42 protein-coding genes and 5 pseudogenes (1 of these 47 running past the window's edge) are annotated in these 57,671 nt (G+C 70.9%); 28 read left to right on the forward strand and 19 right to left on the reverse strand.

The genetic code is table 11. From position 1 onward, the window contains the following. Window positions 1-1,085 precede the first annotated feature (1,085 nt). The 3 genes from ACWDZ7_RS23520 to ACWDZ7_RS23530 all read left to right on the forward strand — a co-directional run bounded on the left by ACWDZ7_RS23520 (window position 1,086) and on the right by ACWDZ7_RS23530 (window position 3,013). Window positions 1,086-1,391, forward strand: coding sequence for a winged helix-turn-helix domain-containing protein (locus ACWDZ7_RS23520; protein ID WP_451799502.1), 306 nt, complete (start codon window positions 1,086-1,088; stop codon window positions 1,389-1,391). Window positions 1,392-1,598: 207 nt separating this feature from the next. Next, window positions 1,599-1,811 carry a helix-turn-helix domain-containing protein gene (locus ACWDZ7_RS23525; RefSeq protein ID WP_451799504.1) on the forward strand — a complete coding sequence of 71 codons (213 nt, stop codon included), beginning with the start codon at window positions 1,599-1,601 and terminating at the stop codon, window positions 1,809-1,811. Window positions 1,812-2,257: 446 nt separating this feature from the next. Beyond that, window positions 2,258-3,013: a tyrosine-type recombinase/integrase gene (locus tag ACWDZ7_RS23530; RefSeq protein WP_451799505.1), complete on the forward strand. Its 756-nt coding sequence runs from the start codon at window positions 2,258-2,260 to the stop codon at window positions 3,011-3,013. A gap of 1,261 nt (window positions 3,014-4,274) precedes the next feature. On the opposite strand, the gene ACWDZ7_RS23535 is transcribed toward ACWDZ7_RS23530, so the two are convergent. The 3 genes and pseudogenes from ACWDZ7_RS23535 to ACWDZ7_RS23545 form a co-directional block, all read right to left on the reverse strand. Next, window positions 4,275-4,796: a hypothetical protein gene (locus ACWDZ7_RS23535; RefSeq protein ID WP_451799506.1), complete on the reverse strand. Its 522-nt coding sequence runs from the start codon at window positions 4,794-4,796 to the stop codon at window positions 4,275-4,277. A 1-nt stretch (window position 4,797) separates the two neighbouring features. Next, on the reverse strand, window positions 4,798-6,795 hold the full coding sequence (locus ACWDZ7_RS23540; RefSeq protein WP_451799507.1) for a hypothetical protein: 1,998 nt from the start codon (window positions 6,793-6,795) through the stop codon (window positions 4,798-4,800). A gap of 536 nt (window positions 6,796-7,331) precedes the next feature. Beyond that, window positions 7,332-7,499, reverse strand: a pseudogene (locus ACWDZ7_RS23545) (IS5 family transposase); the annotation flags it as partial. A 135-nt stretch (window positions 7,500-7,634) separates the two neighbouring features. On the opposite strand from ACWDZ7_RS23545, the gene ACWDZ7_RS23550 reads away from it, so the two are divergent. The 8 genes and pseudogenes from ACWDZ7_RS23550 (at window position 7,635) to ACWDZ7_RS23585 (ending at window position 16,169) form a co-directional block, all read left to right on the forward strand. Then, complete coding sequence (locus tag ACWDZ7_RS23550; protein WP_451799509.1) at window positions 7,635-7,814, forward strand: hypothetical protein; 180 nt, start codon at window positions 7,635-7,637, stop codon at window positions 7,812-7,814. Window positions 7,815-8,098: 284 nt separating this feature from the next. Then, window positions 8,099-8,317 (forward strand): annotated as a pseudogene (locus tag ACWDZ7_RS23555) (DUF4097 family beta strand repeat-containing protein); the annotation flags it as partial. Window positions 8,318-8,828: 511 nt separating this feature from the next. After that, window positions 8,829-9,839, forward strand: coding sequence for a homoserine O-acetyltransferase family protein (locus ACWDZ7_RS23560; protein ID WP_451799696.1), 1,011 nt, complete (start codon window positions 8,829-8,831; stop codon window positions 9,837-9,839). A gap of 63 nt (window positions 9,840-9,902) precedes the next feature. After that, a pseudogene (locus tag ACWDZ7_RS23565) lies at window positions 9,903-11,259 on the forward strand (O-acetylhomoserine aminocarboxypropyltransferase/cysteine synthase family protein). Between the two features lie 8 nt (window positions 11,260-11,267). Beyond that, the gene (locus ACWDZ7_RS23570; RefSeq protein ID WP_451799510.1) at window positions 11,268-12,572 is read left to right on the forward strand and encodes an ATP-grasp domain-containing protein; all 1,305 of its coding nucleotides are present in this window, start codon (window positions 11,268-11,270) and stop codon (window positions 12,570-12,572) included. After that, window positions 12,569-13,852: an MFS transporter gene (locus ACWDZ7_RS23575; RefSeq protein WP_451799512.1), complete on the forward strand. Its 1,284-nt coding sequence runs from the start codon at window positions 12,569-12,571 to the stop codon at window positions 13,850-13,852. The genes ACWDZ7_RS23570 and ACWDZ7_RS23575 overlap by 4 nt, the downstream gene beginning before the upstream one ends. Then, complete coding sequence (locus ACWDZ7_RS23580; protein ID WP_451799514.1) at window positions 13,849-14,565, forward strand: thioesterase domain-containing protein; 717 nt, start codon at window positions 13,849-13,851, stop codon at window positions 14,563-14,565. The genes ACWDZ7_RS23575 and ACWDZ7_RS23580 overlap by 4 nt, the downstream gene beginning before the upstream one ends. 251 nt (window positions 14,566-14,816) lie before the next feature. Beyond that, window positions 14,817-16,169, forward strand: coding sequence for an IS701 family transposase (locus tag ACWDZ7_RS23585; RefSeq protein ID WP_451799516.1), 1,353 nt, complete (start codon window positions 14,817-14,819; stop codon window positions 16,167-16,169). Here ACWDZ7_RS23585 and ACWDZ7_RS23590 read toward each other — a convergent pair. Continuing rightward, window positions 16,159-17,970 (reverse strand): annotated as a pseudogene (locus ACWDZ7_RS23590) (helix-turn-helix domain-containing protein); the annotation flags it as partial. The gene ACWDZ7_RS23585 and the pseudogene ACWDZ7_RS23590 sit on opposite strands and share 11 nt — an antisense overlap. A gap of 278 nt (window positions 17,971-18,248) precedes the next feature. On the opposite strand from ACWDZ7_RS23590, the gene ACWDZ7_RS23595 reads away from it, so the two are divergent. Then, on the forward strand, window positions 18,249-18,722 hold the full coding sequence (locus ACWDZ7_RS23595) for a 50S ribosomal protein L11 methyltransferase (RefSeq protein WP_451799517.1): 474 nt from the start codon (window positions 18,249-18,251) through the stop codon (window positions 18,720-18,722). Then, window positions 18,680-19,420, forward strand: a complete 741-nt coding sequence (locus tag ACWDZ7_RS23600) for a hypothetical protein (RefSeq protein ID WP_451799518.1) — start codon at window positions 18,680-18,682, stop codon at window positions 19,418-19,420. The genes ACWDZ7_RS23595 and ACWDZ7_RS23600 overlap by 43 nt, the downstream gene beginning before the upstream one ends. A 62-nt stretch (window positions 19,421-19,482) precedes the next feature. Here the strand turns inward: ACWDZ7_RS23600 and ACWDZ7_RS23605 are convergent, their stop codons facing one another. Further along, window positions 19,483-20,439 (reverse strand): transaldolase family protein, encoded by a 957-nt coding sequence (locus ACWDZ7_RS23605; protein ID WP_451799520.1) that lies wholly within the window; start codon window positions 20,437-20,439, stop codon window positions 19,483-19,485. Window positions 20,440-20,648: 209 nt separating this feature from the next. On the opposite strand from ACWDZ7_RS23605, the gene ACWDZ7_RS23610 reads away from it, so the two are divergent. The 3 genes from ACWDZ7_RS23610 to ACWDZ7_RS23620 all read left to right on the forward strand — a co-directional run bounded on the left by ACWDZ7_RS23610 (window position 20,649) and on the right by ACWDZ7_RS23620 (window position 23,827). Then, on the forward strand, window positions 20,649-21,281 hold the full coding sequence (locus ACWDZ7_RS23610; RefSeq protein ID WP_451799521.1) for an HD domain-containing protein: 633 nt from the start codon (window positions 20,649-20,651) through the stop codon (window positions 21,279-21,281). 256 nt (window positions 21,282-21,537) lie between these two features. Beyond that, window positions 21,538-22,572: a DUF6851 domain-containing protein gene (locus tag ACWDZ7_RS23615; protein WP_451799522.1), complete on the forward strand. Its 1,035-nt coding sequence runs from the start codon at window positions 21,538-21,540 to the stop codon at window positions 22,570-22,572. Window positions 22,573-22,651: 79 nt separating this feature from the next. Then, window positions 22,652-23,827, forward strand: coding sequence for a spore photoproduct lyase family protein (locus tag ACWDZ7_RS23620; RefSeq protein WP_451799523.1), 1,176 nt, complete (start codon window positions 22,652-22,654; stop codon window positions 23,825-23,827). Here the strand turns inward: ACWDZ7_RS23620 and ACWDZ7_RS23625 are convergent. Next, a complete protein-coding gene (locus ACWDZ7_RS23625) occupies window positions 23,708-24,841 on the reverse strand; it encodes a ketopantoate reductase family protein (protein WP_451799525.1) in 1,134 nt (377 codons plus the stop codon). The two genes, ACWDZ7_RS23620 and ACWDZ7_RS23625, sit on opposite strands and share 120 nt — an antisense overlap. A 146-nt stretch (window positions 24,842-24,987) precedes the next feature. Between ACWDZ7_RS23625 and ACWDZ7_RS23630 the strand changes: the two genes are divergently transcribed. Beyond that, window positions 24,988-26,451: an aminotransferase class I/II-fold pyridoxal phosphate-dependent enzyme gene (locus ACWDZ7_RS23630; RefSeq protein WP_451799527.1), complete on the forward strand. Its 1,464-nt coding sequence runs from the start codon at window positions 24,988-24,990 to the stop codon at window positions 26,449-26,451. A 12-nt stretch (window positions 26,452-26,463) separates the two neighbouring features. On the opposite strand, the gene ACWDZ7_RS23635 is transcribed toward ACWDZ7_RS23630, so the two are convergent. From ACWDZ7_RS23635 to ACWDZ7_RS23665, 7 genes are all read right to left on the reverse strand, one after another. Continuing rightward, window positions 26,464-28,533, reverse strand: coding sequence for a SpoIIE family protein phosphatase (locus ACWDZ7_RS23635; RefSeq protein WP_451799529.1), 2,070 nt, complete (start codon window positions 28,531-28,533; stop codon window positions 26,464-26,466). A gap of 103 nt (window positions 28,534-28,636) precedes the next feature. Continuing rightward, window positions 28,637-29,860, reverse strand: coding sequence for a geranylgeranyl reductase family protein (locus ACWDZ7_RS23640; RefSeq protein WP_451799531.1), 1,224 nt, complete (start codon window positions 29,858-29,860; stop codon window positions 28,637-28,639). Between the two features lie 12 nt (window positions 29,861-29,872). Continuing rightward, window positions 29,873-36,364, reverse strand: coding sequence for an SDR family NAD(P)-dependent oxidoreductase (locus ACWDZ7_RS23645; protein WP_451799533.1), 6,492 nt, complete (start codon window positions 36,362-36,364; stop codon window positions 29,873-29,875). Window positions 36,365-36,597: 233 nt separating this feature from the next. Continuing rightward, window positions 36,598-37,071 carry a MaoC family dehydratase gene (locus ACWDZ7_RS23650; protein ID WP_451799534.1) on the reverse strand — a complete coding sequence of 158 codons (474 nt, stop codon included), beginning with the start codon at window positions 37,069-37,071 and terminating at the stop codon, window positions 36,598-36,600. Between the two features lie 17 nt (window positions 37,072-37,088). Next, complete coding sequence (locus tag ACWDZ7_RS23655) at window positions 37,089-38,609, reverse strand: acyl-CoA synthetase (RefSeq protein ID WP_451799535.1); 1,521 nt, start codon at window positions 38,607-38,609, stop codon at window positions 37,089-37,091. Window positions 38,610-38,621: 12 nt separating this feature from the next. Then, a complete protein-coding gene (locus tag ACWDZ7_RS23660; protein ID WP_451799697.1) occupies window positions 38,622-39,494 on the reverse strand; it encodes an amidohydrolase family protein in 873 nt (290 codons plus the stop codon). 8 nt (window positions 39,495-39,502) lie between these two features. Further along, complete coding sequence (locus ACWDZ7_RS23665) at window positions 39,503-40,423, reverse strand: SDR family oxidoreductase (RefSeq protein WP_451799537.1); 921 nt, start codon at window positions 40,421-40,423, stop codon at window positions 39,503-39,505. A gap of 133 nt (window positions 40,424-40,556) precedes the next feature. Between ACWDZ7_RS23665 and ACWDZ7_RS23670 the strand changes: the two genes are divergently transcribed. Further along, complete coding sequence (locus ACWDZ7_RS23670) at window positions 40,557-40,970, forward strand: MarR family winged helix-turn-helix transcriptional regulator (protein ID WP_451799539.1); 414 nt, start codon at window positions 40,557-40,559, stop codon at window positions 40,968-40,970. Window positions 40,971-40,982: 12 nt separating this feature from the next. Here the strand turns inward: ACWDZ7_RS23670 and ACWDZ7_RS23675 are convergent, their stop codons facing one another. Next, the gene (locus ACWDZ7_RS23675; RefSeq protein ID WP_451799541.1) at window positions 40,983-41,444 is read right to left on the reverse strand and encodes a DUF3237 domain-containing protein; all 462 of its coding nucleotides are present in this window, start codon (window positions 41,442-41,444) and stop codon (window positions 40,983-40,985) included. A 251-nt stretch (window positions 41,445-41,695) separates the two neighbouring features. Here ACWDZ7_RS23675 and ACWDZ7_RS23680 point away from each other — a divergent pair, with 251 nt between their 5' ends. After that, entirely contained in the window at window positions 41,696-43,342 is a 1,647-nt protein-coding gene (locus tag ACWDZ7_RS23680) for an ABC transporter substrate-binding protein (RefSeq protein ID WP_451799542.1), read from the forward strand. A 32-nt stretch (window positions 43,343-43,374) separates the two neighbouring features. Then, on the forward strand, window positions 43,375-44,823 hold the full coding sequence (locus ACWDZ7_RS23685; protein WP_451799543.1) for an amidase: 1,449 nt from the start codon (window positions 43,375-43,377) through the stop codon (window positions 44,821-44,823). A 74-nt stretch (window positions 44,824-44,897) separates the two neighbouring features. Here ACWDZ7_RS23685 and ACWDZ7_RS23690 read toward each other — a convergent pair whose 3' ends face one another. From ACWDZ7_RS23690 to ACWDZ7_RS23710, 5 genes are read right to left on the reverse strand one after another with little or no spacing between them, the layout of a single operon-like run. Beyond that, complete coding sequence (locus tag ACWDZ7_RS23690) at window positions 44,898-45,686, reverse strand: ABC transporter ATP-binding protein (RefSeq protein ID WP_451799545.1); 789 nt, start codon at window positions 45,684-45,686, stop codon at window positions 44,898-44,900. Further along, entirely contained in the window at window positions 45,670-46,689 is a 1,020-nt protein-coding gene (locus tag ACWDZ7_RS23695; RefSeq protein WP_451799546.1) for an ABC transporter ATP-binding protein, read from the reverse strand. Before ACWDZ7_RS23695 ends, ACWDZ7_RS23690 begins: the two co-directional genes overlap by 17 nt. Then, window positions 46,686-47,546, reverse strand: a complete 861-nt coding sequence (locus ACWDZ7_RS23700; RefSeq protein WP_451799548.1) for an ABC transporter permease — start codon at window positions 47,544-47,546, stop codon at window positions 46,686-46,688. Before ACWDZ7_RS23700 ends, ACWDZ7_RS23695 begins: the two co-directional genes overlap by 4 nt. Continuing rightward, window positions 47,543-48,496 carry an ABC transporter permease gene (locus ACWDZ7_RS23705; protein WP_451799550.1) on the reverse strand — a complete coding sequence of 318 codons (954 nt, stop codon included), beginning with the start codon at window positions 48,494-48,496 and terminating at the stop codon, window positions 47,543-47,545. The genes ACWDZ7_RS23700 and ACWDZ7_RS23705 overlap by 4 nt, the downstream gene beginning before the upstream one ends. Continuing rightward, window positions 48,493-50,205 (reverse strand): CocE/NonD family hydrolase, encoded by a 1,713-nt coding sequence (locus ACWDZ7_RS23710; RefSeq protein ID WP_451799552.1) that lies wholly within the window; start codon window positions 50,203-50,205, stop codon window positions 48,493-48,495. The genes ACWDZ7_RS23705 and ACWDZ7_RS23710 overlap by 4 nt, the downstream gene beginning before the upstream one ends. Window positions 50,206-50,305: 100 nt before the next feature. Here ACWDZ7_RS23710 and ACWDZ7_RS23715 point away from each other — a divergent pair, with 100 nt between their 5' ends. The 8 genes and pseudogenes from ACWDZ7_RS23715 to ptlI form a co-directional block, all read left to right on the forward strand. Continuing rightward, a complete protein-coding gene (locus tag ACWDZ7_RS23715; RefSeq protein ID WP_451799554.1) occupies window positions 50,306-50,872 on the forward strand; it encodes a TetR/AcrR family transcriptional regulator in 567 nt (188 codons plus the stop codon). A 134-nt stretch (window positions 50,873-51,006) separates the two neighbouring features. Beyond that, a pseudogene (locus ACWDZ7_RS23720) lies at window positions 51,007-51,962 on the forward strand (helix-turn-helix domain-containing protein). A gap of 166 nt (window positions 51,963-52,128) precedes the next feature. Further along, window positions 52,129-53,133, forward strand: a complete 1,005-nt coding sequence (gap, locus tag ACWDZ7_RS23725) for a type I glyceraldehyde-3-phosphate dehydrogenase (RefSeq protein WP_451799556.1) — start codon at window positions 52,129-52,131, stop codon at window positions 53,131-53,133. Window positions 53,134-53,264: 131 nt separating this feature from the next. Then, window positions 53,265-54,038 carry an SDR family NAD(P)-dependent oxidoreductase gene (locus tag ACWDZ7_RS23730; RefSeq protein ID WP_451799558.1) on the forward strand — a complete coding sequence of 258 codons (774 nt, stop codon included), beginning with the start codon at window positions 53,265-53,267 and terminating at the stop codon, window positions 54,036-54,038. Between the two features lie 36 nt (window positions 54,039-54,074). Further along, window positions 54,075-54,209, forward strand: a complete 135-nt coding sequence (locus ACWDZ7_RS23735; protein ID WP_451799560.1) for a hypothetical protein — start codon at window positions 54,075-54,077, stop codon at window positions 54,207-54,209. Then, a complete protein-coding gene (locus ACWDZ7_RS23740) occupies window positions 54,206-55,219 on the forward strand; it encodes a polyprenyl synthetase family protein (protein ID WP_451799562.1) in 1,014 nt (337 codons plus the stop codon). The genes ACWDZ7_RS23735 and ACWDZ7_RS23740 overlap by 4 nt, the downstream gene beginning before the upstream one ends. A gap of 250 nt (window positions 55,220-55,469) precedes the next feature. Then, window positions 55,470-56,480 (forward strand): pentalenene synthase, encoded by a 1,011-nt coding sequence (gene ptlA, locus ACWDZ7_RS23745; RefSeq protein ID WP_451799564.1) that lies wholly within the window; start codon window positions 55,470-55,472, stop codon window positions 56,478-56,480. A 73-nt stretch (window positions 56,481-56,553) separates the two neighbouring features. Continuing rightward, window positions 56,554-57,671, forward strand: partial view of a pentalenene oxygenase gene (ptlI, locus tag ACWDZ7_RS23750; RefSeq protein WP_451799565.1) — the 5' portion only. The gene runs 232 nt beyond the window's last position; the window shows 1,118 of its 1,350 coding nt (coding positions 1-1,118); it begins with the start codon at window positions 56,554-56,556; its stop codon lies beyond the right edge, outside the window.

Raw genomic sequence — 57,671 nt, forward strand, 5'->3', positions numbered from 1 at the left:
ACACGATCCACGGCCGCGACTGACGCTTCGCCATGACCTGACCAACGAGCCACCAAGCCGATAGTCACTTGATCAACAGCTTTTGTTAGAGCCAGTTAATCTCGGGGGACCACAGCGGCGCCCCCTCTCCTACAGGAAGGGCTTGCGAGCCATCATCCCTCCACCACGCACGGCTTGCCAGTTATGGCCAGATATGCAAAGGCGATCTTGAGCACGTGGCCGCGGCAGTGGGTTCATGTCCGTTGACATCGAACCCAGTCGTTTTGTCATCGAGTTCTGCTGCATCAGGTGTGCGCAGAACCACGAAACGAAAGAGGGCCGACGGCAAGCCGTTGGCCCTCTGATCAGCTACCCCACCGCACAGCACGCCCTACAGAGCATCAGCCGCCGAGAGTCCCCATACACGTCATGCACCGGCTCGTCGCCCGCAGCTTTGCGTTGCCCTCAGTGGCAATGGCTGGGCTGCCTTCGCTGATACGGTCCCAACCTCCGGGGGACGGATTGAGAATCCAGCCCCACTTCGGGGGCCGCACCTCGTCTTCTGTCATGTGATCGCAGGCGCCTGGAACATGCGCCTTGCCACCCTGTTTGATCAAGATGGCGTGGCCGGGGAACCGCCGCCACTCCTGACGAACACGTCTTTCCTCCGGGTGCGCCTTGGGCACACTGCCGTCAGGAGGGCACGGGCACCCCATGCCGATGATGTTGTCGCATCGCTCGCAGCGCACCTCATTCATGTGAACAAGTGTCCCATCTGAGGGTGAGCAGCGACTGGGTTGGATGGCAGAGCAGCTGGCTTCGCTGACTACGGGCAGTTCAGCCCACGGCAGATGAGAAAGATCCCCAAGGGGCTGGAACCTTCTTCGGGACCATGTCAACGTACGACATCTCGGAAAACACCAGGTCAGCGACAGGGTGTGGGCTCCTGGCGGTCGGCGCGCCGATCAGTCCCACGGCAGCCCGCAGCCCGCAGCCCGCGCCATTCGGCCTCGTGACGAGCGCCCGACCCCACGGAGGTCCACCTGTCGAACCCCGCTATCCGATCTGCCCGCTTTACTGCCCCCATCCTCTTGGCGCTCGGTGCGATGAACGCGTGGACGGCCCAACAGGCCGAGGACTACGTCTCCTTGTCCACGACACTGTGCCTGTGCGCCTGCGCGGCCGGGCTGTTCGGTGAGGATCTGCTGCAACGCGGCTACCACCGTGACCGTGCGGTCCTCGCGCATGTCACGGCGCACCCTGGAGCTGGGACTCGCCACGTCGCCCGAGCCGTTGGCGTCTCAGAGCGAGTCGTCGCTCAGAACCTCGACCGCCTCACCGAGGACGGGCTGCTGGTGCTCGTCACTGACGGCGCAACCCCTGCCCTGCGGTCCTATCGACTGGCGCTCTGACCGGCCGCGGGTCAGAGCGAGAGGCCCTGCCCCGTGGCGCAGGGTGATACATAGCAGACGATCCCCGGTTAGCAAAGCCGGGGATTCTCCGGATCGTTTAGGGCGTCTGCACTGACTGCTTGGCGGTGGAACAGGTGTGGACCTGACCATTGCCATGCCTGCTGCCTCGGAAGGGGAACTGCGGGCCCAGTCGAAAGGCGCCCGTTGATGTGCGACAAGCTGCATTCTGTTCGGAGTGTTGCCGAAATACTCGACGTGAGTCGGCGCTCCGTGTATCGATATATCGCCCTCGGTGAGCTTTCGGTGATTGACCTCCGAACAGGGGATGAACGTTCCCGCGTACGGATCCCCGGAGGCGATGTGAAAGCCCTTGTGGAGCGGCGTCGTGCTCAATCCGTCACCGGGCCCGTCGCCCGGTAAGGACGTTCTGCAGCGTAGGAAACTCGATACGAGTAGCGAAAGGTTCCATGCCCTACCTGCGCAAACTTCCCTCCGGGAAATGGCAAGCCACCGTTAGGACTCCGTCGGGTGACCGAAGGACCGAAACGTTCGCTCTCAAAGATCAGGCCCGTGCCTGGGGGAACGAACTCGAGGCCCAGTACCGGCGTGGCATCCATAAAGACCCCCGTGCAGGAAAGATCAAATTCAAGGAGTGGCACGATCGCTGGTGGGTTGCCCGCGTAGTTGAACCCCATACGCTCCGTGGGGATGCGTCCTCGATACGCAACCATGTCATGCCGTGTTGGGCGGACTGGGAGATGCGCGCCATAGGGCGCATTGATATGCAGGCGTGGATTCGCAAGTTGGCGCTATAGGGAAAGGGTGCATCGGCGATCCGACGCTCGTATAACCTCGTCCACTCACTGGTGCAGGCTGCTGTCGATGAGGACATCATCTCGGTTACGCCATGCCGACGAATAGACCTTCCTCCGGAGGCAGTGAAGCCTCCGGAGTGGTTCACGCTCGGTCAGGCCCAGGCGATCCTTGATGAGCTGTCACAGCCGTGGCAGACGATGGCGCTGCTCGGCTTCTATACCGGCCTTCGATGGGGTGAGCTTTCGGGGCTCCACGGGAAGCGAATTGACTGGCTGAGGTCGCGTCTATTCGTCGTTGAGGTGAACTCGAAATCGGGCATCAAGGAGTACCCCAAGACCGCGAAGAGCCGCCGGGAAGTCCCTCTTCCGGATCACGTGCTTGATGCCCTCGCACGGCACATGCATGGACGAGACCGTGACGGTGTTGTCTTCACCACCGTCACTAAGGGGCGAGCGGGTCGGCTGCTCGACGACGGGAACTGGCGGCGTCAAACGTGGTGGCCGGCCGTGCGCGCCGCCCGCTACCTCGACGAGGGTGGCAGACAGCGGGCCGTGCCGGAGTATCCACCGCACTCCATGCGTCACACATGCGCGTCGTGGCTCGTGCAGAAGGGCGTGTCGCTGTACGAGGTGCAGCACCTGCTGGGGCATGAGAGCTATCAGACCACTCAGCGGTACGCTCACCTAGCGCCCGATGCCCACCAGGCGGTCCTTGGCGCGTGGACGCGGCTGGAGTCGCAGCTTGTCGTCCCCGCAGGCGCCGTCGCTGAGTCGCGGCCGGCGCTCGCTCTGGCTGGCACGCCGTAGCAGGTTGGCCCGCCCGATGCCTCACGCACTATCGGCCCTGTTGGTTCACTCCGAACCGACAGGGCCTTTCGTGCTGAGCGGCCGAGTTCCGCTCATGCCGCGACAGCGTGTATCCGCCCGGCCACGCTGTCGCGGAGCAGGGTGTCATGGGCGCCTTGCTGGTTGGTCCGACTGGGGCACGCATGGGAGCGTTGTTCTGCTGCTGCAGTCGCTCGGATCGTGGCTGGACAGGTGGTTCTGACGCACGGCTGGGACCGTGACGCACGTCTGACGCACGGAGCCCGCTCACGGCCGGGCGACCTCCTCGAAGTTGGCCTCTGACCTGCATGTTCCCTTGTGAAGGTCTGGTTGCATGCCTTCCCGATGACGCACCACGTGGAGTGCGTCGCCATCCTCGAACCGGCCGCGAAGGGCTGCTGACCTGCGGTTTTGCTCGTGCGCATTATGTGCGGTGTGGGTGTTACGGGCGATATCTTGACGCTGAAATGACGCTTGTGACGCTCATTCGACGCTCGTTCTGATGGGGCGTCAGGCAGCTTTTGGGCAGCTCAAGCACGCGCAGCCAGGTCAGAATTGGTGGCGCATTGAGGACAGCTGACGCTCGCGGCCATGCAGCCGGACGTGCAGCGTGCGCTGCTTGAGTGGCTCGCGGCCGGTGAGGGATCCGGGGCATGGGTGTTGGGGGATTGGTGCTCAGTGAATGCCCTGCGTGACCGTGGGCTTTTGACGGTGGACAAGGGGGCCGGAGAGATCGAGGCGCGAGCGGTGGAGGACGCTCGGCGCAGGATGAGCGAGGACGTGCGAGAGCAGAGCGTGAGCTGGATGGGGACTTGGACGAGCAGGCCCTGGATTCGGCCCGACGGTCGCGGTCGCGGCACGGGGCCCGTACCCGTTGGCGATGCGGGCCGTGACGAACTGGGCTCTCGCACAGAGGGGACGTGCCGTCGGCGGACACAGTGGCGGCGCCGGCTCGCGTTCTGAAGCTGCCGGTGGGCGAACTTCTGGAGCTGCGGAGGGCTGCAGCCGAAGAGTTGGGCACGACCACAGGCCAGCAGGTGAAGCTGGGCAGGGCGAGCCGACCGGGCCCTCGCCGGTCACTGCAGTGCCTGCTGCCGCTCCCGCTATGGGCGACCCCCGCGTGCGCCTGCCCGGCCGCAAGGGCGGCGGGGTGACCGTGCCCCTGACCAAGTCCGCTGCGCACGTATCCCCCTCCAACCTGCTCGGCTGAGGGGGATACGTGTGTTTTGGTCCGGGGAAGGATCTAGCCCACCTTCAGCTCCATCTCGCAGTCAAGAGTTTGAGTGAACTCCTGATCTCCTTGACGGTACTGGAACCGGCAGCGCTCAATATTATTCTGCGGGGGTGCGGTTATGCGAATCTTGGCTACGAAGAATATATCGCTCTGCTTTTTGGGCCGTACTTTGACAGGGGACTCGGCGTAATCCTTGAGGTGGTCGAAGTCTGGCGTGTCCGACTCGCCGTCCAGAGCCAGTAGAGGTAGCCCGTCAGTATCGTTGACATCGTAGGCCGCGTAACCGACTGCCTTGAGACCCTTGGGCGGGTCAATGATGCTCGCCTCCGTGATCTCAATGCTCTTGCTGCTCACATTTTTTGGCACGGGGAGTGCGAAGTACCATATCTGGCCCACCTTGGCGTGGACGTTTCCCACTGTCCCGCTTGACTGTGCTCCCTCCGCATCCAACGCTCTGCCATCGGACGGGGACGGGGACGGGGACGCTGAGCAGCCAGCTAAGGCGAGGGCGCACACCAGCATTGCCGCCATTCTAGTAAGAGTAGAAGACGCCAGGCTTCCCCGAAAGACTGCCATTCTTTCCCCAGATGTAGTGCTTGTAACTCTTCTTGTTGCCTGCGGTGATGCGCTGCCTGTGGTCACGGTCGTAACCCGTCGACCCGCCCAGGGAGACTCCGTACGCGCTGACGGCGCCCGACCATTTGATGCTGCGGTTCTTGGTGAGTTGGAAGTACGAGCCCCGTGCGACGTAAGCACGGTGGCTCTTCTTGGAGTTGTAGTAGGCGCTACCGTCCTTGTGCCGGACGTCCTTGCCGTACTTACCCGCGGCGCCACCCGAGGGGATCTTGTACTTGCCGGGCACGATGACGTAGCGGGTGAACGTGTTGTTTCCACCGCACTTCCACGTCTCCTTGTACTTCGTGTACTTGATCGGCACCTTCCACTGCTTCGCGTAGTGAGGCCCCTTGTTGGTATAGCCGGTGGTGACGCTCATCGAGGAGCCGAGGCTGGCGCTTCCGGTGATCGACCAGTTGCTGCCCGTCTTCGCTGCCACCTCCACGGTCGAGGACAGTTTGCTGTCGTAGTCCACCGATGCCTTGGCATCCCAGTACGCGTGCCCTTCCCCCACCGTGGTGTAGTAGATCTTCTTACTGATGACCTTGGTCTTTGTGCGGTCGCAACCGCCGTCCATCGGCCCCACCGCCAAGTTCTTGGTGTCCTGCCCATTGACCATGTAGGGGTTGAAACCGGTCGGCAGGTCACCCGTAGCGTTCTGCCACTTGGGAAGCGGGCTGTCACCGAGCGTGTCGATAGCGCTTGCTTCCTGCTTCGCGGCCCAACTCGCGGCATAGCCCGCAGACATTTCGGCGCTGGTCGTCGTGTCCTCTGCCTGGCTCAGGCTGGACACTTCGCTGCTGTCGGGGGTGGTGCCCAGCGGGAGGACCTCCGCAGGCGTGGCGCTCTCGTCATCGGCGACGGCCAGGCTCAGCGCCGACGCGGTGGCGGTAGCCGGTGCGGCCGCGAGGTGGGTGATTCCTCCCATGGGAACACCAGTGGACGTCTTGCCCGTGACGGTCGCCATCGCGTTGACGATACCGCCGTTCTCGGCTGCGGCCTGCTGGACGTCTGCCGGAAGCGTCTTCGGCAGGGTCAGCGACCAGCTGCCGTCGGCTGCCGTCACGGCGGTGCCGAGCAAGGGAAGCTCCACCTCCGTGCCGTCCTCGGGGACGGCGTCGATCGCCTCGACGTTGACGGTCAGCCCGGCGGCAGGCGCGCCACTTCCGAGAACGAACTTGCCCTTGAGTACTTCCGGGGTACCGGGGGCAGCCGGCTCGCCCGGCTCCTCCGATACGGCGGCAGGGGCGTCAGGGTCGTCCGGTTCAGCGCCCATCGTCGGCTTTGCCTCGCCCGCATCCGTAAGACATGCAGCGGTATCCACAAGGGCTTCACCGGAGAGTCCCAGGCCGTACTCCGTGTTGGTGACGGTGAGATTCGTCGTCGTTGCCTCATACGCCCGCACGGTGCCGTCGCTGGTGGCAGTCCGCACAGTTCCCGGGCCGGCGCTCCAGCCCTGCCTCTGCGTGGTGTCGGTGGTGCCGACGACAGTGCCCTGGGAAGGGAAGCTGGGGCGCGGGCTGTCCGTGTAGGGCCAGGCCCGGATGACCCCGTCCGTCAGGGTGTACGTCGTCGAGCCAACTGCCCACACGTCGTCGGCCTTGGTGAAGGCGACCACCGCGGGGTTGTCGACAGGCAGGACGCCGGGGTCCAGCGTTACTTCGCCGGCACCGGTGAGCGGCGCACTCTGGTGCCATATCTCCAGCTTGCCACCGCCGTGAATGGAGAAGATGAGTTCCCCGTTGGACCACACGCGGTTGTGACGCGCCGTCCAGTTGGACGTGTAGGTTTTGACCGGGGTGAGCAGGCTGCCCCCGCTACCGCTTCGGTCCTGGTAGGACTTCAGTACCCCGGCCGCCGTGATCTCATAGATCACGCCGTGGCCGCCCGTGAAGTAATGGCTGTCGCTATCCAAGGACGCCGATTTTCCGGAATCAATGAGGGCCGATTCTGATGCGTTCGACGGGTTCCAGTCGACGTACTTTTGAAGCTTGTTCCCGTCAGGGTTTATGAGGTAGGTCGCAACCTCTGTCGCGCACGCCTCCGCTGCAGAAGCAGTGGTGCCCCCTGTGACTTCTGGTGCCGTGATTGAGCCCACAGCCAGGGCTACTACAAATGTCCCGCTCGTTAGGACTCTGATCCGTCTTCGTGAAACGCTGGATGACACTCGGGTTCCCCCCAGTCTCGAAGACCGAAATTGTGCGGCCTTCCGTGGGAAGAATGAAAGCATGGAGTGGGCCCTCTTCGAAATACCTTCACAGATTTGGTGATCGATTCAGGAGTCGTGGGGCGGTATGTCCGCTCTGGTTTCTCATTTCCTGAGATTCTCTTGAGCTCTCCTTGAGGGAAGCGTCAGCGAGGTCAACGTCGCTCTTGCTGCGCCAAACGGAACGCTCGGCATGAGGATGTTCTGACCCATTGTTTGGGTGCGTTCTGCATACTTGGTATGTTTCACGTATCACGCCAGCTTGGTGTCGATTCACGGGTTATGCGACGGGGCGCGAGGGCGCTCATCGCGAGGTCGATCCTGGCGGTGGAGCGGGCGGCTAAGGCTTCGTGGTCGCGGGCCAGGCGGCGGTGGTGCATGAGCCAGCCCAGGGTGCGCTCTACCGCCCTGCGCGCGGAAGGACAGTGAAGCGTCCGCCGAGGTCAACGCCCAGGTCTCCGGGTCCCCACCTGAGCGGTGCCCTCCTTCGCCGCCTTCCTGACCGCGCTCGACGAGCTGGGCTTGCCCGGACCGGGGTGATCGTGTCGATGCCCGCCATCCTCTGGCCCCCGGCGAGCCGGTGGTTCGTGTTCTGCCTCGCCCACGACCCCGCCGAGGGCCACAAGGGCGCGTTCGACCAGCTCGACGCGCGGTTCGCGAGCGTGCCCGCCAGCGCCTACAACGCCGGCCAGCACGTCGGCACCCGCGCCGAGTCCTTCTCCTCCTGACCGGGGCCTCACCATGACCACCACCTCGATCACGACGACTGCCGAGGCCGCACAGCTCTCCGCTGTCTGGTCCTGTCCCTGCGCGCCTTGGCGGTGATCCGGAGCGCTCCGATCCGGGCGGCGTGCTCGTCCTGGACGGTGTCGGACACTGCTGGCAGTCGGGCATGGCGGTACGGCGACTTCTCCCGTGAGCACCTGGTTCGTCGAGGTCAGTTCGGGCCCGGGGCAGATCACCGGGAGCGGCCTCACCGGACGCCAGGCCCACCGTCTTCGAGGCCAGGACGGGACAGGGCGAGGTCCGCGCCACCTTCGCGACCGCCCCCACCACCACCGACGTCACCACCGACCGGGGCAGCGTCGACCTGGCCCTGCCGCCCCACGCCGGCTACAACATCCAGGCACAGAGCAAGACCGGAACGCCGCACATCACCCTGCCGTGGAAGCGTGACGGCAAGCACACGGTGACCGTGCACACGAACGAGGGCGGCGTGGAGATCCGCTGACCGCCGCCGCTCCGGGGTCCGCCGGAAGGCGACCGGCCGCGAGAAGCGGGACGGTGAGGACGAGGTGTGCCGGCAGTCGTGGTCAGACCGTTTCGGGGGAGGTGAAGCCTGCTGGACAGGCGGGCCATCCCTGCCGTGACGCTCATTTGACGCTCGCTCCGGTCGAGGCGATTCTGAACCCGCTGCAAAGAGCCTGTGACCTCGTATCCCCCGCGCCGGGCCTCTCGGACGTCAACGGCATGCCAGGTGGCTCCCGGCCCCTCCCCTCGGGAACCTGACTTACTGCGGGCTCAGAGATGGCTGGTCAGGTGGGGAGATGACGAAGTAACGGGTCGGCCGTGCCGCTTGGACGTGCCGCGCTTCTAGTTTCTCGGGCATGGATACAGACAGCGTTCTGGCCCTGGGACTTCGTAGGGCCGGGGCCATCCGTCCGGCCGTGTTCCATGGTCCGGATGCGGAGACCGACGTCCGACCGGGGCGGCCGCCCGTCACCGGCGCCTGGTTGCCGGGCATGGCGGTCGGGCGTCGCAAGTGGGTCCGCCTTTCCGCTCCTCTGAGACTTGAGAGCGGTGGCGTACTTCCTGATGTGCGTCTCGCGTACGAGAGTTGGGGCACCCTCGCCCCCGACGCGTCCAACGGGGTGCTCGTCCTGCATGGGCTCACGGGTGACAGTCACGCGAGCGGTTCGGCGATGCCCGGACATCCCACCGCCGGGTGGTGGGAAGCCCTTATCGGTCCCGGCCGGTCGTTGGACACGGACCGCTGGTTCGTCGTCGCCCCCAATGTTCTCGGTGGCTGTCAGGGTTCCACCGGGCCCACCTCGGCGACGCGGCACGGCGGCCCATGGGGGTCGCGTTTTCCGGCCGTGACGATCCGCGACCAGGTGGCCGCCGAAGCGGCAGGCGACCCGCACTGGCGAGGCGGCGACTACTACGAGGCTCCGGCCGGCCGTGGCCCGCACCGTGGCCCATATCGCGGCCCGCACCCTGGCCCGCGCCGTGGCCCCGATAATGCCCGCCGGATCGCCCACATCACCTACCGCGGTAGCGCCGAGCTGGAGGAACGCTTCGGCAGGCGACTGGAGAGGGGCGGTCCGGCCGGGGGCCGTCGCGGGAGCCAGTCGGCCCCGGCCTCCGCCGGAGACGCCCCGGCCCTCGCGGCCGCCCCAGCCTCCGCCGGAGACGCCCGCTACGCCGTCGAGTCGTATCTCGACCACCACGCCGAGAAACTGGTGCACCGCTTCGACGCGGGCAGCTACGTCGTGCTCACCGAAGCGATGAACCGGCATGACATCGGCCGCGGTCGCGGTGGCGTCGACGCGGCTCTACGGCGGGTGCGGGCGGACGCGTTCGTCGTCGGGTTCAGCAGCGACCGGCTGTTCCCTCCGTACGAGCAGCGCAGGATCGCCCGCGGACTGCCGCGTTGCGCGGACTTCTCCGTCATCGAATCGCCCACCGGACACGACGGGTTCCTCCTCGAACACGAGCAGATCGGTGCTGTCCTCCGCCAGGCACTGCGGTGAACGTACGGACCACCGGCAAGCGAGATCGAGAGATCGGACATCAAGAGATCAAGGAATGACGCAATGACGGAAGTGATGGCGGCGCCCGGGGCCGACTGGTCCTTCGAGACCCGGCAGATCCATGCCGGAACGGCGCCCGACCCGACGACGCTGGCCCGAGCCGTGCCGATCTACCAGACGGGAGCCTTCGCGTTCCAGGACACCGCTCATGCGGCGCGCCTCTTCACCCTTGAGGAGAAGGGAAACATCTACTCGCGCATCCAGAATCCGACACACGAAGCGCTCGAACGGCGGATCACCTCCCTGGAGGGGGCCGTCGACGCCGTGGCCGTGGCTTCCGGGCACGCGGCCGTGGCCCTGGCCATCCTGAATCTGGCCGGTGCCGGCGACCATGCCGTGTCCAGCGCGACCCTGTACGGCGGAACGTACAACCTGCGCCACCTGCTGCCCGAGTACGGGATCGAGACGACGTTCGTCGACGATCCCGACGACCCGGACTCCTGGCGGCGGGCTCTGCGGCCCACCACCAAAGCGGTGTTCGGCGAGACGGTGGGCAACCCCCGCAACAATCTCCTCGACATACGCGCGGTCGCCGATGTCGCGCACGCCGCCGGTGAGCCGTTCGTGCTCGACAACACGGCGCTCACGCCCTACCTGCTGAGGCCCGTCGAGCACGGCGTCGATGTGGTGGTGCACGCCACATCGAAGTACCTCTCCGGGCACGGCACGGTCATCGGCGGTGTCGTCGTCGACAACGGCACCTTCGACTTCGGCGCGCACGCCTCCCGCTTCCCGAAGTACAGCGAGCCCGACCCGAGCTTCCACGGCCTGCGGTTCTGGTCCGAGTTCGGCCCCGGCGCGTACGCCCGCCGGCTGCGCCCGCTGGCTGCGGCTGCGGCTGCTGCGCGACCTCGGACCGGCCACCACACCGTTCACCAGCTTCCTGGTGCTGCAGGGCCTGGAGACGCTCTCGCTGCGCATGGAACGGCACGTGAGCAACGCTCTCGAACTCGCCCACTGGCTGGAGGGCCGCCCCGAGGTCTCGGCGGTCCACTACCCCGGGCTGGCGTCCAGCCCCTGGCACGGCCCGGCCCACAAGTACCTGCCGCGCGGGGCGGGCGGAGTGGTCTCCTTCGAACTGGCCGGCGGGCGGGAAGCGGGCGCGCGGTTCATCGACGGCCTGGAACTGGTCAGCCACCTCGCCGACATCGGTGACGTACGCAGTCTCGCCATCCACCCGGCCAGCACGACGCACTACCGGCTGACCCCCGAACAGCAGCGGGCGGCGGGCGTGGCGCCCGGCCTCATCCGGTTCTCGACCGGCATCGAAGGCATCGAAGGCATCGAAGACATCACATCCGACCTGGCGACCGCACTGGCGGCAGCCACCTCGGCACCCGGCCGAGCAACGAAGCAGTGAGGGCAGCCGTGCAGCATCTGGTCTTTGTCGATTCGAGCGTCCTGGGCCTGCGGGCCATGGAGTACGCCAAGGAGAGGGGGGACAGCGTCACCCTCCTGTGGTCGAGGCGGTACGACTTCATGCACACCCCTGCCAGTCGTGCACGGTCCCTCGCCCTTGCCGACCGGGCCATCGAGGTCGGAGAACTCCATGACCCGCAGGCCGCGTTGGGGGCGCTGCGCGCCGCCGGTGTGGCCACGGACGGGATCGACGCGGTGGTCGCCACCTTGCACATGCTGGCCGGACCGGCCGCGCGACTGGCCGAGTCGACCGGTGCCCGAGGCCCTTCGCCCCGTGCCGTGGCCGCTGCCCGGGACAAGGCGGCCTGCCGACGAATCCTGGACGAGCGCGGCCTGCCCAACGTGCGGTTCGCCGAGGTCACCGGGGTCGAGGCAGCGCTCACCGAGGCTGCGGACATCGGCTATCCCGTGGTCGTCAAACCGGTCTACGGCGTGGGGAAGAACGTCACCACCTTCGCCAGGTCGCCCAAGGACATCGAGCTTCACTTCCAGGAGGCCGGGGCCAGGCTCGACGGCCTGGAGCACGGGTTCGCCGTGGATCTCGACGACCGCTACATCGTCGAGGAGGTGGCTGTCGGACCGCTCTACTCGGTCGAGGTGGCCACGGACGGCGCCACCTGCACGGCCCTCGTCACCGTGCGCCGCAAGCTGGGCCTCGGCAATCCGGTGCTCGAACTCGGCTCCACGGTGCCTTGTGGCCTGTCACCGGCCGCCGAGCGCGAACTCGGTGACTACGCGGTCGACGTGTGCCGGGCTCTGGGCCTGGATCTGGGCCTGTTCCACGTCGAGGTGATCGGCACCGCGGACGGCTTCCGGCTGGTGGAGGTCAACCCGCGGATCGCGGGCGGCACCGTGCCCGACGTCATCCGTGCGGCGACCGGCCGCGACCTCTTCGAAGTCCTCGTCGACCTGTACGACGGCGAGCCGCTGTCGCCCGATCCCTTCCCGGTCGAAACCGCCGCGAGCCACACCTTCCTGGCGGCCGTCGAGGACTGCGTCGTCCGCGACGACCTGCCCACCGACTGGTTCGAGGCGTTCCGGCCCCGACTGCACTCCGGCTCCAGCAGCATCGGCCCCGGCTCCCGCCTCCTCGGCATGGAGGGCAACACCACCACGTACGGCGTCATCCGTGTGGTGGCCCGGGACGCCGTGCGCGCCGAGGCGGCCTGTACCGAGCCGCGCGCGGAGATCTCGGAACTCCTCGGCTTCCCTATGGTGCCGCTGGCTCCCGGTCTTGTGGAGGCGTGCTCATGAGCGCACGGTCCACCGAGGACACGACGGGCGACGCGGCGGCGAGGCGTGCGCTGTTCACCTCACGCCGGTTCCTGGTGCTCTGGGCGGCCATGCTCGTCAGCTCCGCCGGCACGTTCTTCCTGTTGCTCACCGCCTCCTCCTGGCTGCTGACCGAGGGCGGCTCCGGCCTGGGCGCCGCCGCCGTCTTCGGCTTCCAGTGGATCCTGCCGGTCCTGCTGGTCGGCGTCGTCCGGAAAGTGTGCGAAGGGCCGCGGCTGCGCCGCACGGTCATAGGGGCCGAACTGGGCGGGGCGGCCGTCTCGTTGGCCATCGGTGTCTTCCTCGGCGCGGACCTGATCGTCGCGGTGCTCGTCTGCTTCCTGGCCCGCGGACTCCTTGAGGGCATCACCAAGACGGCCCGCGTGGTGTACGCGCGCCAGCTCTTCGACGGACCGGACCTCAAGCTCGCCTCGTACACCTTCAACAACTCCTACTACCTGGGCAGCGCGGCCGGTGGTGTCCTCGGCAGCCTGCTCGCCGGTGAGGTGTCGGTCGTCACCGCCGGAGCCATCGACGCGGTCACCTTCGTACTCTCCGCCTGCTGCTACCGCCGGCTGCCCGCTGTCTCGGTGCCCCGCGCCGAGGGCACGGCGCGCCGCACACTGCCCGCACAGGTCCGGACCACCCTGAGCGGCCGGCGTGGGCTGATCCGCGCGGTGGTGTATCTCGTCCTCGCGGTCGGGGTGTTCCAGGGTTTCCACAGCGCGGCCCGCACGGTGGTGCCGGTCCGGGTGCTCGGGCAGGGCGAGAGCGGCGTGATGAACCTGCAGATCGTCGCGGGCTTCGCGCTCGTCCTCGGCGCGATCACCGTCCCGGTCGTACTGCGCCGCACGCCGGCCCGCGCGTACCAGGGGCTCCTGCTCAACGCGTCGACCGCCGCCGTGATGTTCCTGGTCTGTCTCACCGCGCAGCCGTGGAGCCTGTACGTCGCGTACTTCGGCTTCCTCTCCCTCTTCGAGTTCGCCTTCACGGCGGCGCAAGGAGAGGTCCTCCAGAAATGCCCGGCCACCGACCTGGTGGCGCTGACCAGCTTCACCAACGCCCTCGGCACCGGCATGCTCATCATCTGCACCCTGCTGGCCGGAGCGCTCTTCGATGCCCTGGCGCTGTCCACCGTCGGTCTGCTGTACGCGGCCCTCGCCGTCGCCGCGGGCATCGCCCTCGAAGTCTTCCTGAAGACGCGCCAGCCGTCCGCACAGCCGCCGAAGGCTCCGGCCGCGGAGGAGGTGAGGGTCGCATGACGGCCCTGGCGCAGCCGGTGCTCACCCCCTTCGAACGGCGGCCGGGGGGCCTGAACACGGTGGTGTTCCACCCCGCGGGCGGCGGCCTTGGCCAGTACGTGACGCCGCTCTCCCGGCTGTCGCGGCGTGGCCCGGTCCACGGGGTGCGGGCCATGGGGCTCATACCGGGGGAGGAGCCCGACCGCACCGTCGACGCCATGGCCGAGCGCTATGTCGGGCTCATCCGCGACCTGCCGGACCGCTCGGACCTGCTGGTCGGCTGGTCACTCGGCGGGCTGCTCGCCTGGGAGGCCGCGGCCCGGCTCTCCATGGACGGCCCTGCCCCCGCGGTCGTCATGATCGACAGCTTCGCCGAACCCTGGTCCGCGTACGGGAGACCACGCGAGCGGCTCCTCGATGACATCCGGCGCGGGGCGCTGCCGGATCCCGTGGGCCTGTGGGTGCCGAAGGCCTTCGTGGTCCTTGCCCCCGACTGGCTCGATTGGGACGGGGCGGCCAGGGCGCTGCTCGATTTCGCGGCCACCCGAACTGCCGCCGGAGAAGGCCGTCAGGGTGGTCGAGATCGCCGTACGGCTGCCGATGACGGTGTCGGGCAAGGTGCGGCGTGCCGCGTTGCGGGCGTCCAGGACGCTCGGCGGACCGGAGGTGCGCTCCCAGCTCGTCTGACGCCGCCCTCCTGGGGCCCGGCCGCGATGTCCGCGGCCGGGCCCTGACGCGTGTGCCGGCCACGGGCCGTGGCGGGCGGCGCCGGTGGCCGTGGCGGGCGGCGCCGGTGGCCATGGTGGGCGGCCCACACTCCCTTCCCCGTTCCGCACCCGATCCGGCGCGCGGCGACGGGCCTCCTGATGCCGCAGCCACCGGTCGCCACCACAACCAGGTGCCGGTGCCACATCGTCCGCGCGCTCTCCAGCGGCCACTGTTGTGCTCAGCGCGACGCGGCACACCGAGTCAGAAGGGGGATCTCGTGGTTTCCACCGCACTCACGAGGCAGACAGACGGACACGAGGGGAGGGCGCCTTCCACGGCCACGGAACTGACGGAGTACGTGCTGCCGCACTCCCTGCACCGCAGGGACCAGCTCAGCAAGGGCGAGCAGTACGTGGGCGGGCTGCTCGCGGCGCAGGGCCGCAAGACCATGAGGAACATCGCCGCTCTGCTCGGCGGCGGCGCCGCGGAGCAGAGCATGCATCACTTCATCAGCGCCTCGACCTGGGACTGGCAGCCGGCCAGGGAGGCACTCGCCCACTATCTGCAGCGGAGCGCGGCGCCGAGTGCCTGGGTGGTGCGGCCGTACGTCATCCCCAAGGTGGGGGAGTGGTCCGTGGGTGTCGACTCCCGGGGCGGCAGAGGGGCGGGGGAGCCCTCCAGCGGCCAGTACGCCTTCGGTCTGTGGTCGGCGTCGGACGATCTGAGTGTCCCGGTGAACTGGCGCCTGTTCCTGTCGGACCGGTGGACCGGGGACCAGGCGCGCAGACGCCGTGCGGGCATTCCCACGGAAGTGATCAGTGCGACACCTGAGGAGTGCGCCATCGCGACCGCCCTGGAGCCTCTGCGGAGTTGGCGGATGCCGACCCGGCCCGTGGTCTTCGACGTACCGGGGGCCGACGCGCGCCGCCTGGTCACCGGGTTCGACGCGATCTCTGTTCCGCTGATCGCAGGAGTCGGCTCGCTGACCGCCTGTGAGGTGGCCGCGCCGGCGATGCCCGGATTCGGATCGGGCCCGCTCACCGCCCGGCACATCCTGGAGTCGGTCAAGGGCCTGCGGCGTGCGGTGGAGTGGGTCGACCACGCCTCGGGGCGACGGCACACCTCTTGGGCCATGGCGATCCCGGTGGCCCTGCCCGGCCGCACGCGCGAGAGGGCGCGCGAAGGACTCAAGGGCCGAAAGACCCTGCTCCTCGTCGGTGAGTGGGAGGACCCTCTGCTGCCGCCGACCCGCGTCTGGCTCACCGACCTGACCCGGACACCGGTCCCCGAACTGCTGCGCCTGACGAAGCTGAGCGGCTGGACCGCGCACGGCGTGGACTACGTGGGCGCCAAGGTCGGCCTGCGGGACTTCGAAGGCCGGTCCTTCGGCGGCTGGCACCGTCATATGACGCTCGCCTCCGTCGCGCACGCCGTAGCCGCGCTGTCGGAGGTGAACCGGTCCAGGACCCGGGCCTGCGCGTCCGTCGTCCTGGGACGACGGGTCAGCGCCGTGCCGTCAGGCCGCCGCCCCGTGCGCGCACAGTGTGCCGGATCCGGTTCAGCCGCAGCGCGATCTGCACCTCCAGGCGCTGCGTCGAGTCCTGCCAGCGTTCGCCGAGCAGTTCGGTGATCCGCTCCAGCCTGCGGGCCACCGTGTTGGGGTGGACATGCAGGGCGTCGGCCGTGCGGGTGGCGCTGCCCCCGAGGGAGAAGTAGGTCTCCAGGGTCCGGGTGAGTTCGGTGCCCTGTTGGGCGTCGTACTCCAGGACCGGGCCGACGGTGTCCGCGATGAATCCGCCCGCGTTGGGCTCGTCGGACAACAACAGCCCCAGGAAGCCCAGTTCACGCGGCGAGGCGGCGCCACCCGCCGAGCCGAGCGCGGTCAGCGCGTCCAGGCATCGCTGCGCTTCCTGAAAGGCCTCCGAGAGCGCGTCGGCGGATGTGACGGGCCCCGCGCTGCCCACCGTCACCGGATGCCCCAGTGCCGCGGCGAACTCCGTGGCCACGGTCCGGCCGGTGGCCCCGGCGTCGGCACCCGGCAGCAGGAGCACGATCCCGTCCGACTCCACGCTCTTCAGGCCGGAGCGGTGATGCGCGTAGGAGGACGCCCAGAAAGCCCCCCTGCCCTGGGGATCGTTCTCGGGACGGGCCACGACGAGGACGTGCGGCATGCTGAGGTCGACGGCGAGTCTGCGGGCGCGGTCGGCCAGCTGCCTGGCGGACAGCTGCTCGCCGTGGATCAGGTCCTGGAACACCTCGCTGCGTACTTGGAGCTCGGCGAGGCTGGTGCTCTGCTGCAGGAGCAGGGCCACGGCGGCGACGCGCGCCGTCAGGGAGATGATCTGGGTCTGCCGCTCGTCGAGCGGCCGGTCCGTGGCGAGGATCAGCGTGCCGAGCAGTTCCTCGCCCGCCAGGATCGGGCACACCCAGGTGCCGCTGGGTGTCATCACCGGCTGCCTCCCGGAGTGCACCCCCATGGCGACCTCGCGGAGCTCGGCCTCGTCGAGACCCAGGACCGGCGTGGCCGTCAGATCGGTGCCGCTGGGGTCGCGGACCAGGAACGTACCTCCGAGCAGCTCGCCGGCCTCGTCCACCAGGGCGTGGAGATCGCCGCCGCGCAGCACCAGGTCGACGAGTTCGGCGTAGACGACGTTCAACTGCCGGGCCGAGGCGTACGAATCCTCGGCCCGGGAAGCGTCGAGCCGCAGCTCGCTCGCCTCGTCCTGTGCCCGGCCGAGCCGTTGTGCCTTCTCGATCGCGACCGCCGCCAGGTCACCGAGCGATGACATCAGGGTGATCTCGTCCGCCGTGAACGGGCGCACCTGCCGGTGCCCGACGTAGAGCACACCCAGGATGGTGGCGTCCCGGCGCAGAGGCACCCCGAGGACGGCCCGCAGTCCCTCCGCCCGTACCGCACCGTGTGTGGTGTCGGTGCGGGGGATCTCGTCCTCACTGAGGTAGTCGGCGGTCCACACGGGGGCGGCTCGCTCGGTCACCAGATTGCCGAGCCCTCCAGAGGCGGGCACCTTCATCCCCACGCTGACCATGCTGATGTGGCCATCGGCCGCGTGCACCACCGACTCACCGCCCGCGGGGGAGTGGATCGACAGCCAGGCCATGTCGAGGCCGAGCAGGAAGCGGGCTCGGCGCGCGATGACATTGAGCAGGCTCCCCAGATCGTAGGGGCGGGTCAGCTCGCGCGCGGTGTCGATGAGCGCCGCGAGGCCGGTCTGCCGGCTCTGCTGCTGGGACATCAGCCCCTGTACGCGCAGCGCGAGGTTCCTGGCCCGCTCCACCTGCTCCAGCCGCTCGGCGTCCGCGCCTCGCTCACGTGCCCGGAGCAACGGTTCCTCAAGTCGCTCGGGTGATGCTCCTGTGGCCAACAGGGCCAGTATCTCGCCGATTTCGTCGTGTCCGTCGTCCTTGCTCATGGTTCCTCCCCCGTCGTGGCCTTCCGGCCCGACCCGTGTCGAGCCTGTCGCCCACAACCGCAGAACCCTAAAGAAGGGTCAACTGGAGGTCAACAGATTGTTGAAGTGAAAGGCGCAGGTCAGAACGGGGGTTTGGTGGCCCGCTCACCGTCGGTGGTGGCTCGGCCTGTCGCGGAGGCGCCTTCCCGCCGCACTTTCGGGGCGGCAGGGTGATGCCTACATCCGGTGCTCGGCACATGTCCCAGCGTCACCGGAATCCCCTTTGGAGGCGCTCGACGATGCTGCACGTCCAGAACTACGAACGCTCCCTCGAACGCAGTCGCATGTCCCTGACCAGGACGGACAGACCCCGCACCCTTCACCTCTGCGATCGCGAGCGGGACCTCCTGGACGAGGTGTTCGCCCCTGTCTACTCTCCCTCGACGGGCATCGGCCTGGACCTCCTCGGCCTCGCCGGAGGCAATCCGGTGGCCTCGACGCGGTCGTTCCTCGACGTGGGGACCGGCACGGGGGTCGTCGCCGCCCAGGCGGCCCTTGCCGGCGCCGAGCGTGTCGTCGCCCTGGACGGCTCTCCCCCGTCCTGCACGACGGGCGAGAACTGTTCCGGGGGGCTGCCCTCGCCGCTGGAGGCGGTCCGTTGGCCCGCGAACGCGGGCCCAGGCGGGCCGCACCAGTGGTGGCCGGGCGCGAGGCCGCCGGTTGCCCGCCCGTGGCGCCGGACGCGCCCGCCCCGCGCGGGCTGCGGGTGCTGACCCGGCGGGTCCCGACCCGCTGGGGTGTGGAGGAGACGTACGACCGTCTCTTCCGCCCGGACGCGCACGCCTTCTGGCTCGACAGCAGCAGTTTCGCCCCGGTCCGCGGCAGGCTCTCGGTGATGGGGGACGCCTCGGGGCCGCTGGCCCGAGTGGCCACCGCCGACGTGTCGAGCGGCACGGTCTCCGTGACCTCGTCCACGGGGACGGAGGTGGTCGGCGGCTCCTTCCTCGACTGGCTCGATCGGGACCTGCGCGGTATGAGGCTGCGACTGCCCGACCTGCCCACCGACTTCGCGCTCGGCTGGGTCGGATATCTCGGCTACGAACTCAAGGCGCAGTGCGGCGGTGAAGCCGTACACCGCTCCACGCAGCCGGACGCCGCCATGGTCTTCACCGACCGTGCCCTGGTCGACGACGGACCGGCCGGGCGGACGGACCCCGCCGTCGACTGGCTCGCGGCCACCGAGGCCCTGCTCGGCGGCCCGCCCGGTCCGCCGCTCCCCGCTCCCGTGCCGCCCGCCGGGGCACCCGACCTCGGCGACGACCGGGTCACGTACGGCGTCGGCGGAGCGATCGTCATGCTGTCCGACCCGGACGAGGAGTTCGAGGAGACGATGGTGAAGGCGGCGCCGCTGCGGACCCTGACCGGGGCGGAGCTCATCGCGCGGGCGCGCAGTCGGCAGGCGGACGGCTGAGCGTCCCGTTCCCACGTGTCCGTCGCTGCCTGCTGCCGTCTCTGCCCGCTGCTCGTCGCCGGTCAGTGGGCGGCGGCGTGCCAGGCGTTCCGGCACCGGGTCAGCTCCCTCGCGAGCAGACCCGGGGCCGTCCCGGGCCCGGCTCCGGCCACGTCGGACAGGAGCAGTGCTTCCTCTCCTTCCCGTGGGCCCGGCATGGCATCGCCCGTCAGCTCCGCCTGGACGGCCGCTGCTTCCAGTTGCGGCGCGGTGAGGGTGACCCCGGTGTTCCAGCCGATCAGCCGGGGCAGGTGGTGCGTCCGGAGTGACGACCACAGAAGCGTCGGGGGAGCGACACTGCCGGCGCGCAGCACCCGCCACCAGGTGTTCCGCAGGCGTCGTTCGCGGAGCGCGTACAGCAGGCGGGCCATCGCCACGCCGGCGGTCGCCACGCCGGCGGTCGCCACGTCGGCGGTCGGTGCGTCGGCGTTGTCCAAGAGGCCCACGGGACAGGTCAGGAAGACTCTGGTCTCCATCGGGGCGGTGCCCGCGACCAGGGCGCGTTCCATGCCGCCGAGCAGCGCGTCGAAGACCCGGTCGGCCTGCTCGACCGTGCAGACCAGCGTGGCGTTCACGCTGATGCCCCGGGCCAGACACTCGCTCATCGCCTCGAGGCCCGCCTCGGTGGCCGGGATCTGGACCAGCAGATTCGGCCGGTCCACACCGGCCCGGAGCGACCGCGCGGCCCGTACCAGGGACGGGGCGTCATCGGCGAACGCGGGGTCCACCGGAGCCGACACCAGCCCGGGCGACCCGCCGAGCAGGGACGCGGGCGCCTTCCGTGCTCGCTCGCACAGCCGCTGTACGGCCTGCGGATCGGGCGGCACGTGGGCAGGAAGCAGCACACCGTCAGGGGCCCGGAGCAGGTGCGGGAGCTGGTCCGGTACGGCGATGTGCGGCGCGTCTTCCACGGCCAGCCACGACTGGACTCCCTCGGCGGCGAGTTGTTCCACAAGGCCGACAGCCCGTTGGCTCATCATGCGGCGGATCCTAGAGAGGGCCGTCACGCCGGAACAGCGGTTCCCGCAGGCTCTGTCAGGTCCACGGGGCAGCGGGGACGAAGCCGGACGGATTCCGGGCCACTTGACGAAGTCGCACGTCACGGCCTGTGCCGCTGACCGCCGGATACCTACTGTCCAGCCCGTCGCCGACGAGTCCCTTTCCGCTGAACCCGCCCTCAGGAGTACGCATGACCATCGCAGACATCAAGGTGCCCGACAGCGCCCTGGCCAAGGAGGCCACAGAGCTGGTCCGCGACACGGCAGACGAACTGATCTTCCATCACTCCCGCCGCGTGTACCTCTTCGGCGCGCTGCAAGGGGACCGCCGCGGACTGTCGTACGACCCCGAACTGCTCTACGTGGGCGCCATGTTCCACGACCTCGGGCTCACCGAGAAGCACCGCGCCTCCACCCGCCGTTTCGAGATCGACGGCGCCGAGGACGCCAGGGAGTTCCTTCTGGCGCGCGGCGTCACGAAGGACGCGGCCCGCGTGGTGTGGGAGGCCATCGCGCTGCACACCACCCCCGAGATCCCCACCCATATGGCCCCGGAGATCGCCCTGGTCACGGCCGGTGTCGAACTCGACGTCCTGGGCATCGGCTACGACGACATCGCCGACGGGCAGCGGGCCGCCGTGGTCGCGGCACACCCCCGCCCCGACTTCAAGCGCCGGATTCTGCAGGCTTTCAACGACGGCATCGCGCACCGCCCCGACACCACCTTCGGCAACATCAAGGCCGATGTCCTCGCGCGCTACACCGAGGGCTACGTGCGGCCGAACTTCGTCGACGTCATCACCGAATCGCGCTGGCCCGAGTGATCCACCGCCCGCCGACCGCCCCCGTCACCCCACTGAGAAAGGCTCCGTGACGCCGTCAAGTCCATCCGTCTCCATACGAGCCCCGTCAAGCGCTGGGCGGTCTTCGGCTCCCTCACCGCCATGACTCCCGCCACCACGTTCACCGGTCCCGCGTCCGCGGCGGCCGGCGACGCCGGGGGCGAACCCGGCCGCCGTTCAGGCCCCCGCCGACGGCGACAACGTCGTCCTGCAGTGGAACAAGCTGATCAGCGAAGCCATGGCGGTGAACAACCAGGGCTCCATGCATCCCACTCCGCCGCCGGTCGGCGGGCGGACACTGGCGGTCGTGCACAACGCGATGTACGACGCCTGGGCCGCGTACGACGCGAAGGCCGTGGGCACCCAGCTCGGCGGCGAACTGCGCCGTCCCGCGGCGGAGCGCACCGAGGCCAACAAGCGCCAGACGGTCAGTTTCGCGGCGCACCGTGCGCTGAGCGACCTGTTCCCCAGGCAGCGGGCGACCTTCGACGCCAAGCTCGTGGCGCTCGGCTACGACGCGGCCGAGGCCGACGCCGACGCCGTCGTGGCGGGAACGCCGGCCGCCGTGGCGATCGAGGCGACCGACGCACTGCTGGAGGTCCGCCACCAGGACGGCTCCAACCAGCTGAGCAACCCGCCGTACGCGTCACCGGAGGGCTTCTACAAGCCGGTCAACCCGGCGCAGGACGTGAACGACTTCGACAAGAGCAAGATCGTCGACCCGAACCGCTGGGCGCCGCTCACCATGAACGGCATGACGCACCACTTCCTCACCCCGCATTTCGCCGCGTCGAAGCCGTTCCTCGCCCTGAACATCGCGGAGGGCGATGAGGCGGTCGTGGACTGGAAGGCCAAGGTCCACTTCGACTACGGCCGTCCGATCACCATGATCCGTCACGCGATGGACGGCAAGAAGATCCGCGGCTACGCGGGCCCGGACCAGGGCACCAAGGTGATCGACGGAGCCAAGTGGCAGCCGTACCTGAAGACACCCGCCTTCGCGGCCTACGGTTCGGGACACACCGGATTCACCGCTGCCGGGGCGGAGATCATCGAGTGGTTCACCGGGTCCGACGCGTACGGCGGGACGGGCGTCATCAAGGCGGGCAGCTCGGGCATCGAGACCGGCATGCCGTCGAAGGACCTCGCGCTCAAGTGGGACACGTTCTCCGAGGCGGCCCAGGCCCGCGAACTCGCCCGCGACGTCTGGGCGGAGGCCCTCCAGGCGGGGGCGCGACGGTCAAGCCGACCGGCGCCCCCGCCTGGCCGCTGAATTGTCAGGCATGTCGCCCTCCGCCATCCCACCTCCCACCCACCGCGACTGAGACCCTTGGTGCGGAAAGGGGCAGCACGTGGATGGGGCAGTGGCGGGATCCGGCTCGGGAGAGGGTGAGCAGCAGGCGCTCTTCGGGTGGGCGGACGCCGTGTCGGGGCAGGCTGCGCACGGGGCGTTCCGGGACAGTCCGCAGGCGCGGCGGATGCTCGATGTGCGGGAGGTCTACGCCGAGCCCGCGGCTCTCGACTCTCCGCGCGGGCAGCAGATCATGGCCCGGCTGCCGGGGGTGCCGGTGACCGAGGTCGACAGCCACTGGCGGATTCCCTCGCTGCACGGGAACGACGGCAACATCGGTCGGTGGGTCCGTATCAAGACCGAGACGCTTGTCCTCGGGGTCAAGCACCATCTCGTGACGCGGCCCAACGGCAGGTCGGCCGACTGGATCGCCCCTGGGGCCTCCAACGGGTGCGCGATGGCCTGCGCCTACTGCTATGTCCCTCGTCGCAAGGGCTACGCCAATCCCATCACACTGTTCACCAACATCGAGGCGATCGTGGCCCATGTCCGGCGCCACGTACGGGCCCAGGGACCCAAGACGGCACCCAACCAGTGCGATCCCCGGTCGTGGGTCTACGACATCGGCGAGAACGGTGACTGCTCCGTCGACGCCCTGGTCAGCGACAACACCGCGGATCTCGTCGCCGCGTTCCGCGGCCTGCCGACGGCGAAGGCGTCCTTCGCGACGAAGTTCGTCAACCCGGACCTCCTCGCGCTCGACCCCCAGGGGCGTACGCGGGTGCGCTTCTCCGTCATGCCGCCCGACGATGCCCGGCTCCTGGACATCCGCACCAGTCCGGTCACCGAGCGGATCGCGGCGGCCGCCGACTTCCTCGACGCCGGCTACGAGGTCCACTTCAACCTCTCGCCCGTCGTCCTGCGCCCCGGGTGGGAGCGGGACTGGGCCGACCTGCTCACCCACCTCGGCGACGTCCTGCCCGCCCGTGTGAAGGAGCAGGCAGCCGCCGAGGTCATCATGCTGACCCACAATCAGGCACTGCACGAGGTCAACCTGGGGTGGCACCCCCGCGCCGAGGAAGTGCTCTGGCAGCCGGACATCCAGGAGGTCAAGCGCTCACAGAACGGGGCCTTGAACGTTCGCTACGCCCTTGAGGTCAAGCAGCAGTCCCTGGCGCGGCTCCGGCAACTCCTCGCGCAGCTCGCGCCCTGGCTGCGCGTCAGGTACGCCTTTTGATCCGCCTACGCGTCCGCTCAGCTCCTCGGCCGACAGGTCGCCCGGCTGCCGGCGCATGCGCACGCTCTCCCGGGCGGCATCCTGGAGGGCCGCGTTCACCGGGGTGGGTACGCCGTGCTGCCGGCCCAGCAGCACCATCTCTCCGTTGAGGTAGTCCGTCTCGATCGAACCCGCGCCCCTCGCCAGGCTCTGCCAGGACGAGCCGCGGGCGCGCTCGCCGGGTACCGGCTGGGGGTCGACCGTCCCGGTGCGCAGCTCGGATATCTCGGCTCCGCTCGCGTAGGCGATCCCGGCGGCGTCGAGGGCCGCGGCGCCCTCGGCCTTCGCCCGGGTGATCAGGTCCTTCGCGGGGGCGTCCGATGCGGAACCGCACACCGCCTCTACGACATTGGCGAGGTTGCCCAGGAGTTTGCCGTACTTCCAGCGCATCACGTCCGCCGCTACCGGAGCCAGGAACTGGGCCTTCTCCAGGTCGTCCGCGATCCGCCGGGCGGTGTCGTCCGTGCTCCCCGCCCCCTCCTCGTCCACGGCCGCCCCGTACCGGCCGATGACCAGCGCGCCGGTGTACGGGCCGCAGGGCGCGACGACCTCGCCCGGGTTCAGGTGGCTGCTGGGCAGGATGACGCAGACCCCGTACACCTGGCGGAAGCGGCGCAGGGCCAGGCGCTCGTTCTCCACGCCGTTCTGGGCGCACACCACAGGCAGGCGTTCGCCCGCCGTGCCGCCGCCCGCGACCGGCCGCGCCGCCCACGCGTCGAGGGCGGCCACGCTGTCCTGGGTCTTGACGGCGAGTACGAGTACGTCGTCGGCGCGCAGTTCGACGTCCTCGGGGCGTGTCACGACCGGTACGTCGAGGATGAGCGTGCCGGTGGGGACCGTGAGGCGCAGTCCGTTGTCGCGCAACGCCTCGAAGTGCGCGCCGCGGGCCACCAGGACGACCGACTGGCCGCTTTCGTGCAGCCGCCCCCCGATCGAACCGCCGACTGCTCCGGACCCGATGATGATGTAGCGCATTCCGCTCCCGCTCCCCAGGCGCCGGCCGTCTCCGTGGTCGCGCCCACCGTACCCCGCAGGCGTTCCTGGCCCTGGTCCCACACCGGGTGCGTGACATGGACATCTGCGGGACGATCGTGGGGTACGGAACCTGCTGGGAGGAACGTATGGACCACTCGCGTGTACCGGTTCTTGAGGCGTTGCAGGAGTTCCGACGCCGTGGAGACGTGGTCTTCGGGCCGCCGGGGCACAAGCAGGGCCGTGGTGTCGATCCGCGCGTGGCGGACATCGTCGGCCTCGACGTGTTCCGCGCGGACGTCCTCTCCCTCAACGGCCTCGACGACCGCCGCCAGTCCCAGGGCGTGCTCAGTCGGGCGCAGGAGCTGATGGCCGACGCGGTCGGGGCCGACCAGGCGTTCTTCTCCACCTGCGGCAGCTCCCTGTCGGTCAAGACCGCCATGCTGGCCGTGGCCGGGCCCGGCGAGAAGCTGCTGCTGTCCCGCAACGCGCACAAGTCCGTGATCGCCGCCGTCGTGGTCAACGGGGTGGTGCCGATCTGGGTCCACCCGAAGTTCGACGAGGAGCGGCACCTCGCGCATCCGCCGGAGCCCGACGACGTACGCCGCCGCCTCCAGGAGCACCCGGACGCCAAGGGCATGCTGCTCATCACGCCCACCGACTGGGGCACCTGCGCGGACGTGGCGGGCGTGGCCCGGGTGTGCCACGAGTTCGACGTGCCACTGATCGTGGACGAGGCGTGGGGCGCCCATCTCCCCTTCCACCCGGAGCTGCCCGTCTGGGGGATGGACTCCGAGGCCGACCTGGTGGTGACCAGCGTCCACAAGATGGGCGGCGCCATCGAGCAGAGCTCCGTCTTCCACCTCCAGTACGACCGGGTGTCGCCCGAGGTCCTCAAGCAGCGGGAGGACCTGCTCGGCACCACCAGCGCCTCGTCACTGGTCTACGCGACCCTCGACGGCTGGCGCCGTCAGATGGTCGAACAGGGGCACGACCTCCTGGACGCGGCGCTGCGCCGCGCGGAGCGGATCAGGTCGGCCGCCGGTGATCTGCCGGGCCTGCGGCCCATGGGCGGGGAGGTCGTCGAGGAAGGGTTCGCCGCCGACTTCGACCCGCTCAAGATCGTGGTGGACGTACGGGAACTGGGCATCAGCGGCATGCAGGCGGCCGAGTGGCTGCGCACGCACCGGCACGTGGATGTCGGCGGCTCCGACACCTGCCGGATCAGCGCCTCGATCACGCACTCCGACGACGACGAGACGGAGAAGACCCTGCTGGGTGCCCTGCGCGCGCTCGTCGACAGCGCCGACTCCATCGAGAAGCAGCCGCCGGTCCGCCTGCCCGAACCCTCGGCCCTGGAGCTGGAGCAGGCGATGCGGCCGCGCGACGCGTTCTTCGCCTCGGTGGAGCACGTACCCGCCGAGCGCGCGGGGGGCCGTATCGCCGCCGAGATGATCAGCCCCTACCCGCCGGGCGTGCCCGTCGTCGCTCCCGGCGAGGTCATCACCGACGAGGTGGTGGAGTATCTGCGCAGCGGTGTCGAACACGGGGTCCTGATCCCGGACGCGGCCGACTCCTCGGTCGAGACGTTCCGCGTGGTGGCGCGGGACTGACTTGAGCCGGGCTCACCCGGGCTCACCCGGGCTGATGAGGAGCAGGGCGATGTCGTCGCCCGGGGTGGGCGCGTGCCGGATGAGCGCGTCGGCCATGGCGTCGAGGTCGGTGGGGTCCGCCTGTTCGATGAGGCCGGCGAGGGCCGCGGTGGCGTCGTCGATGTCGACTCCCGGGGCTTCGACGAGCCCGTCGGTGTAGAGCGCGAGCACACAGCCGGGCGGCAGCGGGAACTCCCGCGCCGTGTAGAGCGCGTCCGGTTCGATGCCGAGCAGGAGGCCGGGCGGGACGCGCAGGAGTTCGGTGCGTCCGTCGGCATGGCGCAGGAGGGGCGGCGGGTGCCCTGCGGTGGCCAGGCAGGCCCGGTTCCTGGCCAGGTCGAGGTGCACGTAGGCGCAGCTCGTGAAGAGGCCGGGGTCGAGATCGGTGAGCAGCCGGTTGGTGCGGGCCAGGACGTCGTCGGGGGACGCGCCCACGGTGGCGTGGGCGTGGACGGCCGTGCGGACCTGCCCCATGAGGGCCGCGGCGTCCACGTTGTGTCCCTGCACGTCGCCGATGGTGGCGCCCGCCGTGTGCGCGTCGAGGCGGATCAGGTCGTAGAAGTCGCCGCCGATGCCCAGGCCCCGGGCGGCGGGCAGGTAGCGCGCGGCGACGCGCAGGCCGGGGACGCGGGGCAGCGCGTGCGGCAGCAGGGCGGACTGGAGGCGGTGGGCGAGGTGGTGCTTGGCGTCGTAGAGACGGGCCCGGTCCAGGGCCTGCCCGACCAATCCTGCCAGCGAGGTCAGCACGGCGCGTTCGCCGGGCGGGAAGTGGCGGGGCCGGTCGTAGGCGAGGAGGAGTGACCCGATGGGGCGGCCGGACGCGATCAGCGGCAGGAACGCCCATGAGGCCATCCCGTCCTCGTGACGGGTGGTCGGGTAGGCGCGCTTCAGCTCGGCGAAGGTCGTGAAGAAGTCCGGGACACCGGTGGTGAGGACCTTGCCGCCGGGGATGTCCGAGTTCAGCGGGATCGCGTCGAAGCGGTCCATCAGCTCGGCGCGGTAGCCGCGCTCACCGAGGATCTTCAGACGGCCGTTCTCCGCGGTCATCAGCACCATGGCCTGTGCGCCCAGGGCGGGCAGCAGCTGATCGGCGGTCTGCTCGACCACGTCCTGTACACCGACGGCCTCGGTCAGGGTGGCGGCCAGGTGCATCAGGTGGTAGAGCACGGTGGCGCGGCTGGGGCCCGCGGTCGGCGCGGAGGGCGACGCGGACGCCTCCTCGGACGGGCCGCCGCGCGTGATGCGGACACTGATGCCGGAAGGGTCCGGGTACAGGTCGAAGGCCAGCCACACATCCGGCGGACGGCGGACGGTGAACGTCTGTGGCCGGCGGCTGACCAGCGCGGCCCGGTAGCGGTCCTCGACCTGGGGTACGTCCATCCACGGCAGCGCCTCCCAGGGCAGGGCGCCCAGCAGGGCGGCCGGATCGGCACCGAGGAGGCCGGCGGCGGCCGGGGTGACGAAGGTGATCCGGCCCTGCACGTCCAGTGCGCAGGACCCCCCGGGCAGACGGTCGACGAACGCCGCGAGCGCCGCCGCCTCGGCGGGGGAGGGGGTGCGCCCGGCCGGCGGCGACAGGGTCATCGGGCGCTCGGCGGGCAGCAACGGTTCGCCGCGGTCAGCGGCCTCTCGCAGGGCAACGCCCAGGCGGCGGCAGCCTGTCTCGACGGCGTCGCTCTCGTCAGGGCTCAGCCGGGGTGGATGGGCCCCGGACCACAGCAGAACCAACCCGCCCCGGACCGTGGTGCCGGAGGCGACGGGGGCGGCCGCCAGCGCGAAGTCGTACGGCAGTACGAGCGCCGGCCGGGGGTAGCGGCGCGCCATCTCCTCCTGGCCGCTGATCCAGACCAGGCGACGCTCGCGTACGGCGTCCGCGACCGGCATCGCGTCGGTCAGCGCGATCCGCCTCCACGGAGCGGCGATCCCGTGCGGAACCCCTGCCACGATGACCAGCCACAAGGCGTCGTCGCCGGGAGGACGCACATAGAGCAGCCCGCCGAACGCGCCGGTCTCACGGATGACGGAGGCCATCGCGGATTCCATCAGTCGCCACGCCCAACATCGCCCATAAGCGGACACTACGCCCAATCGGCGGTGCGGGCATCCGGCACCGGAGCGTTCCCGGAAACGCCTATCGGGCGCCTCCTCACAGGACCGCGAGCGGTTTCGCCCGCCCGACGGGAAGCCGGGTGGCCAGCGTGGCCGCGGTCCGTACGAAGGGGGTGGTCATGATTCCGGCGACGCTGGTGCGGCCGGCGATATAGGCGTCGAGGCGGCGCCACGCCGGAGGCAGGCGGGTCAAGGCGGTGTGCACGAGGCCGGGGTTGCGGGCGAAGAGGGTCATCAGGGCGCCGCTGGCGCGCATCTCGGCGCCGAGGATGTCGTCGACCTGCCGTCCGTAGTGGTCGGCGGCGTCCCCCTCGGCGGTGGCGTCCCCCTCGGCCGCGCCGACGAGGCGGGCGGCGGCGTGCCCCGCGAGTCTCCCTGAGCGCAGGGCGTAGGAGATGCCCTCGCGAGACCAGTGGTCGACGAGAGCCGCGGCGTCACCGGCGACCAGTACCCGTCCGCGGGACAGCGGCGAGTCGGGGCGGCGGCACCGCGTCAGGTGGCCGGTGTCGTGCAGGGGGCGGGGGCCCAGCAGGCCCTGGCGTGCGAGGAAGTCCTCCTTGTAGGCGCGGAGGGCGGCGGGGTTGCCCCGGGCGGCCACCACTCCGGCCGTACAGACGTCCCCCTTGGGGAAGACCCAGCCGAAGGAGCCCGGCAGCGGGCCCCACTCCATCAGGGCGCGTCCCCGCCAGCGGTCGGCCGTCCTCTCGTCGACCGGCACCTCGGCCTCCAGGGCGAGGTCGACCTGCGCGCATCGCACTCCGACGTACCGGGAGACCCTGCTCGCACTGCCGTCGGCGCCGACGACCGCACGGGCGCGGAGGGTGTCGCCGCGGTTCGTCCGCACGGTGACGGTGTCGCCCTCCTGTTCCAGGGTGGTCAGCGCGGTGCCGTCGCGGACCTCGGCGCCCGCCGCGGCGGCGGCCTCGGTCAGCGCCGCGTCGAGTTCGCTGCGGTAGACCATGGCGCAGGTCGGGGAGGCGGAGTCGAGGGTGCGTTCTCCGCGGCCGTTGTGGGCGAAGGTGAACCGGCGGGCCGTGTCGCGGATGTTCAGGGGCAGGCCGGGAGGCAGGGCGGCGAGGGAGGCTCCGATGAGGCCGCCGCCGCAGGTCTTGTAGCGGGGGATGGTGGCGCGCTCCAGCAGCAGGGTCTCGCAGCCGTTCTCGGCGGCGACGCGGGCGGCGGTGGTACCGGCCGGACCGGCGCCGACGACGATCACGTCCCAGATGCCGGGTGCGCGGGTGGGCGTGGGAGGAGGGGGCATGCGGTGGTCCCGTCAGTTGGAGGCGGCCGAGCAGACCGCCGGGGATTCCGGCTCGGAATCCGCCTCTTCCGGCCCCTGCTCGGGGTGGAGGCGGCCCAGGAGATAGCGGGTGAGCGCGGAGGCCGTCGGGTGGGTCCACATCACCGTGGTGGGGATGTCCAGGCCCAGTTCGCGCTGGAGGCGGTTGCGCAGGGCGATGGCCATGAGCGAGTCGAGGCCGAGTGTGACCAGGGACGTGTTGGCGTCGAACCGGTCGGTGCCGAGCCGCAGGACCGCGGCGATGTGGCCGACGACCTCCGGTTGCAGCAGCTGCCGCCGCCGCTGCGGGCTGTCCGCGTCCCTCAGCGAGTCCAGCAGGGCGCTGCGGGCGCCGGCGGCCTCCGCGCCCGCCGCCGGGGTGGCCAGCTCGGCGAAGAAGGCGGTGCGGCCGGTCGCGGGGTAGGACTCCAGCCACCGGGACAGGTCGACAGGCGTGTAGGCGGTGCGGTCGCGGTCGTGGCAGAGGATGCGCTCCAGGGCGGCGACGCCCTCCGCGGGCTCGATCATGGCGTAGCCGCGTTCCGCCATCCCGGTGCCCCGGCCGACCTCCGCCCACGGCCCCCAGTTGACGCAGGTGGCGGGCAGTCCCTGGGCCCGGCGCCAGGACGTGAACTCGTCCAGCCAGGCGTTGGCGGCCGCGTAGGCGCCCTGCCCCGGGTTGCCGAGGAGGGAGGCGGCGGAGGAGAAGGTGACCCACCAGTCCAACTCCTGGCCGCTTACGGCGTGGTGGAGCAGCCATGCTCCCGTCGCCTTGGGGCGCCAGACCCTCTCCAGAAGGGCGGCGGAGAGGTTGGCGACGGTGGCGTCCTCGACGACGGCCGCGGCGTGGACGACACCGCGCAGGGCGTGGCCGGTCTCCAGGGCGGCCCGTACGAGGGCGTCGGCGACACCCGGCTCGGCGAGGTCACCGCTCACCACCTCGACACGGGTGCCGAAGTCCTCGGTGAGGGCGTCTAGGGCGGCGCGCGTGGCCGCGGTGGGTGCGCCGCGCGAGGTCAGTACGACCGCGGCGGCGCCTCGTTCGGCCAGCCACTGGGCGACCAGGAGCCCAAGGCCGCCGAGCCCGCCCGTGACCAGATAGCTCCCGTCGCGCCGGACGACGGGCACGTCCTCGGGGCGCACGTGCAGCAGGTCGATGCCCGTGGTCGGCCAGGTGAGGACGAGCTTGCCCGTGTGCCGGGCGGACGCCATCGTGTGGAAGGCCGACGACGCCTCGGCGACGGGGTGCTCGGTGACGGGCAGCAGCGGCAGGGTCCGGGCCGCGAGCATCCCGGCCAGCTCGCGGTAGCCCTCGGCGAGCAGCTCCGGGTCCTGCCGCATCATCATCAGTACGTCGACACCGGCGAAGGTGACGTTGCGGTGGAAGGGCAGCAGCCCCAGGCGGGAGTTGGCGTAGATGTCCCGCTTGCCGAGTTCGATGAACCGGCCCCGGTGCGCGAGCAGATCCAGGCCGGCCGACTGCGCAGGACCGGTGAGGGAGTTGAGTACGACGTCGACGCCGCGGCCCCCGGTCAGGTCGCGCACCTGGTCGGCGAAGTCCAGGGTGCGGGAGTCCATGACGTGCCGGACGCCGAGCCCGCGCAGGTACGCCCGCTTGGCCTCGCTGCCCGCGGTGGCCAGGACCTCGGCGCCGCAGGCCCGCGCGAGGTTCAGCGCGGCCAGACCGGTGCCGCCGCTCGCCGAGTGGATCAGCACCTTCTCGCCCGGCCGGAGCCGGGCCAGGTGCCGCAGGGCGTACCAGGCGGTCAAGTAGGCGCACGGCAGGGCGGCGGCGTCCCGCGTGCTCACCTCGTCCGGCACCGGCAGGAGGCAGTCGGCGCGGACGGTCGCGAAGGACGACATGACGGCGGACTGCTCCCCGTCCACGAACATGGCGGCCACGCGGTCGCCCTCCTGCACGCTCCGGACGCCGTCCCCGACGGCGGTGACGACGCCCGCGCCGTCGAACGCGCTGACGTCCATACGCTCATCGCCCGTGCTGAAGCGCTGGTAGACGCCCATCGCCTGGAGCACGTTGATGAAGTTGACGCTGGTGGCGTCGGCCCTGACCTCGACCTCGCCCGGTCCGGGCCCGCGGCGCGGCTGGACGACGAACTCGAACGAGTCCAGGTCGCCGGGGTGCGCCAGGTGCAGGGCCACCCGGTCCTGCTCGCGGTCGACCGTGGTCCGGCGGCGCTCCCGCCCGTCCAGCGGGGCGTTGCGCAGGCGCGCCAGGTGGCGCGTCCCGTGCCGGTAGGCGACCTCGTCCTGCTCGTCGGGGCAGGACAGCAGCTCGGCGGCCACTTCCGCGGCCGGCGTCCCCGCGTCGACGTCCAGGACACCGGGGCGCAGTTCGGGGTGCTCGTAGCTCAGGACCCGCACGAGCCCGCGCAGCCCGGCCTGGCCCAGGTCCGGCTGGTCGTCGGGAGTGACGTGCTGCGCGGTGCCGGTGACGGTCCACAGGCGCGGCGCCGCCCCGCTGTCCGTGCCCCGCGCGAGTGTGCTGGCCGTCTCCGCCAGGCGGGCGACCTGCCGCCTCGCCCGGAGATCGGGTGACATGACGTCGGTCGGCGCTCCGTCGGCTCCGGTGTGCGGCGCGGGCAGATACACCACGGCCCGCGGCATCTGCCCGTCGGCCGCGGACGCCGCCGACGGAGTGCAGGCGGCGTCCCCGGTGAGCGCCCTGACGTCCACGGTGGCGCCCCGCCCCTCCAGGGCCCCGCGCAGGGCGGCCGCGTACGACTCGCGTCCCGCTTCCGCCAGAAGGGTCCAGTTCCCGGGCGCGGCATGCGGCGCCGGACGCTCGCTGGGCTCCCAGGCCGACCGGAGCAGACGCTGTCCGAAGCGTTCCTGAGCGCTCTCGGCGGGCACGTGGCGGAACTCCACGCCGGTGGCGTCGGCGGCCACGGACCCGTCGTCGGCCCAGAGCCGGAAGTCCGCGATGTACCGCTCGCCGTCGAGGAGTTGGAGGGTGACCAGGCAGTACCCGCTGAGCGGGAGCGTCCCGTACAGCCGCAGCGACTCGATGCCCCGGGGCAGGATGCCCCCGGCGGGCACGGCGCCGCTGCGCAGTACGGCGCCCGCCACGGCCTGGAGGCAGGTGTCGAGCGCGACGGGATGGCAGTGCAGTGCCCGCGCCCCGGCCCGGCCCTCGTCCGGGACCCGGAGGCGGGCCAGGAGGCGGGTGCCCGGGAGGCCGGCGGGGGACCCGTCCGTGTACAGCGCCTGGAGGCCGAGGAACGGCGGTCCGTGGTGCACGCCGCGTTCCTCGCGCATCTGCCGGTAGACGTCCGCCGCGTCCACTGCGTGCGGGAACTCCGCGAGCAGTTGCCGAGGGTCCCGGCCCTCCGGGGCCGGTTCGCCTTCGGGCGTGCGGCGCAGGGTCGCCCGGGCGTGCTGGACGGAGGTGCCGTCGGGGGCCGTGCTGACCACCCGCCAGCGGGCGGTGTCCGGTCCTGCCGCCTCGGCGGTGGCGGTGACGGACGTGCCCTCGGACGCCGGCAGCAGCAGCCGCTGGAGGTCGATGCCGGTGACGCGCAGGCGTTCCGGGCCGGTGGTGTACAGGTCGGTGGCGGCGGCGACGGCCATCTCGCACAGCGCGGCGCCGGGCACCACGGCGACATCGTCGACGCGGTGGGCGTCCAGCCAGGGCAGTGTCGTGGGCGTGACGCGGGTCTGCCACAGGTGGCGGCCCTCGCTGTCGGGGTCCGCGGTGTGCGGACCGGTGAGCGGGTGCGCGGCGGGGGAGGAGTGGGCGCCGGACGACTGCCGCAGCGGGGAGGGGTCGACGACGTACCTCGTACGCTCCCAGGTGGTCGGCGGTACGTCGGCCAGTGTCCCCTCGCGGTAGCGGTCGGCCCAGTCCAGCGGATGGCCGGCGCAGTGCAGCGCCGCCACGCTGGTGTGGAAGGCCAGGGTGTCGTCGGTGTCGCGCAGCAGGGAGGGCACGACCGCGGTGCCGGTGTGGCCGTGCGCCGTGAGCGTGGCCTGCACCGGGTGGACGAGCACGGGGTGGGGGCCGATCTCGACGAACAGCCGGTGGCCGTCCTCGGCCGCGGCCCGCACCGCGTCGGCGAAGCGCACCTCTCGGCGGAGGTTGTCCGACCAGTAGGCGGCGTCGAGGACGGCACGTTCGCGCGGGTCGTCGGTGACGGTGCTGTAGAAGGCCGTGCCCGGCGATCCGCCGGCGACGTCGGCGAGCGCGTCGGCGAGGTCGGGCAGGATCGGGTCCATGTGGGCGGTGTGCGAGGCGACGTCCACCTCGACCACGCGGACGCCCACGCCGCGCGCGTCCCACTCCTCGGCGAGGCGGCGGACGCGGTCGGCGTCCCCGCCGACGACGGTGTTCTCCGGCGAGGTGACGACCGCGACGGTGACCCCTCGTACGTCCTGTTCCGCCAGGAGCCGTTCGGCCTCGTCGCGTCCCAGGGCGACCGAGGCCATCAGCCCCTGCCCGGCGGCCCGCAGGATCAGCCGGGAGCGGCGGCAGATGACCCGTACCCCGTCGCGTACGCTCAGCGCTCCCGCGGTCACCGCGGCCGCGACCTCTCCCATGGAGTGGCCGATCACGGCCGCCGGTTCCACGCCGTGGGAGCGCCACATCGCCGCAAGGCCCAACTGGACGGCGAAGATCACCGGTTGCACCCGGTCGAACCCGGTCACCACCTCGGGGCGGCACAGGGTCCGGCGCAGAGAGAAGCCGGACTCCCCGGCCACGAGCGGTTCCAGCTCGTCGATGACCCGGGTGAACTCCGGGTCGTGGTCCAGGAGTTGGCGGCACATGCCCGCCCACTGAGAGCCGTGACCCGAGAAGACCCACACCACGCCCCGCCCCGCGTCGGGCACCGCCCTGCCGGTCGCCACCCCGGTGCGGGGCGCGGCCCCGGCCGCCAGCTCCGCCAGCCGTGCCACCAGCTCCGGCCGGTCGGCGGCGACCACCGCGGCTCGTTCGCGGGCGGGCGAGCGGCGCGTGGCCAGCGTGTGCGCCACGTCGCCCAGCGGCGTCTGTGCCCCCTCGACCCTCAGCCACTCGGCCAGCCGGCCGGCCGCGGACCGCAGGGCCACGGGCGTGCCCGCGGAGAGCGGGAACACGCGCGGTGCTCCGCGGTCCCGGGCCGCGGCGGAGTCGGCGGGCGGCGCAGGACGGGGCACGCGCGGGACGGGAGCGGGCGCGGGAGGCTGCTCCAGTACGACGTGGACATTGGTGCCGCTGATGCCGAAGGAGGACACCGCGGCCAGCCGGGTGCCGTCCCGTACCGGCCACTCGGTGGTGTCGGTGGGCACGAAGAGGCGGGTGCCGCTGGGGTCGATCTGCGGGTTCCAGCTGTTGAAGTGCAGACTCGCGGGGACCTTGCCGTGCCGCAGGGACGCGATGGCCTTCAGCAGACCCGCCACGCCCGACACGGGCTCGGTATGGCCGATGTTCGTCTTCACCGAACCCAGCGCGCACTTGTCGCGGCCCTTGCCGTAGACCGCCGCCACCGCGGCGAACTCGATGGGGTCACCCACCGCCGTGCCCGGCCCGTGCGCCTCCACCATCCCGACGTCACCGGCCTCGACGCCCGCGCGCTCCAGCGCGAGGTGGTACAGATCGATCTGCGCGGACTCCGAGGGCGCGCTCAGCCGCGTGCCGCGGCCGTTCTGGTTGACCGCCGTACCGCGCACCACGGCGAGTACCCGGTCCCCGGCCCGTACGGCGTCCGACAGGCGCTTGAGTACGACCACACCGCAGCCCTCACCGCGTACGTAACCATCGGCGGCGGCGTCGAAGGCGTGGCAGCGGCCGGTGGGCGAGAACACACCCCACAGCGCGGGGGCGATGACGCCCTCGGGCCCCAGGGTCAGCATGGACGCCCCGGCCAGCGCCACGTCCGACTCACCGGTCCGCAGGCTCTGGCAGGCGGTGTGCACGGCGACGAGGCCGGACGCGCACGCGCTCTCCAGGACGACCTGCGGCCCCCTCAGGTTCAGCATGAAGCCCACGCGGCCGGGCCCGATGCTGTCGAAGCCGGTGTACATCGCGTAGGCGTTGACGTCCTCCAACGGCCGCTGCACACGCAGCATGTAGTCCTTCTGATAGATCCCGAAGAACATGCCCGTCGGCGTGCCGGACAGCCGCTGGGCCGGAATCCCGGCGTGCTCGACGGCCTCCCAGGCCACCTCGGACAGCAGCCGGTGCTCCGGATCGACCCAGGGCGCTTCGTCCGCGTTGATCCCGAAGAACTCCGGCTCATAGGCGTAGACATCGTCGTCCAGGAAGCAGCCGTAGCGCAATCGGTCCGCGACCTGGGCGGGAAGGCCCGCCAGCTCCGCCCGCTCCCACCGCTCGGCGGGCACCTCCCGCACCGTCTCCCGGCGCGCCATCAGCAGGCGCCACAGTGAGGTGAGCGAGCTGACCTCACCGGGGAACCGGCAGGCGGCTCCGACAATCGCGATCGGCTCGTCCTGGCCCGCTCCGGGCTCCTGGAAGCCGGGTCGTGCATGCATGGGCGGTTCGTCCTTCGTCACGAGGAAGCCGGGAGACGGCCGGCTTCCGGCGCACTCCCCGCCACGCGGTCGGATCGATCGTGCGCGGCAGTAGACATTTCGGCATGTGACGGGACGTGGGCAAAGGGCGTACGGGCTTCGGGCGGTGGCACGTTACGGGAGTGCCCACACCCCAACGCACCAGGTTCAGCCACTTGGGCGGGCGCTTAGAGAATCATCGTTCCGGTGAGCGGTCAGGCGTAATGCCGATAAACCGCCTGCGCCACGCACGCCGGCTTGTCGCTGCCCTCGACCTCCACGGTGAACGTCAGCGGCATCTGTACGCCGTTGCCCTTCACCTCCTCCACCGCGCCGACCGTGCCGTGCAGGCGGATCTTCGCGCCGACGGGGACGGGGCTGGGGAAACGGACCTTGTCCAGGCCGTAGTTGACGCTCATGGAGACGCCCGTGATGTCCAGCAGCTCGTTGAAGAGCGGGATGATGAGGGACAGGGTCAGGTAGCCGTGCGCGATGGGGGCGCCGAAGGGGCCGGCCTTCGCCTTCTCGGGGTCCGTGTGGATCCACTGGTGGTCGTCGGTGGCGTCGGCGAAGGTGTTCACCCGCTCCTGGGTGATCTCGCGCCATTCGGTGCGGCCGAGGTCCGCGCCGGACAGGGACGTGAGTTCGGCGAGGCCGTGGGCGGTGGTGGCGGGCACGGGGGTGTCCATGGGGTGGTGTCCTTTCGTCAGCGCGTGAAGGCTTCGCGCAGGGCGGGCTTGATGATCTTTCCTGAGGGGGTACGGGGCAGAGCGTCCGTGAAGACCACGGACTTGGGGATCTTGTATTTGGCCAGCCGGCCCCGCAGATGGTCGAGGACGCCCTGTTCGTCGGCGTCGGCCGACGGCCGGAGGACGATCACGGCACGGCCCACCTCGCCCCAGACCTCGTCCGGCACCCCGATCACCGCGCACTCCGCGACCGCGGGGTGCCCGAGGAGCGCGTTCTCGACCTCGGCCGGGTAGACGTTCTCGCCGCCCGACACGAACATGTCCTTGACCCTGTCGACGATGTACGCGTATCCGTCGTCGTCGGTCCGGGCGATGTCGCCGGTGCGCAGCCAGCCGTCGGCGGTGAAGGCCGCCGCGGTCTCGTCGGGGCGGCCCCAGTAGCCCGTCATGACGTTGGGGCCGTGGGCCAGGATCTCGCCGGGGCGGTCCGGTGGGGCGTCGGCGCCGTCGGGCAGCACCACGCGCGTGTCGGTGAAGAAGTGCGGCACGCCCGCGGAGCCCGCCTTGGACGCGCTCTGCTCACGGTCCAGGTAGAGGACCCCGGGGGATGCCTCCGTCATGCCGTAGCCCTGGCAGAAGGCCAGGCCGCGGTCGACGTAGGCGGCGATGGTGCGGGCGGGGACCGGTGCCCCGCCGCAGTTCAGCGTGCGCAGGCTGGAGAGGTCGGTGTCGGTCCACCGCGGCCTCGCGGCCATGGCGTCGTACATGGTGGGGACGCCGAACATGTAGGTGACGCGGGCCGTTTCGATGAGCCCGAGGACGCGGTCGGGGTCGAACGCGCCGAGCAGCACGACCCGGCCGCCCTTGAGGAGCGTGGGCAGGCAGATCATGTTGAGACCGGCCGTGTGGAACAGCGGGGCCACGACCAGCGCCACCTCATCGGCGGACAGATCGGTGTCGACGAGGACGTTGACGCTGTTCCAGACGATGTTGGCGTGGGAGAGGACCGCGCCCTTGGGGCGGCCGGTCGTCCCGGAGGTGTAGAGGATCATGCAGGGCTCGTCGAGCGCCACGCTCACGTCCAGCGCCTCGATCCCGCCGTCCGCCAGCAGGTCCTCGTACGCGAGGGCCCCGTCGTGGGCTCCCTGGAGAGCGACACGGTGGTGCACACCGGCCTGGGCCGCGGCCGCCTCGGCGGCCTCCGTCTGCTCCGGGGCGTGGATCAGCACCGTGCAGCCCGAGTCGGAGAGGTTGTACGCCAACTCCGGTGCCGCCAGGCGCGTGTTGAGCGGTACGAAGATCGCTCCCAGCGCTCCGGCGGCGAACAGGGTCTCCAGGAAGGCGGGATGGTTGGCGCCCAGATACGCGACCCGGTCGCCCCGGCCCGTTCCCAGCGTGCGCAGCGCGTGGGCCAGGCGCTGCACCCGCCGGTGCAGTTGGCCGTAGGTCCAGGTGCGGTTCTCGTGGACCACGGCGATCCGGTCGGGCGTCTTGCGGGCCCGGCGCGCCGGCCAGGAGCCTATGCCTTGGTTCAACACGGCGAACCCCTTTCAGTCCTTGAGCAGGCCGAGCAGGCGGGCGGCGTTCTCCTTGAGGATCTTCGGGCGGACCTCGGGCTTGATGTCGAGCCTCTCGAAGTCGGCGAGCCACCGGTCGGGGGTGATGACGGGGTAGTCGGAGCCGAAGAGGACCTTGTCCTTGAGCAGCGTGTTGGCGTACCGCACCAGTTGCGGCGGGAAGTACTTCGGCGACCAGCCGGACAGGTCGATGTACACGTGCGGCTTGTGCGTGGCCACCGCCAGCGCCTCGTCCTGCCAGGGGAACGACGGGTGCGCCAGGATGATCCGCAGCTGCGGGAAGTCCACGGCGACGTCGTCGACCAGCATGGGGTCCGAGTACTTCAGCCGGATCCCGCCGCCGCCGGGAACACCCGCGCCGATGCCGGTCTGACCGGTGTGGAACAGCGCCGGTACGCCCAGTTCCTCGATGGCCTCGTACAGCGGATAGGCGAGCCGGTCGTCGGGGGAGAACGCCTGGATGCTGGGGTGGAACTTGAAGCCCCGCACCCCGTGCTCCGTCACCAGGCGGCGGGCCTCCCGCACCCCGGCCCGGCCCTTGTGCGGGTCGACGCTGGCGAACGGGATGAGTACGTCGGCGTGGGCCGCGCAGCTCCCGGCGATCTCTTCGTTGGAGATCCGCGGGTGGCCGGTGGCGTGCTCGGCGTCCACGGTGAACACCACGGCGGCCATGCGGCGCTCGCGGTAGTACGCGGCCATCTCGTCGATCGTCGGCTGCCGGTGGCCGTGTGCCTTGAAGTACTTCTCGGAGGCGCCGAACAGTTCGGGGCTGAGCGCTCCGTGGCCGTCCTTCGACACCTCGGCGTGCGTGTGCACGTCTATGGCGGTCAGCTGAGCGACGTCCAGCATCCGGATCACGCCCCCGGAGCCTGGGGAGCCGGGATGCCGTACGTCTCCGGTTCGGCGCCGACTCCGCCGTGCCACCCGGCGGCGATCGCGTCGGCGCTCCAGCCGCCGTCGGCAAAGGCGACCGCCTTCTCCTTGGGGTGCGCCCAGAGGGCCAGCCGGTCGCCGCCGACGCCGATGGCCTGGCCGGTGACGTCCTTGGCGGCGTCCGAGGCCAGGAAGGTGATCAGCCCGGCGACGTCATCGACGGTGCCGAGCCCCTCGTCCTTGCGCAGCCAGTCCGGCAGCGGTTCGCCGGTGCGCTCCGACTCCGCGATGACGGGGGCGAAGGCCGGGATGGTCCTGGTCATCTCGGTGGCCGCGACGGGGACGACCGCGTTGACGGTGACGCCGGCCCTGGCCAGCTCCATCGCCCAGGTCCGCGCCATCGCGACGATGCCCGCCTTGGCGGCCGCGTAGTTGGTCTGGCCGAAGTTGCCCCGCTGCCCCGCCGGTGAGGAGATGAGGACGATGCGGCCGCCGGTGCCCTGTTCGCGCATCCGGACCGTGGCCGCCCTGGCGCACGTGAACGTGCCCCGCAGATGGACCTTGACCACGGCGTCGAAGTCGTCGTCGGTCATCTTCCACAGCACGCGGTCGCGCAGGATGCCCGCGTTGCTGACGAGCACGTCCAGGTGCCCGAACTCCCGCACCGCCGTGTCCACGAGCCGGTCGGCCGCCTCGCTGTCACCCACCGCGGCGACGACGCCGGCCGCCCTGCCGCCCGCCGCGGTGATCTCCGCGACCGCCGCGTCGACCGCCTCGCCGTCCACGTCGTTGACGACGACGGCGGCTCCGGCCGCGGCGAGAGCCCGGGCGTAACCCAGGCCGAGGCCGCGCCCGCTTCCGGTGACGACGGCGGCTTTCCCGTGCAGATCCATGTCCGGCACCTCTCATGTGGTGCGGATGCCGAGTGCGTCGGCCCCGCTGGTAGATCGACAATCGACAGGAATCCTGATGAACGCGTCGAGCGTCAGTGTTCGCGATGATCAGGATTCCTGTCAATGGCCTAGGGTGGAGACCATGAGTCCTTCGCTGCTCTACCTGGTCAAGCGCGCCGAGCTGGTGGTGCGGGCGCGCCTGGAGGAGATGCTCAAGCCGGCCGGCATCACGGCCCTGCAGTACACGGCCCTCACCGTGCTCGAGCGGCACGACGGCGTGTCCGCCGCCCAGCTCGCCCGGGACTCCTTCGTCACGGCGCAGACCATGTCCGACATGGTGCGGGCGCTGGAGAGCCGCGCCCTGATCCGCCGCGAGTCCAACCCGCTCAACCGCAGGGAGAGGCTCATCCTGCTCACCGACGCGGGGCGCGGGCTGCTGGCCGAGTACGCCGGACCGGCCGCGCGGCTCGAAGAGCGCATGGTCGCCGAGTTCAGCGCCGAGGAGGTCGGGCGGTTCCGTGACGCCCTGAACCGCGCCTGGCGGTCGCTGTCCTGAGGCTCGCCGTCTCTATCGGAGCGCGTACATGCGGATGGCGACCACGTCGTCGCCCTCCGGCCGGGCCAGGCCGACGAAGACCGTCTCGGCGAGCCACCGGTGGGCGGGGGCGTCGGTCCGGAAGACCGGTGACGTCCGGTAGTAGTGCCCGGCCTCCGAGACCTGGAGTCCACCGTCGTACTGGTCCGGGCTGTCGGCCTTCGGCCGGTAGAAGCCGCGGTTGGCGATGTCGATCACCGCGCCGTCCTCGGCCCGGATCAGGTACCGCGCGTCGAGCTCGCAGACCTCGCCGCGGGTGCTGCTCCAGTCCCCGCCGCCCGCGAGAACCTCGCCGCGGAGCAGGGGGCCGTCCACGCTGCCGCCGACGATGGGGGTGAACTCGGTGACCTCCCCGTCGCCGTGGCCGATGTGGAGCGTTTCGGTGACGTGGGCGCGGATCTCGAAGGCGAAGTCGAGGGCGGGGGCGAAAGGCATGGCGGGGCTCCTCTGAGTGGGCTCGCACCGGCGCTCGTCGGCGGTCGTCGGCGGTCGGCAAAGGCGCTTGCGCGTGACCGTGGCCGAGTTCGAGCGGGGGTGGCGGGGGTCTTGACTCGTCAGCTCACCAGATGCGAGCGTGAGATGCAACAGTGTTATATGACATTCATTTACGACGTCTCGCCGGCATCTCCCATGCCGTGAGGTGAGCGTCCCTCTCCCTTACCTCCGCTCGGCAAGGAGCATCAGTCATGGCTGCGAGAAAACGGATGCTGACGTTGCTCATGGGTGTGGGGCTGCTGACCACGGCCGCCTGCACCTCCGCGTCCGGCGGGGCCGACGGCCCGCCCCGGAACACGCGCCTCACCACCACCACGCCGCCCGGCCCCGCCGCCGTCGACCGCGTGACCTGGGCCCTGCCCTACGGCGAGCCGACGACCCTGGACCCCGCGAAGGTGGGCGACTACTCGCCCCAGACGGTCGGCGCGAACCTCTGCGACACGCTGACGCGGATGAACGCCGACTTCTCCCTGAGCCCCGGCCTCGCCCGGAAGACCACCTGGTCCGACAGCCGGACCCTGGTGCTCGACCTGAGGTCCGACGTGCGGTTCTGGGACGGCTCCCGCATGACGCCGAAGGACGTCGTCCACAGCCTGGAGCGGCAGCGGGACCCCAAGACGCAGGCGCTGTACGGGAACTACCTCTCCGCGGTGACGTCGATCAAGGCCACCGGAGCCCACCAGGTGACGCTGCGCACCAAGACGTACGACCAGACCCTGCCCAAGGCGCTCGCCACGTCGTTCGGCGCGGTGAACAAGAAGGCGTACGCCGAAAAGGCCGGCCCCGCCTACGGCACCGCCAAGGGCGGCCTCATGTGCACGGGACCGTTCGAACTCGGCTCGTGGAAGTCCGGCGCCGGCATCACCCTCAAGCGCAACGACGCCTACTGGGACACGAAGCTGAAGCCGAAGGCGGAGAACATCGACTTCAAGTTCATCACCAACAGCAATACGCTGACCAGCGCCCTGCTGTCCGGCGAGGTGGACGGCACCTACGAACTGCCGCCCAGCAGCGCCACCGCGCTCGCCAAGGCCGACAACGGCGCGACCCACCTCGGCCCCTCCACGCAGAACGTCCTGCTGATCCCCGCCAACGCCAAGTCCCCGGCCGCCGACCGCCGGCTCCTGGACGCGCTGTCGTACGCCATCGACCGCGACGCCCTGATCAAGAACGTCTTCGGCGGCGACGCCACCACCCTGAAGACGCTCGTCCCGCCCCTCACTTGGCGGGGCGACCCGGAAGCCGCCCGGTTCGACGCCGCGTACAAGGCGCTGCCCGCCGTGCCGAAGCCGGACCTGGAGCGCGCCAAGAAGCTGGTGAAGCGGGCGGGTGCGCCGGCGCGGCCTCTGGTGGCCGCCATTCCCGCCGGGGACCAGCGGGGGCTCCAGGCGCTGACGTTCATCCAGGCGGCGGCCAAGAAGATCGGCGTCGACATCCGCATCAAGCAGCTCCAGCCCACCGAGATGTCGTCCCTCTTCTACGACCCGTCCGTACGCGAGGACCTCGACCTCGTCCTCACCTTCGGATACGTCGGCATGCCGGACCCGGCGTCGTACGTCGCGGAGATGGTCACCCCGCGCGGCATCTTCAACTGGACCGACTACCGCAACGCCGACGTGAGCCGGCTGCTCGACCGGGCCCGCACGTCCTTTGACCCCGCCAAGTCGGCCAAGGCGTACGCCGAAGCGCAGGCGCTGTTCACCCCCACCGTCCCGGTGGTCCACCTCGCCACCACCCATGAGCGCATGTTCATGAACGAGCGCATCAGTGGAGCGCCCACCTCCTTCGCCTACATGAGCATGCCGTGGGCCGCCCACCTCGGCGGCACGGCCAAGTGACCCCGCACACGCCCACCTCACAGGAGACGACGATGACCGACACCCCGGGCGACAAGCCGCTGTGGGACCGCCCGGCCGCCGAACTGGCCGCCGGGATCCGCGACAGGACCTTCTCCGCCACCGAGGTCGCCGCCGCGTTCCTCGCGCGGATCGACGTGACCAACCCGGCGCTCAACGCCCTCGTGGACATCAGGGCCGAGGAGGTGCTCGCCCGCGCGGCGACCGCGGACGCGGCGGTCGCGGCCGGTGCGGAGCTGCCTCCGCTGCACGGCGTACCGGTCTCCACGAAGATCAACACGTCGCTGCGCGGGCACGTCAGCTCGCACGGCGTCAAGGCGTGGGCCGGTGCCGTGGCGCCGGACGACGCGGAGTGCGTCGCCGCGCTGCGGCAGGCCGGCGCGAACTTCCTGGGCCGCAGCAACAGCCCGGCCTTCGCCGTCCGCTGGTTCACCGGCAACGACCTGCACGGCAGGACGCTCAACCCGTGGGACAGCGGGCGCACACCGGGCGGCTCCTCCGGAGGCGCCGCATCGGCGGTCGCGGCCGGGATGGTGCCGATCGCGCAGGGCAACGACATCGGCGGGTCGATCCGCTTCCCCGCCTACTGCTGCGGCGCGGTCGGACTGCGTCCCACGATGGGCCTCGTCTCCGGCACGGAACCGCGCGGGGCCGAGGAGTTCGACAGTCCCATGTCCTTCCAGACGATGGCCGTGCACGGCCCGCTCGGCTGGACCGTCGACGACGTCCGGCGAGGGCTGCACGCCATGGTGACGCCGGACCTCGTCGACCCGGTGGGCCTCCCGGCGCGGCCCCCGCTGGGTCTGCCCGGCCGGAAGAAGATCGCGATCGTACGGAGTGTCGGCCTCGCCGAGCCGCACCCCACCGTGAACGCCGCGCTCGACCGGGCGGCGCGGTGGCTGAGCGAGGCCGGGCACGACGTGGAGGAGGTCGAACTGCCGCTGCTCGGCGAGGCGGCCCTGCTCTGGTCGCTGCTGCTCTATGAGGAGCTGCGGACGATGCTGCCCGAGATCGAGCGCTTCGGCGACGAGTCGGTAAGGGTCTCCCTCACCTCCTCCTTCACCGCCGCCGCGGAGACCTGGGGCGAACGGCCCACCCTGGACGCCTACATCAAGGGCTACGCCCGGCGCGGCACCCTCATCAGCCGCCTCCAGCGGTACCTGGGCGACGACCGGATCCTGATGACGCCGGTCTCCGCCGAGCCGCCGTTCGAACAGGACGCCGACCTGGCCGGCGACGCCCGGGTACGGGAACTCCTCGCCGCGCAGTGGCCCATGCAGGCCGTGCCGGTGCTCGGTTTCCCGGCGATGTCCGTACCGACGGGCACCCGCGACGGCCTCCCGACAGGCGTCCAGCTGATCGGCGGCCGCTTCCGCGAGGACGCGCTGCTCCACGTGGCATCGGACATCGAGACCAGGACGGACCGCACACGCCCGTCCCTGGCCGGGGCCCGCGCCGCCTGACACACGCTCGACGCACCCCGCAGACGGTCGCGCCCCCGCCGGTCTCCTGGACCGGCGGGGGCGCGGGCATTGGCTCAGGCCGCAGGCCGGTCCACCCGTCTCCGTGGCTTCCAGCCAGGCTTCGGGACGGAGTCGATGAGGCGCCGCGTGTACGGGTCCTGAGGGGTTTCGAGGACGGTGGTGACGGGGCCGCGTTCGATGACTCGTCCCGACCGCATCACCAGTACCTCTTCGCTGATGTGCCGGACGGCGCCGAGGTCGTGCGTGATGAACAGGAGCGCGGTCCCGGTGGTGGCGCGGACGTGTGCGAGCAGGCCGAGGATCTGGGCCTGGATCGACACGTCGAGCGCCGCGATCGCCTCGTCGAGGATCAGCACCCGCGGTTCGGCCGCCAGCGCGCGGGCGATGGCGACGCGCTGGCGTTGGCCGCCCGACAGCGCCTTCGGCAGCGCCCGTGCCTGCCGGTCGTCCAGGCCGACCATGTCGAGCAGCTCCGCCACCCGGTCCCGGAGCGCGGCCGAGGACGGTGCCCGGTGGAGGCGGACCGCCTCAGCGATCGCGTCGCCCACGCGCTGGCGCCGGTCGAGCGACGAGTACGGGTCCTGGAAGACCATCTGGATCTGACGGCTCCGGGCGCGGCGCTCCCGTGACCGGGGCCGTCCGGGCGGCCGTTCGTCGCCCGCGACGACGATCCGGCCGCCGCTGGGCGTCTCGAGCCCGGCGATCATGCGGGCGGTGGTCGTCTTGCCCGACCCCGACTCGCCGACGACCGCGAGGGAACTTCCTCGCGCGAGCGAGAAGCTGACATCGTCCACCGCGACGAAGTCGCCGAAGACCTTGCGCAGATCACGTACGTCGAGCATGGCTCTCGGCCTCCTCAGGCAACGACGTGTGCGGGAAGTGGCAGGCCGCCGTGCCGTCGCCGGCCGCCCGCGGTTCAGGCGCCTGCTCGCGGCACAGATCCCGCACACGGGGACACCGGTCACCGAAGGCGCACCCCGCCGGCGCCTCGAAACCGGACAGCGGCCTTCCGGCGATGGCCCGCAGCTCCGCGCCGGGGTCGCCGACCGGCGGGCGGGACGCGAGGAGCGCACGCGTGTACGGATGCGAGGCGCTCTCCCTGAGCCGTGCCGCGGGGAGTTCCTCCACGGTGGTCCCCGCGTACATCACCACGATCCTGTCGCACACGGCGGCGGCCAGTTCGAGGTCGTGCGTGATGAACAGCATGGCGAGTCCGCGCGCCTCGCGCGCCTCCCCGATGATGGCCATCACCTCCTCCTGGGTGGTCACGTCCAGCGCGGTGGTCGGCTCGTCGGCCAGCAGCAGCCGGGGTTCGGCGGCCAACGCGGCGGCGATCATGACGCGTTGCAGCAGACCGCCCGACAGTTCGTGGGGGCGCTGCCGCATCCGCCGGTCGGCGTCGCCGATGCCCACCTCGCGGAGGATCTTCGTAACCCTGGCGACGGCCTCGGCGCCGGGGACACCGCGTGCGGTCGTCAGGCCCTCCACCAGGAAGTCCCCCACACTGCGGGCGGGGTTGATGTGGGCCCTCGGGTCCTGGAAGACCATGGCGACATCGGCGGCACGGAAGCCGCGCAGCCGCTCCGGTGACATGCCGGGCACGGACTCGCCCGCGAAGAGCAGGTCCCCGCGTACACCGGCCCCTTCCGGCAGCAGCCGCAGCACGGAGCGTGCCGTCAGTGACTTCCCGGACCCCGACTCGCCCACCAGGGCCACGGCCGCTCCCTCGGGGACGGTCACGTCGGCGCGGTGGACGACGGTACGTACGACTCCGTCGACCGGGAGATCGATGCCGAGCGCGTCGATGTGGAGCAGGGGCAGGGGAGGGGGAGGTGTCCGGCTCATGCGTTCTCTCCGAGCAGACGTCGGGACAGACCGGCCCCGAGGAGGTTGAACGCCACCACGACGACGAGGATGACCAGCCCCGCGTACAGCGACTGCTGGGGGTGGCCGGAGAGGATCGACGGGGCTCCGTTGGTCACCATCAGCCCCCACTCGGGGTCGGGCGGCTGGCTGCCCAGGCCGAGGAAGGAGATGGCGGCCACGTCGAGCAGGGCGTAGCCGAACCCGATGGTGGCCTGGACGAGGATCAGCGGCAGCAGGTTCGGCAGCAGGTGCCGCAGCCAGATGCGGGCCGTGGGGGCGCCGAGGAGCTGGAGCGCCGATACGTAGGGAAGACCGCGTTCCTTGACGGCTGCCGCCCGCACGACGCGGGTGATCAGCGGCAGATACGCGATCGACAGCGCCACGACCGGTGCGAGAAGGCCCGCGCCGAAGACGGCGGCGGCGAGGACGGCCATGATGAGACCCGGGAACCCGAACACGACGTCGAGCACCCCCGACACGAACCGGTCGAGCCACCCGCCGAACCAGGCGGCGGACAGCGCGAGCAGCGTGCCGAGCGTCGTCGAGACGGCGATGATCACCGCCGGGGCGGCGAGGCTGGCGCGGGTGCCGATGATGAGCCTGGACAGGATGTCGCGCCCGGTGTCGTCCGTGCCGAGGAGGTGCGCCGCGGAGGGGCCGGCGTTGACGCCCAGCGCGTCCACGGCGTTCGGATCGTGCGGGGTGATCAGCGGACCGAGCGCGGCCAGCAGGACGAACAACCCGACCACACACGCCGCGCAGAGCGTCAGGTGGTCCTTCGGGCGTCCGGCTCCCGCCCCGGTCCGGGGTACGCGGGCGAACAGAGCGGTGGTCATCGGGCAGCCCCCTTCCGGGAGAGTCGGGGGTCGAGCGCGGTGCTGACCAGGTCGACCGCGGTGTTGATGACGACGAACACGACCATGAAGATCAGCGACACGGCCTGGACCACGGCCATGTCCTGCTTGGACGCCGCCTCGATCATGAGAGCCCCCAGGCCGCCGGTGCCGAACGCCTGCTCGGCGACGGCGGCGGTGGCGACGAGCCCGGCGACGCCGACTCCGGACACCGCGAAGACGGGACCGGAGGCGTTGTGCAGCACATGGCGCCGGATCACCGTCCGTTCGGGTACGCCCCGGCTGCGCGCCGTCTCCACGTGCTCGGCGCGCAGTTCGGCGCGGACGGCGGTACGGGTGACCTGGGCGACGTAACCGATCCAGGTCAGCGCGAGCGCGAGCGCGGGCAGCGTCAGGTGCGAGAGCGTGCCGGTGAGGCCCTCGCCCGAGCCGTACACCGGGAACCAGGGGAGCCGGACGGCGAAGAGCCAGATGAGCAGCACCGACATGACGAACGTAGGCACCGCCATGGCGCCCGCCGTCACCGTGGTGACCAGCGTCTCCGTACGTCCTCCGCGCAGCGCGGCGACCGTGCCGACGACCGTGCCCACGGTGAGGACGAGCACGGCGGCGTAGCCGACGAGGGCGAGCGTGTCGCCGACGCGGGCGCCGATCAGGTCGGCGACGCTGTCGCGGTAGACGAGCGACGTGCCGAAGTCGCCGCGCAGGCAGCCGCTCAGCCAGTGCCAGTAGCCCCCGATGAACGGGTCGTCGAGGTGGTACTCGCGGCGGATCCCGGCGAGGACCCGCGGATCGGGGTCGCGGCTGCCGCCGACCAGCAAGGTGGCGGGGTCGCCGGGGCTCAGGAACATCGCCCCGTAGATGGCCAGACTGGAGACGACGACGGTCACGACGAGTGTGGCAAGACGGGTGGCGACGAAGCGCAGGGTCATTGTGGGCCCCCGTCGTCACCGCTCGCCGACGCCGACGCCGACGCGGGCAGGACGGTCAGGCACAGCCGCGAGGGGTGGGTGGCTCCGGTCCGCAGCTTCTGAAGGCTCGCCTTGGGCGCGGTCGTCAGCCACGGATTCTCCAGCGAACCGGAGTTGGGCAGGTGGTTCGGGAAGTCGCTGCCTGCGACGGCCAGCGCGAGACGGTGACCCGGGCGTACGCGGTAGCCGGTGTGACCGAGGTCGACCCGCACCTCACCCGGGGCGTCCGCCTGCACACAGCCGCGCACGATCAGCCGTGCCGTGCCGTCGGGGGCGAGGTCGAGGAGCCGGACGAAGACGTCGAAGGTGGGCGCCGTGCTCTCGACGTACAGCCGCGCGTGCACGGGGCCGACGAGGTCGAGCGGGATGTCGGAGGCGGGGCCCGTGAAGACGAGGACGTCGTCCCGGTCGGCGGTGGGCCGCTCGTCCGGATGGTCGCGCAGCCGCAGGAAGGTGTCGGCCGTGGCGGAGGGCACGAGGTTGTCGGGGTCGTACCGCCACTCCACGTACTCCTCCGCGTCGGCTGCCGGGCGGGCGGCGAGACGGCCGCCGGGCACCGGACCCGTCGCGGACTCCGGATCTCCGAGATGGAGCTCGCTGTGCCGCGTCCCCGGCGGCGGCCAGGTGGCCGAGGTGCGCCAGCCGACGTGCCCGAGCTTCCAGCGCACCCTGGGCAGCGACTCGGGCGGGGCGGTGCCCTTCAGGAAGACGTCGAAGAACTCAAGCGCCGGTCCCGTATAGGAGTCGAGCATGCGCTCCAGAGCGGCGTCGTCGACGGCGTGGTCGGTGGCGGGGGAGACCGGGGCGTCCTCCAGCGAGTAGTTCTCGTGGTCGGTCGTATCGGCGTTGAGGTACTGCACCGCCGCCCAGCCGGGCCGCCGGGCCAGTTCGGTGTAGTCGCGCATGTGGGCGGTGCCGAGGTTGTCGAACCAGCCCACGCAGTGCAGGACGGGCACGGGTCGCGCGTCGTAGGGGTGCGGCCCGCTGTAGGGGGCGAGGCGGATGCCGCCGACGACCAGGTCGAACCCGGCCGAGCGCTTCCGCAGGGCTTCGAAGGCCTCCTCGTACGCGGCGATCAGCGGGCGCTTGGTGAGGTCGGCCTCGTACTCGTAGCTGTCGTTGTCCACCCAGACGTGCGCCTGGTAGTCGGCGCCCTCCAGCCACAGGGGCTGCGGGCCCGCCCCGGCGTCGTAACTGGCCACACCCGGCCCGTTGTTGACGCATGTCACGCGCGGGACGATGGCGCGCAGGGCCGGGTGCTGGCTGGAGACCGCGGACCACTGCGTGAAGCCGTAGTACGAGTCCCCGAACATGCCCACGACCCCGTCCGACCAGGGCTGGCGCGTGACCCACTCGATGGTGTCGTACCCGTCGTCCACCTCGCCGGTCCACGCGAGCGTGCGGCCCTGCGAGCGGAACTTGCCGCGGACGTCCTGCACCACCACGACGTACCCCCGCGCCGTGAACCGCTCGGCGGCCCTTTCGAAGAAGACGTACCGGCTGTTCTTGTCGTACGGCAGGCGCACAAGGACCGTCGGGGAGGGGCCGGTCGCGGTGTCGGCCCCGTACACATCTGTGGCCAGTAACACGCCGTCCCGCATGCGCACCATGTGCTGGCGCGCGTGCCGGGGGACGGGCTCGGGGGTGACGCGCCGGACGACGAGGCTCATGGACCCTCCAGGGAGGAAAGCTTTTAAAAAACAACGTGATATAACAGCGTTGCATTTGAGTCCGTTCTGCGTCAACCCCCCTCTGAGCTAGGTTGCCTTCATGCCGATCGACGTCGACGAAGTCCAACGCCGCAGGGAAATCGCCCGGGCCACCCTTGCCGTCGCCGCCCGCGACGGCGCGCGCGCGATCACCATCCGCGCCGTGGCCAAGGAACTGGGCGGCTCCACGGCGATGGTCACGAACTACGTGCCGACGCGGACGGCCCTGATCACCAACGCCGTCCGCGCGGCGGAGTCCCGCTGGCGCGCCGACCTGGACGAGCGGGTCGGGGAGCTGGACGGCAAGGAGCGCCTGCGGGCCACCGTCGAGTGGCACTTGAGCACGGAGCCCGAGGACCTGCTGCTGCGCACGCTCTGGGTCGAGATGCTCTCCTCGGCGCACGTCGACCCCCAGGCGGTCGACCACCGGGAGCCGCACGAGTCGCGACGGGAGTTCCTCGACGCGTCCGTCGCCGCCGGGGTGCCCGACGCCGAGCTGGCGGCCGACGTGCTCTCCCTGCTGACCCGCGGATACTTCGTCTCCACCGTGGAGGACCCGGACTACTGGACGCCGGAGCGGGCCGGCCGCGTCGCCCGAGCCGTCGTCGACGCGCTCGTCGGGGAGTGAGCGCGCCTTGAGTCTCCCCTAACGGGAGACGCGAGGGTGGGGGCATGGACGACGACAGGCCTTGTGACACCGACACCGACACCGACACCCGCGCCCACGGCGACACCGACACGGACGCCGACACCCTCTGCTCCATCGGCGAACTCGCCCGCCGCACCGGGCTTCCGGTCAAGACCATCCGCTTCTACTCGGACTCCGGGGTCGTGACACCGGCCGACCGCACCACGGGTGGGTACCGGCTCTACGGCGTCGACGCCGTGGCCCGGCTGGGACTCGTGCGGACGCTACGGGAGCTGGGGCTCGACCTGGCCACCATCCGCCGGGTCGTGGACCGCGAGATACCGCTCGCCGAGGTGGCCTCGGCGCACGCGGAGGCGCTCGACGTACAGATACACACCCTGCGCCAGCGCCGGGCCGTGCTGACGGTGGCCGCCAAGCGCGGCTCCACGCCCGAGGAGCTGGACCTCATGCACCGGCTGACCAAGCTCTCCGAGGACGAACGGCGGCGGCTGGTCTGTGACTTCCTCGGCTCCGTCTTCACCGGGCTGCACACCGATCCCGCCTTCCCGGCCGTCATCCGCTCGATGACTCCCGAACTGCCCGCCGATCCCACCCCGCAGCAGGTGGAGGCGTGGGTGGAGCTGGCCGAGCTGTTCCAGGACGCCGACTTCCGCTCCAGCGTGCGGGGGATGGCCCGGAACATGGCCGCCGACCGGGCCCGGCCCCGGACGACGCCACGGGGCTGCCCCGCATCCTCGCCGAAGCCGTCCGCTCACTCGTCGGGCCCGCGTTGGCCAAGGGTGTCGATCCCGCCGGGCCCCGGGCGGACGCGGTCGTCGCGGCGCTCGCCGGGCACTACGCGCACACCGTCGGGCTGCCGGACGGCGACGCGCTGCGCCGGCGGCTGGCCGGGCACCTGGAGAGCATGAACGACCCCCGCAGGGACCGGTATCTGCGGCTCCTCGCGGTCGTCAACGACTGGCCCGCTCCGGAGAGTCTGGCGCCGGTGCTCGACTGGGCCGTTCAGGCCCCGCGCACCCGCGGCGCCCCGGACCGGCGCACGAAGTCCCGTACCTCGTCCGTGAAGTGAGTCACATTCAGATCGTTGAAGGAGGCATGCACCCGGGGGAGCTTATAGCTTGCGGAGTGGCGGTGTATTGATAGCTTATGCAAGTTGCTTATGGTGTTCCGGGTGGTCGCCGCGGTGCGACATACCGTGCGCGGCTGCCTTCTCGTAACCATCGTGAGAGGAACGCATGACTGTTCGTGTAGGTATCAACGGCTTCGGCCGCATCGGGAGGAACGTCTTCCGGGCGGTTGCCGCCAGGAACGCGGACCTGGAGATCGTCGCGGTCAACGACCTCGGCGACGTACCGACCATGGCCCACCTCCTGACCTACGACTCGGTCCTCGGCCGTTTTCCCGAAGAGATCACCGCCGAGCCCGGAGCGATCCGGGTCGGCGACCGCAAGGTCACCGTCCTCGCCGAGCGCGACCCGGCCCAGCTGCCCTGGGGCGACCTGGGTGTGGATGTCGTCATCGAGTCCACGGGCATCTTCACCAAGGCGGAGAAGGCGCGCGCGCACATCGACGGCGGCGCCAAGAAGGTGATCATCGCCGCGCCCGCCAGCGACGAGGACGTCACGATCGTCCTGGGTGTCAACGACGACACGTACGACCCCGAGCGGCACACGATCATCTCCAACGCCTCCTGCACCACCAACTGTCTCGGTGTCCTCGCCAAGGTGCTCCACGACACCGTCGGCATCGAGTACGGGATGATGACCACGGTCCACGCCTACACCCAGGACCAGAACCTCCAGGACGCCCCCCACAAGGACCTGCGCCGCGCACGCTCGGCGGCCGTCAACGTGGTGCCGACGTCCAGCGGCGCGGCCAAGGCCATCGGCCTGGTCCTGCCCGAACTCCAGGGCCGCCTCGACGCGTTCTCGCTGCGGGTTCCCGTGCCCACCGGGTCGGTCACCGACCTGACGGTCACCACGACCCGCCGCACCACCGTCGAGGAGATCAACGAGGCGTACGCGAAGGCCGCCGCCGGCGCGTACAAGGGGCTGCTCTCCTACACCGAGGCGCCCATCGTCAGCTCCGACATCGTCACCGACCCGGCCTCCTGCGTCTACGACGCGGGCCTCACCCGTGTCAACGGACCGCAGGTCAAGGTCGTCGGCTGGTACGACAACGAGTGGGGCTACTCGAACCGCCTCATCGACCTGGCCCTGAAGGTCGGCAACTCCCTCTGACCCGCCCGCCCACACGATCCGGGCTCCTCCCCTTCGGCCGTCAGCCCCTCCTGTGCGCCCCAGCAATGTCGCTGGGGCGCGGCAAGGGGGCGATTCGCGACGTACATGTTCGATGACGGGGAGGACGGCGGATGCGTTTCGAGGCGAGTACGGCCGTGGTCACCGGGGCGGCGAGCGGCATAGGCCGCGCGCTCGGCGCCCGGCTGGCCCGGGAGGGCGCGCGTGTGGTGATGACGGACGTCGACGTTGACGGACTCGCCCGCGCGGCAAGGGAGTTGGCGGAAACCGGCGCGGACGTCGTCAGCACGTTCGTCGCCGACCTCGTCGACGCGGAGGCGGTCGAGGAGTTGGCCGCCGCCGCGTACGAGCGTCTCGGCGCGGTGGACGTGCTGTGCAACAACGCCGGTGTGGTCGGGCCGGTGGGCCGGCCGCTGTGGGAGGTGCCCCTCGACGACATGCGCGGCGTCCTCGACGTGAACTTCTGGTCGCACCTCCATGTGGCGCGCGCCTTCGTGCCCCGCATCCTCGCCGGCGGACGCCCGGCCCACCTCGTGCAGACCGCGTCGATGTCGGCGTTCGTCGTCGGCGCGGGCTCCGCGGCCTACGCGGCGTCCAAACACGCCGACCTGGCCGTGGCCCGCAGCCTGCGGGCCGATCTGCGCGACTCGCCGGTACGGGTCTCGGTGCTCTGCCCGGGGCGGGTCGACACCCCCATGACCCAGGGCCTGGTCGCGCCGCGCGACGCGGTCGGCGCCACCACGGTCAGCGCCGACGAGGTGGCGGGCACGGTCTGGGAGGCCCTGGGCTCCGACCGCTTCTACCTCTTCACCAACGCCGACGCCCCGGACCGGATCGACGCCCAGTTCGCCGACGTAAGGCAGCACTTGCCCCCCTATGCCTCCTGAACGTCGACACGCCCAGCCGAGAAGGAGCCAACGCACATGGACGTAACGCCCATACCCGGCTCGTCGTCCGGCGCCGTCGTGCCGGGCGCCACCCTCTCGGGTGACATCACCCGCGCCGGCCCCGAACACAACGAGATCGCCGAGCCGTGGCGCACGGGAGGTGCCGCGTGAGTGCGACACCGAGCAGTCTGCACCGGGTCCGCGACACACTCACGCCCGCCCTGAGCGCGGCCCTCGACCGGCTCGACGAGGAGAGCCGCCACCAGGCGGCCTACCACCTCGGCTGGATCGACGCGGCGGGCACCCCGGCCTCCGACGGCGGCGGCAAGGCCGTACGGCCCGCGCTGGCGCTGCTCTCCGCGCAGGCGGCGGGCGCCCGGCAGGAGACCGGCCTGCCGGGCGCCGTCGCCGTCGAACTGGTCCACAACTTCTCGCTGCTGCACGACGATCTGATGGACGGTGACGAACAGCGCCGCCACCGCCCCACCGTGTGGTCCCTCTGGGGAGCCTCGGGCGCGATCCTCACCGGCGACGCCCTGCTCGCGCTGGCCCACGAGGTGCTCCTGGAGTGCGGGCAGCCGACCGCGGCCGCCGCCGCCCGGCTGCTGTCCCGCGCCACCCGCGAGCTGATCCGCGGCCAGGTCCAGGACATGTCGTTCGAGAGCCGGGCGCACGTCACCGTCGAGGAGTGCGTCGAGATGGCCGCCGGCAAGACCGGCGCGCTGCTCTCGGCGAGCGCCGCCATCGGCGCCGTCCTCGCCGGGGCGCCGGTCACCGTCGTGGACGCCCTCGCGCTCTACGGCGACCAGGTCGGCATCGCCTTCCAGCTCATCGACGACGTGCTCGGCGTCTGGGGCGACCCGGCCCGCACCGGCAAGCCGGTCCACAGCGACCTACGTACGCGCAAGAAGTCGCTGCCCGTCGCGTACGCGCTGAACGAGCAGGGCACGTCGAGCGTCGAACTGGCCGCCTGGCTCAGCGCCCCCGACGAGCCGGACGAGGCCGAACTGCGCCGCGCCGCCGACCTCGTCGAGGAGGCCGGCGGCCGCGCGTGGGCCGTCGCCGAGGCGGCCCGCCGCCTGGAACTCGGCGAGGCCGCGCTGCGCGACACCGCTCTCGACCCGGCGGCACGCGAGGAACTCATCACGCTCGGCGGCTTCGTCGTAGGCCGCGACATGTAACCACCCCGCCTGCCCCCGGAGCCCCACTCCCGGCCCCACCCGACGGACCTCCCCACCCGCCGCCCTCCGGCCGGCACCACCCCACCGCACCCCACACGGACCACCCCCACGACCCCCAGCCCCGTCCCAGCCCCCGCCCCACACCGCACCGCCCCGCGGGCAGCGTCGCCCCCCGGTCCGGCGGTTCCTGCCATCCCACCCCACCTCGGGCGCCAGTCCGTGCCCCTGTAAAGCCCAGGGAGATTCCCCCATGCCACAGGACGTCGATTTCTCCATACCCCTGCCCATGCGTCGCAGCCCCGACCACGCGCGCGCCGAGGCCGAGCACATCGCCTGGCCCCGCTCCTTCGGCCTGATCAACACCGAGGCCGCGGCGGAGCGCCACCGCAAAGGCGGCTACGCCGATCTCGCCTCGCGCTTCTACCCCTCCACCAGCGGGCCCGACCTCGACCTCGGCGTCGACCTGATGTCCTGGTTCTTCCTCTTCGACGACCTCTTCGACGGCCCGCGCGGCGAGGACCCGCGACAGAGCAAGGAACTCACCGACGCGGTCGCCGCCGCCCTGGACGGCCCGCTGCCCGAGTCGGCGCCGCTCATAGCCCACGGCTTCGCCGACATCTGGCGCCGCTCCCGCCGGGGCATGTCGAAGGAGTGGTGCGCCCGCAGCGCCCAGCACTGGCGCGCCTACTTCCAGGGGTACGTGGACGAAGCGAGCGGCCGCTTCGACGACACCCCCTGCGACTCCGCCCGGGAGTACCTGAACATGCGGCGCCACACCATAGGCGTACAGCCCACGGTCGACCTCGCCGAGGCCACGGGACACTTCGAGGTGCCGCACCGGGTCTTCGACAGCGCCGTGATGTCGGCGATGCTGCGGATCGCCGTCGACGTCAACCTCATGCTCAACGACATCGCGTCGCTGGAGAAGGAGGAGGCGCGCGGAGAACTGAACAACATGGTCTTCATCCTCATGCGCGAGCACGGCTGGCCCAGAAGCCGCAGCATCGCGTACATGCAGGACCAAGTGCGCCTACGGCTCGAGGAGTTCCTGCTCCTGGAGAGCGCCCTGCCGAAGGTCTGCGACGCCTTCTCCCTCACCGCGCACGAGCGCGAGGCCGTCGAGCGCTACCGGCTCGACGCGGTGCGCCCCGTCATCCGCGGCTCCTACGACTGGCACCGCTCCTCGGGCCGCTACGACGCCGAGTTCGCGCTGGCCGCCAGCCGCCAGGGCTACCTGGAGGAGCTAGGCAGCCTCCGCTAGCGCCGCCAACCGGCCACCACAGCAGCGCACTTCGAGAAAGACTCGAAGACTCCGAGGAAGAAGAGGAACACCCATGACCCAGCAGACATTCGTCGCGGGAACGGCACCCGGAGCCGCACCCTTCGTCGGACACGCCTGGCAGATGATGCGCCGCCCCCTGCAGTTCATGTCGTCACTGGCCACGCACGGCGACCTGGTGAAAATACGCCTGGGCCCCACGGAGGCCCATGTGCCGACCCACCCCACCCTGCTCCGCCAGGTCCTGACCAGCGACAACGAGTACGACAAGGGCGGCATCTTCTACGACCGGGCCCGTGACATCGCGGGCAACGGCCTGGTCACCTGCCCCTACGCCGACCACCGCCGGCAGAGGAGGCTGATGCAGTCGGCCTTCACCCGCCCCCAGCTCAAGCGGTACGCCTCGGCGATGCACGCGGAGATCGAGACCACCGCGGAGCGCTGGAGCGACGGCGTGGTCGTCGACGCCTTCCCCGAGATGTACGGCATGGCCCTGCGCACCGTCGGCCGCACGCTGTACTCGACCCCGGTCAGCAAGGAACTCGCCGACAGCGTGGAGCGCGCCTTCGACGCCGTGCTCAAGGGCCTCTTCCGGCAGATGTTCCTGCCCGCCGCGGTGCGCAGGATGCCGAGCCCCGGCAACCGCCGCTACCGCGAGAACCTCGACTATCTGCACCGCACCACGCAGACCCTCATCGACGACTACCGCCGCGACGGCGTCGACCACGACGACCTGCTCTCCGCCCTCCTCGACTCGCGCGACGACGACGGCGGCCGGCTGGACGACAAGGAGATCCACGACCAGGTCATCACCGTGATGGCGGCCGGCACCGAGACCGTCGCCGCCACCCTCACCTGGATCTTCTACCTGCTCTCGAAGTACCCGAGGATCGAGGAGCAGCTGTACGCGGAGATCGACGACGTCCTCGCGGGCAGGGCCCCGGAGTTCGACGACGTCGCGCGGCTGCGGCTGACCGACCGGATCATCACCGAGACGCTGCGGCTCTACCCGCCGGCCTGGCTCTTCACCCGGCTCACCGCCACCGACCTGGACGTGGCGGGGCTGCGGCTGCCCGCGCGGAGCACCGTCGTCTTCAGCCCCGCCGCGGTGGCGCTCAACACCGACGCCTTCCCCAAGGAGCGGCAGTTCGACCCCGACCGCTGGCTGCCCGA

Source organism: Streptomyces sp. NPDC003032, assembly GCF_053591415.1.

Bases quoted from the DNA above. Each gene is read 5' to 3' on its own strand.
- ACWDZ7_RS23670 (WP_451799539.1), top strand. From the start codon at position 40,557: ATGAGTCCTTCGCTGCTCTACCTGGTCAAGCGCGCCGAGCTGGTGGTG.
- ACWDZ7_RS23675 (WP_451799541.1), bottom strand. From the start codon at position 41,444: ATGCCTTTCGCCCCCGCCCTCGACTTCGCCTTCGAGATCCGCGCCCAC.
- ACWDZ7_RS23680 (WP_451799542.1), top strand. From the start codon at position 41,696: ATGGCTGCGAGAAAACGGATGCTGACGTTGCTCATGGGTGTGGGGCTG.
- gap (WP_451799556.1), top strand. From the start codon at position 52,129: ATGACTGTTCGTGTAGGTATCAACGGCTTCGGCCGCATCGGGAGGAAC.
- ACWDZ7_RS23630 (WP_451799527.1), top strand. From the start codon at position 24,988: ATGGACCACTCGCGTGTACCGGTTCTTGAGGCGTTGCAGGAGTTCCGA.
- ACWDZ7_RS23615 (WP_451799522.1), top strand. From the start codon at position 21,538: ATGGCGGTGAACAACCAGGGCTCCATGCATCCCACTCCGCCGCCGGTC.
- ACWDZ7_RS23595 (WP_451799517.1), top strand. From the start codon at position 18,249: ATGCTGCACGTCCAGAACTACGAACGCTCCCTCGAACGCAGTCGCATG.
- ACWDZ7_RS23640 (WP_451799531.1), bottom strand. From the start codon at position 29,860: ATGCCCCCTCCTCCCACGCCCACCCGCGCACCCGGCATCTGGGACGTG.
- ACWDZ7_RS23550 (WP_451799509.1), top strand. From the start codon at position 7,635: ATGCCCGCCATCCTCTGGCCCCCGGCGAGCCGGTGGTTCGTGTTCTGC.
- ACWDZ7_RS23690 (WP_451799545.1), bottom strand. From the start codon at position 45,686: ATGCTCGACGTACGTGATCTGCGCAAGGTCTTCGGCGACTTCGTCGCG.
- ACWDZ7_RS23520 (WP_451799502.1), top strand. From the start codon at position 1,086: ATGAACGCGTGGACGGCCCAACAGGCCGAGGACTACGTCTCCTTGTCC.
- ACWDZ7_RS23650 (WP_451799534.1), bottom strand. From the start codon at position 37,071: ATGGACACCCCCGTGCCCGCCACCACCGCCCACGGCCTCGCCGAACTC.
- ACWDZ7_RS23735 (WP_451799560.1), top strand. From the start codon at position 54,075: ATGGACGTAACGCCCATACCCGGCTCGTCGTCCGGCGCCGTCGTGCCG.
- ACWDZ7_RS23610 (WP_451799521.1), top strand. From the start codon at position 20,649: ATGACCATCGCAGACATCAAGGTGCCCGACAGCGCCCTGGCCAAGGAG.
- ACWDZ7_RS23715 (WP_451799554.1), top strand. From the start codon at position 50,306: ATGCCGATCGACGTCGACGAAGTCCAACGCCGCAGGGAAATCGCCCGG.
- ACWDZ7_RS23605 (WP_451799520.1), bottom strand. From the start codon at position 20,439: ATGATGAGCCAACGGGCTGTCGGCCTTGTGGAACAACTCGCCGCCGAG.
- ACWDZ7_RS23695 (WP_451799546.1), bottom strand. From the start codon at position 46,689: ATGAGCCGGACACCTCCCCCTCCCCTGCCCCTGCTCCACATCGACGCG.
- ACWDZ7_RS23535 (WP_451799506.1), bottom strand. From the start codon at position 4,796: ATGGCGGCAATGCTGGTGTGCGCCCTCGCCTTAGCTGGCTGCTCAGCG.
- ACWDZ7_RS23560 (WP_451799696.1), top strand. From the start codon at position 8,829: ATGGCGGTCGGGCGTCGCAAGTGGGTCCGCCTTTCCGCTCCTCTGAGA.
- ACWDZ7_RS23575 (WP_451799512.1), top strand. From the start codon at position 12,569: ATGAGCGCACGGTCCACCGAGGACACGACGGGCGACGCGGCGGCGAGG.
- ACWDZ7_RS23685 (WP_451799543.1), top strand. From the start codon at position 43,375: ATGACCGACACCCCGGGCGACAAGCCGCTGTGGGACCGCCCGGCCGCC.
- ACWDZ7_RS23645 (WP_451799533.1), bottom strand. From the start codon at position 36,364: ATGCATGCACGACCCGGCTTCCAGGAGCCCGGAGCGGGCCAGGACGAG.
- ptlA (WP_451799564.1), top strand. From the start codon at position 55,470: ATGCCACAGGACGTCGATTTCTCCATACCCCTGCCCATGCGTCGCAGC.
- ACWDZ7_RS23705 (WP_451799550.1), bottom strand. From the start codon at position 48,496: ATGACCCTGCGCTTCGTCGCCACCCGTCTTGCCACACTCGTCGTGACC.
- ACWDZ7_RS23625 (WP_451799525.1), bottom strand. From the start codon at position 24,841: ATGCGCTACATCATCATCGGGTCCGGAGCAGTCGGCGGTTCGATCGGG.
- ACWDZ7_RS23710 (WP_451799552.1), bottom strand. From the start codon at position 50,205: ATGAGCCTCGTCGTCCGGCGCGTCACCCCCGAGCCCGTCCCCCGGCAC.
- ACWDZ7_RS23730 (WP_451799558.1), top strand. From the start codon at position 53,265: ATGCGTTTCGAGGCGAGTACGGCCGTGGTCACCGGGGCGGCGAGCGGC.
- ACWDZ7_RS23525 (WP_451799504.1), top strand. From the start codon at position 1,599: ATGTGCGACAAGCTGCATTCTGTTCGGAGTGTTGCCGAAATACTCGAC.
- ACWDZ7_RS23700 (WP_451799548.1), bottom strand. From the start codon at position 47,546: ATGACCACCGCTCTGTTCGCCCGCGTACCCCGGACCGGGGCGGGAGCC.
- ACWDZ7_RS23580 (WP_451799514.1), top strand. From the start codon at position 13,849: ATGACGGCCCTGGCGCAGCCGGTGCTCACCCCCTTCGAACGGCGGCCG.
- ACWDZ7_RS23635 (WP_451799529.1), bottom strand. From the start codon at position 28,533: ATGGAATCCGCGATGGCCTCCGTCATCCGTGAGACCGGCGCGTTCGGC.